47 protein-coding genes (2 of these 47 cut by a window edge) are annotated in these 57,671 nt (G+C 64.5%); 24 read left to right on the top strand and 23 right to left on the bottom strand.

Annotated features, from left to right (window positions below; translation table 11 throughout):
* A protein-coding gene (locus K7G82_RS19515; protein ID WP_222991607.1) for a phytoene desaturase family protein crosses the window boundary here: on the top strand, positions 1–72 show its 3' portion. It extends 1,536 nt beyond the left edge of the window; 72 of the gene's 1,608 nt are visible here — the last part of the coding sequence; its start codon lies beyond the left edge, outside the window; it ends in the stop codon at positions 70–72.
* Positions 73–178: 106 nt separating this feature from the next.
* Here K7G82_RS19515 and K7G82_RS19510 read toward each other — a convergent pair whose 3' ends face one another.
* The 6 genes from K7G82_RS19510 to K7G82_RS19485 form a co-directional block, all read right to left on the bottom strand.
* A complete protein-coding gene (locus K7G82_RS19510) occupies positions 179–1,480 on the bottom strand; it encodes an amino acid permease (protein ID WP_246623707.1) in 1,302 nt (433 codons plus the stop codon).
* Between the two features lie 122 nt (positions 1,481–1,602).
* Complete coding sequence (locus K7G82_RS19505; protein WP_343228613.1) at positions 1,603–3,993, bottom strand: TonB-dependent receptor; 2,391 nt, start codon at positions 3,991–3,993, stop codon at positions 1,603–1,605.
* Positions 3,994–4,138: 145 nt separating this feature from the next.
* A complete protein-coding gene (locus K7G82_RS19500) occupies positions 4,139–5,950 on the bottom strand; it encodes a tetratricopeptide repeat-containing sulfotransferase family protein (protein WP_246623706.1) in 1,812 nt (603 codons plus the stop codon).
* A gap of 123 nt (positions 5,951–6,073) precedes the next feature.
* The gene (locus K7G82_RS19495) at positions 6,074–6,481 is read right to left on the bottom strand and encodes a hypothetical protein (RefSeq protein ID WP_222991606.1); all 408 of its coding nucleotides are present in this window, start codon (positions 6,479–6,481) and stop codon (positions 6,074–6,076) included.
* A 243-nt stretch (positions 6,482–6,724) separates the two neighbouring features.
* Positions 6,725–7,189 carry a helix-turn-helix domain-containing protein gene (locus tag K7G82_RS19490; RefSeq protein ID WP_222991605.1) on the bottom strand — a complete coding sequence of 155 codons (465 nt, stop codon included), beginning with the start codon at positions 7,187–7,189 and terminating at the stop codon, positions 6,725–6,727.
* Between the two features lie 444 nt (positions 7,190–7,633).
* The gene (locus tag K7G82_RS19485; RefSeq protein WP_222991604.1) at positions 7,634–7,939 is read right to left on the bottom strand and encodes a hypothetical protein; all 306 of its coding nucleotides are present in this window, start codon (positions 7,937–7,939) and stop codon (positions 7,634–7,636) included.
* A gap of 6 nt (positions 7,940–7,945) precedes the next feature.
* Here K7G82_RS19485 and K7G82_RS19480 point away from each other — a divergent pair, with 6 nt between their 5' ends.
* The 10 genes from K7G82_RS19480 (at position 7,946) to K7G82_RS19435 (ending at position 29,284) form a co-directional block, all read left to right on the top strand.
* Complete coding sequence (locus tag K7G82_RS19480) at positions 7,946–10,636, top strand: Ig-like domain-containing protein (RefSeq protein WP_222991603.1); 2,691 nt, start codon at positions 7,946–7,948, stop codon at positions 10,634–10,636.
* A gap of 52 nt (positions 10,637–10,688) precedes the next feature.
* Positions 10,689–19,622: a beta strand repeat-containing protein gene (locus K7G82_RS19475; protein ID WP_222991602.1), complete on the top strand. Its 8,934-nt coding sequence runs from the start codon at positions 10,689–10,691 to the stop codon at positions 19,620–19,622.
* A gap of 143 nt (positions 19,623–19,765) precedes the next feature.
* Positions 19,766–20,404 (top strand): hypothetical protein, encoded by a 639-nt coding sequence (locus K7G82_RS19470; protein ID WP_222991601.1) that lies wholly within the window; start codon positions 19,766–19,768, stop codon positions 20,402–20,404.
* Between the two features lie 190 nt (positions 20,405–20,594).
* Complete coding sequence (locus tag K7G82_RS19465) at positions 20,595–22,142, top strand: class I SAM-dependent methyltransferase (protein ID WP_222991600.1); 1,548 nt, start codon at positions 20,595–20,597, stop codon at positions 22,140–22,142.
* 16 nt (positions 22,143–22,158) lie between these two features.
* Positions 22,159–23,388: a glycosyltransferase family 4 protein gene (locus tag K7G82_RS19460; RefSeq protein ID WP_222991599.1), complete on the top strand. Its 1,230-nt coding sequence runs from the start codon at positions 22,159–22,161 to the stop codon at positions 23,386–23,388.
* A gap of 213 nt (positions 23,389–23,601) precedes the next feature.
* Complete coding sequence (locus K7G82_RS19455; RefSeq protein WP_222991598.1) at positions 23,602–23,778, top strand: hypothetical protein; 177 nt, start codon at positions 23,602–23,604, stop codon at positions 23,776–23,778.
* Between the two features lie 139 nt (positions 23,779–23,917).
* Positions 23,918–25,258 (top strand): TolC family protein, encoded by a 1,341-nt coding sequence (locus K7G82_RS19450; RefSeq protein WP_222991597.1) that lies wholly within the window; start codon positions 23,918–23,920, stop codon positions 25,256–25,258.
* On the top strand, positions 25,255–27,369 hold the full coding sequence (locus tag K7G82_RS19445) for an ATP-binding cassette domain-containing protein (RefSeq protein WP_222991596.1): 2,115 nt from the start codon (positions 25,255–25,257) through the stop codon (positions 27,367–27,369). The genes K7G82_RS19450 and K7G82_RS19445 overlap by 4 nt, the downstream gene beginning before the upstream one ends.
* 24 nt (positions 27,370–27,393) lie before the next feature.
* Positions 27,394–28,548, top strand: coding sequence for a beta-barrel domain-containing protein (locus K7G82_RS19440; protein ID WP_222991595.1), 1,155 nt, complete (start codon positions 27,394–27,396; stop codon positions 28,546–28,548).
* Between the two features lie 235 nt (positions 28,549–28,783).
* A complete protein-coding gene (locus K7G82_RS19435) occupies positions 28,784–29,284 on the top strand; it encodes a hypothetical protein (protein WP_222991594.1) in 501 nt (166 codons plus the stop codon).
* Between the two features lie 21 nt (positions 29,285–29,305).
* Here K7G82_RS19435 and K7G82_RS19430 read toward each other — a convergent pair whose 3' ends face one another.
* The 3 genes from K7G82_RS19430 to ahpC form a co-directional block, all read right to left on the bottom strand.
* The gene (locus K7G82_RS19430) at positions 29,306–29,827 is read right to left on the bottom strand and encodes a retropepsin-like aspartic protease family protein (protein WP_222991593.1); all 522 of its coding nucleotides are present in this window, start codon (positions 29,825–29,827) and stop codon (positions 29,306–29,308) included.
* A 118-nt stretch (positions 29,828–29,945) separates the two neighbouring features.
* Positions 29,946–31,526, bottom strand: coding sequence for an alkyl hydroperoxide reductase subunit F (ahpF, locus tag K7G82_RS19425; RefSeq protein WP_222991592.1), 1,581 nt, complete (start codon positions 31,524–31,526; stop codon positions 29,946–29,948).
* A 280-nt stretch (positions 31,527–31,806) separates the two neighbouring features.
* A complete protein-coding gene (gene ahpC / locus K7G82_RS19420) occupies positions 31,807–32,370 on the bottom strand; it encodes an alkyl hydroperoxide reductase subunit C (protein WP_222991591.1) in 564 nt (187 codons plus the stop codon).
* Between the two features lie 329 nt (positions 32,371–32,699).
* Here ahpC and K7G82_RS19415 point away from each other — a divergent pair, with 329 nt between their 5' ends.
* A complete protein-coding gene (locus K7G82_RS19415) occupies positions 32,700–33,344 on the top strand; it encodes a pyridoxamine 5'-phosphate oxidase family protein (RefSeq protein ID WP_222991590.1) in 645 nt (214 codons plus the stop codon).
* Between the two features lie 4 nt (positions 33,345–33,348).
* On the opposite strand, the gene K7G82_RS19410 is transcribed toward K7G82_RS19415, so the two are convergent.
* Positions 33,349–33,813: an Lrp/AsnC family transcriptional regulator gene (locus K7G82_RS19410; protein WP_222991589.1), complete on the bottom strand. Its 465-nt coding sequence runs from the start codon at positions 33,811–33,813 to the stop codon at positions 33,349–33,351.
* A 121-nt stretch (positions 33,814–33,934) separates the two neighbouring features.
* Here K7G82_RS19410 and K7G82_RS19405 point away from each other — a divergent pair, with 121 nt between their 5' ends.
* A complete protein-coding gene (locus tag K7G82_RS19405; protein ID WP_222991588.1) occupies positions 33,935–35,011 on the top strand; it encodes a Glu/Leu/Phe/Val family dehydrogenase in 1,077 nt (358 codons plus the stop codon).
* The gene (locus tag K7G82_RS19400) at positions 35,011–35,280 is read left to right on the top strand and encodes a hypothetical protein (RefSeq protein WP_222991587.1); all 270 of its coding nucleotides are present in this window, start codon (positions 35,011–35,013) and stop codon (positions 35,278–35,280) included. Before K7G82_RS19405 ends, K7G82_RS19400 begins: the two co-directional genes overlap by 1 nt.
* A gap of 34 nt (positions 35,281–35,314) precedes the next feature.
* Here the strand turns inward: K7G82_RS19400 and K7G82_RS19395 are convergent, their stop codons facing one another.
* On the bottom strand, positions 35,315–36,244 hold the full coding sequence (locus K7G82_RS19395) for a DUF808 domain-containing protein (RefSeq protein ID WP_222991586.1): 930 nt from the start codon (positions 36,242–36,244) through the stop codon (positions 35,315–35,317).
* Positions 36,245–36,517: 273 nt separating this feature from the next.
* Positions 36,518–37,906, bottom strand: coding sequence for an MFS transporter (locus K7G82_RS19390; protein WP_222991585.1), 1,389 nt, complete (start codon positions 37,904–37,906; stop codon positions 36,518–36,520).
* Between the two features lie 136 nt (positions 37,907–38,042).
* Between K7G82_RS19390 and K7G82_RS19385 the strand changes: the two genes are divergently transcribed.
* Together K7G82_RS19385 and K7G82_RS19380 are read left to right on the top strand one after the other, a co-directional pair.
* The gene (locus K7G82_RS19385) at positions 38,043–39,551 is read left to right on the top strand and encodes a M81 family metallopeptidase (protein ID WP_222991584.1); all 1,509 of its coding nucleotides are present in this window, start codon (positions 38,043–38,045) and stop codon (positions 39,549–39,551) included.
* Between the two features lie 26 nt (positions 39,552–39,577).
* On the top strand, positions 39,578–40,711 hold the full coding sequence (locus tag K7G82_RS19380) for a CaiB/BaiF CoA transferase family protein (protein ID WP_222991583.1): 1,134 nt from the start codon (positions 39,578–39,580) through the stop codon (positions 40,709–40,711).
* Positions 40,712–40,731: 20 nt separating this feature from the next.
* On the opposite strand, the gene K7G82_RS19375 is transcribed toward K7G82_RS19380, so the two are convergent.
* Entirely contained in the window at positions 40,732–41,472 is a 741-nt protein-coding gene (locus K7G82_RS19375) for a GntR family transcriptional regulator (protein ID WP_222991582.1), read from the bottom strand.
* Between the two features lie 193 nt (positions 41,473–41,665).
* Between K7G82_RS19375 and K7G82_RS19370 the strand changes: the two genes are divergently transcribed.
* From K7G82_RS19370 to K7G82_RS19360, 3 genes are all read left to right on the top strand, one after another.
* On the top strand, positions 41,666–42,574 hold the full coding sequence (locus K7G82_RS19370) for an HpcH/HpaI aldolase/citrate lyase family protein (RefSeq protein ID WP_222991581.1): 909 nt from the start codon (positions 41,666–41,668) through the stop codon (positions 42,572–42,574).
* Positions 42,565–44,202: a serine hydrolase domain-containing protein gene (locus K7G82_RS19365; RefSeq protein WP_222991580.1), complete on the top strand. Its 1,638-nt coding sequence runs from the start codon at positions 42,565–42,567 to the stop codon at positions 44,200–44,202. Before K7G82_RS19370 ends, K7G82_RS19365 begins: the two co-directional genes overlap by 10 nt.
* 157 nt (positions 44,203–44,359) lie before the next feature.
* Positions 44,360–45,982 carry an N-acyl-D-amino-acid deacylase family protein gene (locus K7G82_RS19360; protein WP_222991579.1) on the top strand — a complete coding sequence of 541 codons (1,623 nt, stop codon included), beginning with the start codon at positions 44,360–44,362 and terminating at the stop codon, positions 45,980–45,982.
* Positions 45,983–46,111: 129 nt separating this feature from the next.
* Here K7G82_RS19360 and K7G82_RS19355 read toward each other — a convergent pair whose 3' ends face one another.
* The 10 genes from K7G82_RS19355 to K7G82_RS19310 form a co-directional block, all read right to left on the bottom strand.
* A complete protein-coding gene (locus tag K7G82_RS19355; RefSeq protein ID WP_222991578.1) occupies positions 46,112–47,173 on the bottom strand; it encodes an asparaginase in 1,062 nt (353 codons plus the stop codon).
* Positions 47,170–48,675 (bottom strand): amidohydrolase family protein, encoded by a 1,506-nt coding sequence (locus K7G82_RS19350; RefSeq protein ID WP_222991577.1) that lies wholly within the window; start codon positions 48,673–48,675, stop codon positions 47,170–47,172. The genes K7G82_RS19355 and K7G82_RS19350 overlap by 4 nt, the downstream gene beginning before the upstream one ends.
* 250 nt (positions 48,676–48,925) lie before the next feature.
* Entirely contained in the window at positions 48,926–49,660 is a 735-nt protein-coding gene (locus tag K7G82_RS19345) for a sigma-70 family RNA polymerase sigma factor (protein WP_222991576.1), read from the bottom strand.
* Positions 49,657–51,768: a flagellar biosynthesis protein FlhA gene (locus K7G82_RS19340; protein ID WP_425517298.1), complete on the bottom strand. Its 2,112-nt coding sequence runs from the start codon at positions 51,766–51,768 to the stop codon at positions 49,657–49,659. The genes K7G82_RS19345 and K7G82_RS19340 overlap by 4 nt, the downstream gene beginning before the upstream one ends.
* A gap of 23 nt (positions 51,769–51,791) precedes the next feature.
* A complete protein-coding gene (locus K7G82_RS19335; RefSeq protein WP_222991575.1) occupies positions 51,792–52,658 on the bottom strand; it encodes a lysozyme family protein in 867 nt (288 codons plus the stop codon).
* Positions 52,659–52,739: 81 nt separating this feature from the next.
* Positions 52,740–53,069 carry a flagellar protein FlgN gene (locus tag K7G82_RS19330; protein ID WP_246623705.1) on the bottom strand — a complete coding sequence of 110 codons (330 nt, stop codon included), beginning with the start codon at positions 53,067–53,069 and terminating at the stop codon, positions 52,740–52,742.
* Entirely contained in the window at positions 53,066–53,344 is a 279-nt protein-coding gene (gene flgM, locus K7G82_RS19325) for a flagellar biosynthesis anti-sigma factor FlgM (protein WP_222991861.1), read from the bottom strand. Before flgM ends, K7G82_RS19330 begins: the two co-directional genes overlap by 4 nt.
* 199 nt (positions 53,345–53,543) lie before the next feature.
* On the bottom strand, positions 53,544–54,059 hold the full coding sequence (locus K7G82_RS19320; RefSeq protein ID WP_222991574.1) for a flagella basal body P-ring formation protein FlgA: 516 nt from the start codon (positions 54,057–54,059) through the stop codon (positions 53,544–53,546).
* Positions 54,060–54,141: 82 nt separating this feature from the next.
* On the bottom strand, positions 54,142–54,564 hold the full coding sequence (locus tag K7G82_RS19315) for a hypothetical protein (protein ID WP_222991573.1): 423 nt from the start codon (positions 54,562–54,564) through the stop codon (positions 54,142–54,144).
* The gene (locus tag K7G82_RS19310) at positions 54,561–55,214 is read right to left on the bottom strand and encodes a MotA/TolQ/ExbB proton channel family protein (RefSeq protein ID WP_222991572.1); all 654 of its coding nucleotides are present in this window, start codon (positions 55,212–55,214) and stop codon (positions 54,561–54,563) included. The genes K7G82_RS19315 and K7G82_RS19310 overlap by 4 nt, the downstream gene beginning before the upstream one ends.
* 316 nt (positions 55,215–55,530) lie before the next feature.
* Between K7G82_RS19310 and flgB the strand changes: the two genes are divergently transcribed.
* The 5 genes in view from flgB to K7G82_RS19285 are tightly spaced (at most 25 nt apart) and all read left to right on the top strand, a layout consistent with a single transcriptional unit that may run on beyond the window.
* Positions 55,531–55,878, top strand: a complete 348-nt coding sequence (flgB, locus tag K7G82_RS19305; RefSeq protein ID WP_222991571.1) for a flagellar basal body rod protein FlgB — start codon at positions 55,531–55,533, stop codon at positions 55,876–55,878.
* 2 nt (positions 55,879–55,880) lie between these two features.
* Entirely contained in the window at positions 55,881–56,288 is a 408-nt protein-coding gene (gene flgC, locus K7G82_RS19300; protein ID WP_246623703.1) for a flagellar basal body rod protein FlgC, read from the top strand.
* Positions 56,285–56,551, top strand: a complete 267-nt coding sequence (locus K7G82_RS19295; RefSeq protein WP_222991569.1) for a flagellar hook assembly protein FlgD — start codon at positions 56,285–56,287, stop codon at positions 56,549–56,551. The genes flgC and K7G82_RS19295 overlap by 4 nt, the downstream gene beginning before the upstream one ends.
* Positions 56,552–56,576: 25 nt before the next feature.
* Positions 56,577–57,389 carry a flagellar hook-basal body complex protein gene (locus tag K7G82_RS19290; RefSeq protein ID WP_222991568.1) on the top strand — a complete coding sequence of 271 codons (813 nt, stop codon included), beginning with the start codon at positions 56,577–56,579 and terminating at the stop codon, positions 57,387–57,389.
* Between the two features lie 5 nt (positions 57,390–57,394).
* Positions 57,395–57,671: the 5' end (the start) of a flagellar basal body rod protein FlgF gene (locus K7G82_RS19285; protein WP_222991567.1), read on the top strand. 464 nt of this gene lie beyond the right edge of the window; 277 of the gene's 741 nt are visible here — the first part of the coding sequence; it begins with the start codon at positions 57,395–57,397; its stop codon lies off the right edge, out of view.

Genomic DNA, 57,671 nt, shown 5'->3' with positions numbered 1-57,671 from the left:
GCGCCGGGCCACAATGCGGCGCGAGAGATCCTGGCGGATCGCAGCTTCTTCGGGCGATTGTTGCGGGGATAGAGCATCGTGCGGAAAAGTGGGAGCCGGTTTTCCGCAAAAAAATGCGACAACAAATGGCTACGGCAGGCTGCGTGATTCAGATTTCGCGCAGCCTGCCGTAGGGTTTTCAGGTGGCTGTGGCGTTGCTGCGCCGCGCCCACCAGTAGAAGGGCAATCCGCTCGCCATCAGGACGAAGCTGAGCCCGCTGACCCATAGCCCTGCCCCCCAAAGCGCCCAGAGCGAGTAGAGCGCGCCGATCATGGCGATGGGCATGGCGATGCGCAGCTTCAGCCCCGCGCACGCCACTGCCAGATAGAGCCAAAGCGTCGCGGATGTCGAAAGCAGCGCGAGATAGGTGAACAGGTCCGCCATCGCGCGATTCGAATTGATCAGCACGAATGCGGAGGCGAGCACGCTCGACAGGATCAGCGCGCGTACCGGTGTGCCGCGCGTGTCGGTGGCGGCGAACCATGCGGGCAGCAGCCCGCGCCGCGCCAGCGCCAGCGGCTGTTCGCCCTGCATCAGCACCCAGCCGTTGAGCGCGCCCAGCGCGCTGATCGCGGCGAACAGGCCGATCAGCAATGCCGGTCCATCCGCCCAGAAGCGCGCGACGAAGATCTGGAACGGCGCATCCGATCCCGCGACCTCGCCCGCCGGCAGCATCAGCGCGATGCCGGAACAGATGATCAGGTAGATGAGGCCGGTCAGCAAGGTGCCCATCATCGTCGCGCGCGGCACGTTGCGTTCCGGATTCTCGACCTTGGCGGCGGCGACCGCGCAGCTTTCGAAACCGAGCAGCGCGAACAATGTCAGCGTCGCCGATGCGGTGATCGCGGAGACGGAAAGCCCCTGCGCAGGGAAGGGGGCGATCGCGGCGGCGCCCTCGCGCCCGAGCACCAGCGCCATGATCGCGAGCACGACGATGACGGGCACCAGCTTCAATATCATGGTGACGATCTGGAACAGCCCCGCCGAGCGCGCGCCCTGAAGGTTGATCAGCGTGACAGCCCAGAGCAGGCCGACCGCGAGCAGCGCCGGCAGGTGCGGCGTCGTGCCGATCGCCCGCACGAAGATGCTGATATAGCTGACGGCGGCGACAGCGATGGTGACGTTGGCGGCCCAGATCGACACCCAATAGCTCCAGCCGATCAGGAAGCTTGTGGTTCGCCCGAACGCGGCCTCGACGAAGCCGGCGGGGTCGCGCGCCTCCGGCCGGGCGCGGGTCAGCCGGGCGATGGTCAGCGCCAGCGCGAGCGCGCCGCCGATCGTGAACATCCAGCCGAACACGGCGTTCCAGCCATAGGGCGCCAGACTCGCGGGCAGCAGGAACATGCCCGATCCGATCATGTTGCCCATGACCAGCGCCAGACACATCGGGAAGGAGAGGCCGCGTACGGCGGCCGATACGGGCTGCGGCGATCCTGTCATCGGGAAGCGTGCGTCAATTCATATCCCCTTCCCGCACCCCGTCCTCCGAAGAGGTCAAGGCATTCACGCAATCTGCCCTCACGTCATTCCGGCTTTTGCCGGAATGACGTGAGGGTGGGCGATCAGAACTTGGTCCCGATCTTCAGTCCGATCGTTCTTGGCTGCGCTACGATCGTGTAGATTTTCGGGCCGATCGCGGTCTTCCCCTCCGGATCGCCGCAGATATTCTCGCCGCACTGGATGGTTCTGCCGAGTGCTCCGTTCTTGTCGAAAAGGTTGCGCACGAAGACTTCCGCCGACCAGTGCGCGCCGTTCACGCCCAGCGACATATCCGCGGTGGTGTAGGCTGGCAGCGCGCCGATAAGCCTGCGTTCGGTCAGGCGCAGGTCGGTGGTCCGCCGGCCTTCATAGACCGCGCTCGCCTGGAAATGGCCCTTCATGTCGCCCAGCGGGAATTCGTAGCGTGCCAGGATATTGCCTTTGAACTTCGCGGTGATCGGCAATCGCGTGCCGCTGGGGGCGAGCACCGGGTTGCTATCCACCGGGACGCATGTCTTGAAGTTGACTGCGCTCTCGCAGAAGTCGCGCACGATCTTGGCGTCGTTATAGGATGCGCCGGCGCTGAAGGTCAGTTGCGATGAGACGCGCAGGAACGCATCGAGTTCGGCGCCGCGGATGCGGGCGTCGCCCGCGCTGCGGATCTCGGTCAGGCCGTTGGCGCCCAGGAAGGACAACTGGATGTCCGTCCAGTCGAGCTGGTAGATCGCGCCGTTCAGTCGGAACCGGTTGTCCGCCCAGCTCGTCTTGAAGCCCAGTTCCCAATTGTCGATGAAATCCGCCTGATAGGGCGGCAGCGTGCCACGGCGGTTGATGCCGCCCGGACGATAGCCGCGCGAGTGCGTGGCATAGACCATCAGGTCGGGCGTGAACTTGTAGGTCAGGTTCAGCTTGTGAAGGAAGTCGGTGTCCTTCGTCCGCTTGTCCAGATTGGTGCAGGGGCTGCCCGCAACCACCGGCGGACCGAAACACTGGCGGACGCCCGTGCCGCCATAGGCGCTGGCATAGCCGAAGAAGCCGACCAGCGAGTTGTCGTATTTATAGATGCGCGTGCCCAGGGTCGCGCTCAGCTTGTCGGTAACGTCGGCGGTGATTTCGCCGAAGGCTGCATAGTCGCGATCGACGCGAAGCTGCTTGGTCAGCCAGATATTGCTCGCCGTTCCCGGCACCGTGATGTCGTCGGCGATATTGTCGACGATATAGTTCTGCTCGATATTGTGAGTCTGGCGCTGATAGAAGAAGCCGCCGACAAAGCGGACGCGTTTGTCGGCCGGCGAGTTGAAGCGCAGCTCGTGGCTCTGCTTGGTGAAGCGGTCGTCCGACTGGATATATTGGTTGGGGTTGACCGGATTGCCGTTGTTGTCGACGAAATAGGCGCCGTATCCGGCGAGCGCGTCGTAGAAATAGGCATATTCGGAATAATCCGACGAACCCGAGACGCGGCGATTCAGATAGGCGCCGGCATAGGTGACGTCCCACGATCCGATCTTGCCTTCGATCGTCATCGCCGCCTGCCACCAGCGATCGTTGAAATGCTCGGGATTATATTGCTGCACCTGCAGCTTGCCGAGGCCCGATTCCTGCCCGAAGATGCCATGGCTCTTCTGCTTCTGGCCCATCACCTGCGGCGTGATCGTCCAATTGTCGTCCAGGTCGATCTTCAGCGCGGCGCGGCCACCATAGGTCTCGACGTCGTTATAGTCCTTCTCGACATAGGGGGCGTTGTTCATCGAGACGCCCGATGTCGGGAAGTGCAGCGTCCCGGGGATATTGTCGATATAGCCGGCATCCTTCTTGTACCAGCCGACAAAGCGCGCCGCGATGTTGGGCGATACCGGCACGTTGACGAAGCCCTCGGCGATATAGCCCTCGCCGCCATGCGCCACCGTGTTCACCTCGGCATCGAAGGCGCCATAGAAGCCCGACGTGTCGGGCTTGTTGGTGATGATGCGGATCGTGCCTGCCTGGCTCGACGAACCGTAAAGCGTGCCCTGCGGGCCGGCGAGCGCCTCGACGCGCGCGATGTCGTAGATATGGATGTCGAGCGCGCCCTGGATCGTGGTGATCGGTTGCTCGTCCAGATAGGTGCCGACCGAGGGCTGCGACGCCGAATGGTTCGCGTTCTCGCCACTGGCGACGCCGCGGAAATAGACGTTGGACGCGCCCGGCCCGAGCGTCTGGAAACTGACGCTCGGCAGATAGCGGGCATAGTCGTCGAAATCGGTGACCTGCAGTTGCTCCAGCTTCTCCGTGCCCATCGCGGTGATCGCGATCGGCACGTCCTGCAGATTCTCGCTGCGCTTCTGCGCGGTGACGACGATCTCGTCGGTCGGCCCCGCCTCGGCCGCCTGCGGCGCATCCTGCGCGAAGACCGCGCCGCTTGTGCACAACATGGTCGATCCGAGCAGCGCGATCGCCGCTCCGCGAACTGTGGTGATGATGATGGGATTGGTCACGCGCGCCATCTCGATGCCCCTGTCTTGACTCCAGACCAGACAAGAAACTGAGTGGCTTTCCGAAACCGGTCAATTCTCATTCGACACGTGTCTAATTCGGCGCGCAACTTGGTTGCCGACGTGTGGCGAATATGCAACGAAAATGTCAGAAAGGGCTGTCGGGATATCGTTCCAGCACCGGTCCGAGCGAATGCTTGAGCGGCGAAAGCCAGGGTTCGAAGCGCCGCCATTGATCGACGCCCTCGCGGTTGATCGGGCGCCGCACCTGTTCGGAACTGGCCGTGCGCACGGCCCGGTCATTCTCCCAGAAGCGCAGGCAGGCCGGATCGAACGCGACGCCGACATGATCGAGCAGCGCGCGGACCTGCGCCTCGGTATCCTCGATCATCGCTTCGTGGAATACCCGGTGGACGCGGCCGGGCAGCACCCCGTCGATATGCGTCATCAGCCGGACATAATCGGCATAATAGCGGCCCAGATCGTCCAGGTCGTAGGTGAAGCCCTGGCCGCGCGCGAAATGCTGCTTGAAGTTGGAGAAGCAGCAGTCGAGCGGATGGCGCCGCGCATCGATGATCCTGGCATTGGGCAGGATCAGGTGGATCAGCCCGCTATGTGCCCAGTTGTTGGGCATCTTGTCGATGAAATAGGGGCGGTCGGTCTTGCGCTGGATTCGCGTACGTTCCAGATATTCCTCGCCCAGCGCGCGCAGCGTCTGCGGATCGAGCGCCGCGATCTCCTGGGGATAGGCGCTGTCGTCGCTCTTGAGCTTGCGGCCGCTAAGCCGTCGCGCCATCTGGCTGATGTCCGGCAGTTCCTGCGTGCCTTCGATCAGCGGATGGCTCGACAGGATCTGCTCGATCAGCGTCGACCCGGCGCGCGGCATGCCCAGGATGAAGATCGGATCGGGGACAGGGCAGCCCTGGCCCGTGCGCGCCTCCAGGAATTCGGGCGTGAACAGCGCGATGCTGCGATCGACCAGACCAGTGATCTCCTGGCGGTCATAATCGATCGACTCACGGCGCAGCCGGTTGCCTTCCTTGTAATGTGCGAAGGCCTGCTCCGTCTGTTCCGCATCCTCCAGCGCCTTGCCGAGCGCGAAATGGAGGTGGAAGCGGTCATCCTCGCCGATGCTCTCGTCCTCCAGCGCGCGGCCCATCGTCGCGACATCGCCATCGTCGAGCTTCACCGTCTTGAGATTGGCCAGGCTCCACCAGACTTCGCCAAGCTGCGGGCGCATCTCGATCGCGCGGCGATAGGCGGCGATGCCGTCGGCCTGGCGGCCCACCGTCTTGAGCACATGGCCGTAGCTCATCCAGATCTTCGGCTGGCGTTCCACGCGCGCCAGTACCGCCTCGTAAAGGCCGATCGCCTCCTCATAGCTGCCGACCCGGCCAAGCGCCGCCGCCTTCAGATTGCTGTGCGCGGGATTTTCGGGGTCGTCGTCCAGCAGCGTGTCGAGTTCCGCGATCGCCTCGCCATGGCGATTCTGGCGGTAGAGCACCGTGGCGAGATTGGAGCGCGCCGCCGCGAACGCCGGCGCGAGCTCAAGCGCGCGACGCAGCAGATTCTCCGCGTCTGCATAGCGTTCCAGCCGCCCGGCAAGTTCGGCCATCATGCGAATCGCCGCGACGTCGAACGGATTCGCTTTCAGCCTGGGGCGTAGAATATGTTCCGCGACCGCCAGCTTGCCGTCGAGCAACGCGGTGGCGGCCTCCACCAGCATCGGATCGCGGGTCGAGGCGGAGATCGCACCCAGTTCGGCGCGGGCGGCCCCCTCCGCGTCGCCGGTCGCGCGCAGCGCGCGACCGAGCAGGCGATGGGCATCGGCATTGAAGCGATCGACCGCCAATATCTCGCGCGCCTGCGCGGCCGCGCGTGCGGGGTCGGTCCTCAACAGGCGGTTGGTCAGGTCCAGCGCTTCCTCGACGGTTCCCGACATGCGCGACGATATCGACATGCGCCGCAGCATCGCGACTGTAACGTGCGGACGCAACCGTCTTGACGATATGCGTCGGGCGTTGCCCAGGGGGGCGGTCATCGAACGTCGCGCCCTATAACCTATAAACGGCGGTGCGTGCCGTTAGCCGGCTCTTAGCTGAGGTAGCGCGTCCTGGTGGCTGTCCATCAGCGGCATCGTTTCCTGAAGTGCCGCGAGCATGGTCTTGGCGTTGGCGGCCAGGCTGATCCGCTTCACACGGCCGTCATGGGGATCGCCTTCAAGCACGATGCTGCCACGACCGGCGAGCCGTCCGGCCACAAGGTAGAAGCCGCGATACGACAGGCCCGAGAACAACATCGCTTCCTTGACGCTCAGACTGCCCTTCGCGCCCAGCACGCAAAACAGCTTGGCATCCGGAGTCAACACTTCAAAGCCGTGTTCGCTTTGGAAATATCGATTGAGATTCAACAGGATATCATACTGTCGGGCATTCGGCGCGGTGTTCGTCCGAGATTCGACCACGCTTCCGTCCTGACTATTGGACGCCATAACACCCCCCACGGGTTATATATATTTAGTAAAAATATCCTCCGGGCGAAGTCTTGGCAAGGCGTGATTTCTCTGGCTGGCGAATGCCCCAAAACGGCTTGGTTCCGGGATCCGAGCGGTTGACCGGGCGGCAACCATACCCGGTCGATCACCCCGGGGCCGCGCCGGGGTGATTCGGAAAAGGCCGGGAATTCAACGTGATTCGGATTGACCGCGCAACGATCGTCGCGCGCAGGAGTGGCGTCAGCCGGCCGCAGGCGGAAGCACGTTGACGCGCAGGGGATAGTCCCCAAAGCTCTGGTCGGCGAGCAGGATCCGCTTCACTCGGCGATCCTTCAGGTCAGCCTCCATCGTGATCCAGCCGCTATTGGCCAGCCGGGCCAGCACGATGTAGAATCCGCGATAGGACAGGCCGGAGAGAATCATCGCTTCCTTGACGCTCAGGCTGCCCTTTGTCTTGAGCGTGAAGAGGATTTTCGCCTCGGGCCTCAACGCCTCGATGCCCACCTGCTCGGAAAATCGGCGGTTGATCTCGAGAATCTTCTCCACCTGGATGTGCATATTGTTCTGCAAAGCCGATCCCCAAAACACTCGCCGGCGGCGTCCCTCGCCCAACCGGCCATCCGTTACATCCCGCCGCTCGACCACCAATACGCGCACTGTCGCAAAGTATCGGCAAGTTGGTCGCCGCGAATTCATATCGTCCATCGATGAATATCAGTCCGGCGCAAACATCCGGTAGCGAAGCGCGCGTATAACGGATCGAGTACCTTCGCCTATATTCCGATTTACTGTGCCGTTTCTTGGTACCTCGTCTCGTTCCGTCGTGCGCAGCCGGGTCGCCGCCCGGCACGCGCCCTGCCGATCATGTCTCGATCTTGCCGATCCCGGCACCTTGGCCCCTATCGCCGAGGCCGGGCAAAAGCCGCCCCAACCCGTGGTTTATCGCATCAATGGGCGGGGGTGAGAACAGTTAACGCATATATGTTCTGCACAGATCGATATATATACAATGGATACCATTAACTGCTTTCTTTGCGTGCGCGGCGCATCTACCAAACGATCACGACTTTGCGCTTATGCGACCTGCGTTTAGCGTGGCGTTGGGCTGTGCGATCCGTGGGGCGGCCGACTTAGGCGACCTGTTGCTATTTAAAGGGGTTCTGTATGACCAAGCTTGCGTCTGAAAATGCTACGAATAAGGCGAATGCCCAGGGTTTCAGTCTCAAGGAAGGTCGTGCAGCGGTTGATGGGCAAGGGGCTGTCGATGCGGCGGCCAAGGCGGCTGTTGCTGCTCCCGTCAAGGCTGCGCTGAACGGCAAGCCTGGTGCTGGCGTCGCTGCGCCTGCGCCGGTGAAGGCCAATGCCCATGTCGACGCCGTCAAGAAAGAAGAGCGCGACGAAGACGGCAAGCTTATTAATAAGGCCTCCGAGGAGGCTGAGGGCAAGGGCGAGCATCTCGCCATGGTCGACGCGTCGGCGAGTGCCGCGGTCGGTGCGCTTTCGCCCGAGGCTGGCCAGGATGCCGGCGGCGCTGCGGCGTCGGATGATTCGGATAGCGATGGTGGTGATTCGACCCCGCTGATCATCGGCGGTGTCGTTCTGCTCGGCGGCGGTGCCGCGCTCGCGGCCGGTGGCGGCGGTGGTGGCAAGAAGAACACCGCGCCGACCGTCAATGCGACCCAGGCGGTCACCACCAACGAAGATACCAAGGCGACGATCACCGTTGCCGGTACCGACGCGGACGGCGACACGCTGACCTACACGGCGAGTGCGCCCACCAAGGGTGCGGTGACGGTGGCCGGCAACGTGCTCACCTACACGCCGAACGCCAATGCCAACGGCACGGACACCTTCACCGTCACGGTTTCGGACGGCAAGGGTGGCACTGCGACGCAGACCGTCACCGTGACGATCACGCCCGTCAATGACGCGCCGGTCGGCGTGGCGGCGACGAACACCGCGACCGAGGATGGTCCGGTCGTGACGGGCAAGCTGGCGGCAACCGATGTTGACGGCGATACGCTCACTTATGCGCTCACGGGCACCGTGCCTGCTGGTCTGACCCTCAATGCCGATGGCAGCTACAGCTTCGATCCGGCCAGCTATGACAGCCTGGCTGCTGGTGTGAAGCAGGATGTCGTTGCGAACTACACGGTCTCGGACGGCAAGGGCGGCACCGCCACGTCGACGCTGACGATCACGGTCACCGGCGTCAATGACGCGCCGGTTGCGACGGCTGCGACGAACACCGCCACCGAGGATGGTGCGGTCGTCACCGGTCAGCTCGTTGCGACGGATGCCGATGCGGGCGCCACGCTCACCTATGCGATCTCGGGTACGGCGCCTGCCGGCCTGACGATCAACTCCAACGGCAGCTACAGCTTCGATCCGGCCAGCTATGACAGCATCGGCGCCGGCGTGACGCAGGATGTCGTTGCGACCTACACCGTCACCGACGACAAGGGTGCGACGCACAATTCGACGCTGACGATCACGGTCACCGGTGTGAACGATGCGCCCGTCGCTGTGGCCGCGACTGCGGCTGCGACCGAAGATGGTGCGGTCGTCACGGGGCAGCTGGCGGCGACGGATGTCGATGCCGGCGATACGCTGACCTACACGCTCAATGCGCCCGTCACCGGGCTGACGCTGAATGCCAATGGCAGCTACAGCTTCGATCCGGCCAGCTATGACAGCCTGGGCGCCGGCGCGACGCAGGCGGTTGTCGCCAACTACACCGTTTCCGACGGCAAGGGCGGCACCTCCACGTCGACGCTGACGATCACGGTCACAGGTGTGAATGATGCGCCGGTTGCCGTCGATGACAGCTTCAGCGTTGACGAAGATGCGGCGCTCAGCGGCAATGTCGCCCTCAACGACACGGATGTCGATGCTGGCGACACGCTGACGTTTGCGCTTGTCGGAAGTGTTGATGGGCTGACGTTCAATCCGAACGGCACGTTCAACTTCAATGCCGATCATCCGTCCTATGACTCGATCGCTGCCGGTTCCACCCGGGTGGTGACGTTCAACTATACGGTGTCGGACGGGCATGGCGGCTCGGATACGGGAACCGCAAGCATCACCGTCAATGGCAAGAACGATGCGCCGGTCCTGACTTCCGCGACGACGGGCAGCTTCAACGAGAATATCGCCGCAGGATCGACGATCTATACGGCAACCGCAACCGACGTGGATCAGGGCAGCGTGCTCAGCTACAGCATCTCCGGTGCCGATGCCGGCCTGCTGGCGATCAATTCGGCGACTGGCGCGGTGACCATCATCGCTTCGCCCAATTACGAAGCCAAGCAGAGCTATGATTTCACGGTCACCGTTTCGGACGGTATCGCGAGTGTCAGCCAGGATGTGGCGCTGAGCGTCAACGATCTGGTCGATCAGCTCTCGATCGATGTCGGTGATGCGCAGAACCCGGTGACGATCGACGCCAGCGGCAACAGCCCGGCCGACGTGCTCGACGTGAACTACCAGTTCAACGAAAGCGGCAATACGGCGAATGAGGTGGTGATCCAGAACTTCGGCACCAACGATTACATTCTCTTCTCGACGCTGCTCGGCAACTACAACTTCACCAACACCAATGGCGATCTGGTCATCACCCAGGCCAATGGCGGCGTGGTGAGCCGGATCGTGATCGACGGCATTTTCGATGTTGTCGATCCCGGCCTGCTGGCGAACAATCCGGACGCTGCCGAGGCGGCGATCAATGCGGCGCTGGGCACCACCGGCGTGGATTATCTGCGCAGCAGCGCGGTCCCGAGCGAAACCCGCTCCGCCGACCTCGACAATGACAATGATCCCAACACGCCGGCATCCTCGACGGGGCCGAATCCGGTTCTCGCGTTCGATGCGCAGGGCGTGGCAGTGACCTACACGGAAAATGCCAATGTCGGGAACGACGTCATCATCGCCAACTTCAGCAGCGACGACAAGATCGTGGTCAGCAATGCCAATCCCGGCGACTATAATTTCACGGTCGCCCAGAATGGTCACGATCTGATCATCAATCTCACGACGGGTGTTGTTAACCGGATCACGCTGGAAGGCTTCTTCGACAGCAATCCGGGTATCTTCGACGTCAAAGAGCAGACAGTGGAGGCTTATGTCGGCTTCGATTTCTTCTCTTACGCCTGACGCTTCACGCGCCTGTTCAACCTATTTCAAAGATTAAAGCGGGGATTACATCATGGCTAACAATCGTCTTGTAGTGCAGTCCGGCGGGACCGCAGGCGCCATTCTTGGCACCGTTGACGTCTTCGGCACCAATCTTGGTGCCGAAACCGTTACGGTCTATGACAACACCATCGCCAATTTTCAGGGCGACTTCGCGCGCGGCGGCGACACGATCCGCCTGACCGACGTCGCTAGCGACTTCACCGTACAGATCAGCGGCTCGAACGCCGTGCTGACCAGCGCTTCGGACGGCATCACCGTGGTGATTCCGATCGGCACCGTCGGCGTGACCATCGTGTTCGAGAATTCGGCCGGCAACCTGGTCGACAGCCGTACGCTCGTCTACAACGGCACCAACGTCGTGCTCGGCTCGCAGGTCGTGACCAACGCGCCCGTCGCGGTCGCGCCGGACGGCAACAACAACAGCCAGAACAACATCGTTCTCACTGCCGGTGTCGATACGACCCCGGGCGGCGTTGCTGACGACACCTATATCGGCTTCAACCGCACGCTCAACGCGGGCGACAAGCTGGATGGCGGCGCCGGCTACAACACGCTCAGCCTGTCGACCGACACCGCGCTGACCGGCTTCCTCGAAGGTCCGTACACCTATGGCGGCTTCACCACCGTCAATGTCCAGCGCATCGAAGTCACCAACGACGACGATCAGGCGATCCTCATCGATCTCTCGGGCACCAAGGGCGTCGAAACGCTGGTTTCGCTGAACAGCTCGGACGATATCACCTTCCTGCAGGCGACCTCGCTCAATGCGAACGGCGCCGATATCGAACTGAACAACGTCACCAACGGCGCTCCCGGCAACACCGCGCCTGACGTCAACGTTCAGTATCAGGACAGCGTCGTCGCCGGCGACACGGTCGTCGACGTCGTCATCAAGACGAGCTTCGCCGACAATCTGAAGATCGGCAGCGTTTCGAACGGCAATAGCGGTATCGAAACCGTCAATATCTCGAACGAACTGGGCGCTTCGGAGCTCGATACGCTCGACACCAACCTGACGACGCTGAACATCAAGGCGACGCAGAATCTGAAGATCGACGACGCGCTGAACACCACGGTGCGCACCATCGATGCCTCGGCGTCGACGGCGACGGTCGATATCGACTTCTCGGACAATGACGGCGCCAACCAGGACGTCACCTATATCGGCAGCTCGGGCATCGACATCGTCGAAGCGGGCAATGCCGACGATTCGATCAGCACCGGCACCGGTGACGATACGGTCAATGCCGCGAACGGCGACAATTTCGTCGATGCGGGCGAGGGCGCGAACTCGGTCACCTCGGGCAACGGTGCGGATACGATCCGCGCGGGCGCCGGCAACGACACGATCAGCTCGGGCGCTGGCAATGACGACATCAACGCCGGCGACGGCGACAACAGCGTGGCCGCAGGTAGCGGCAACGACGTTGTCGTGACCGGCGCGGGTGCGGACACGATCAATGCCGGCAGCGGCGACGATCTGGTCGACTCGGGTGCGGGTAACGACTCGATCTTCACCGGCTCGGGCTTCGACACGGTGATCGCCGGCGAAGGTGACGATACTGTCACTGTCGCCGCCGGTGAATTCAACGCGAATGGCGAAGACTTCGTCCGCGACAACTTCTCCTTCGGTGACGGTACGGACGAACTTCGTATCGACCAGGATGTCGCCAGCGCTGAACATTTCACCCACGTCTCCAGCCTTGAAGTGCTGACCCAGACGGGCGCGGGCCATAACCTGAACCTCAATGACGGCGGCGATGCCGATACCGTCAACGAGGCGCAGGAAGCCGGCATCCAGATCATCAACACCGACTGGAACTATGTCGGCAACGACACTGTCAATGCCGCGGGCTTCACCTCCAACCTGACCGTCAATATCGGCGGCTATACCGGCGACACCAATGGTGTCGGCGGCGGCACCGACAGCATCGTCACTGGTTCGGGCGACGACACGATCAAGGCGCCCGGCGACAACAATGTCGCCAACGACGACACCATCATCGGTGGCGACGGTTCGGACACGCTGGTGCTCGACGGCGATACCTACCTCGACACGAACAGCAATTTCTCGGAGATCGAGAAGATCGTGCTGCTCGAAGAGGAGCTGGATCCGCTGAACGCGAATACCTACGACATCACGCTCCACAACGGTAACGCCCCGACGGCGAACGGCACGCTGACCATCGACGGCAACGTGCTGCTCGGCGACGAAGGCGTGTACATCAGCAGCGCTCCGGTCACCGATTTCGCGATGAGCGTCATCGGCGGCGCCGGCAACGATGCGGTGATCTCGGGCGTGGTCGGTGACACGATCTCGACTGGCGCCGGCAATGACTATGTCAATATCGGTCTGGGCGGTGACGACAGCGTCGATACGGGTACTGGTGACGACTATATCGAAGTCGACAGCGAACTGACCAGCGGCGACAGCATCTCCGGCGGCGCCGGCAACGACACGATCGATGCCTCGGATTCGACGCGTGACATCGTCGATGCGGACTTCACCAATGTGAACAGCATCGAGGAATTCTACGTCGCCGAAGGCCACACCAGCACCCTGGCGGCGGAAGCGCAGGAAGCCGGCATCCGCACGATCCGTTCGGTCGACAGCACCAGCGGCACCGTGATCGATGCTTCGGCCTTCACGGTCGGCGTGACGGTCTATGTCGAAGGCGTTGGCGCCGGAAACAACGACGTCGTGAAGACGGGTAGCGGCAACGACACCATCTATGGTGGCGAGGGCATCCAGAGCTACATCACCGGTGACGGCGACGATCAGGTGATCGTCACGGGCAGCGAGCTGACCAATTTCGACTCCTATGCCGGCGGCGCCGGTACGGACTCGGTCATTCTCGACAACACCAACGGTGCGGTGACGGCGAAGGTCAATCTGACCAACTTCAGCGATGTCGAGCAGTTCACGATCCTCGCCAACGGTGACGTCGGTAATGACGGTTTGGCTGATTTCGACGACAACTCGCTGACCTTCACGGGCGGCAATGTCGGCACGCTGACGCAGATCAAGGTCGATGCCTCGGCGCTGACCGATCAGAATGACAGCTTCACCATGACGCTGGCCGCCGGCCAGACCGACGCGGACTTCCAGTTCAACGTCTATGGTTCGTCGACCGAAACCAATGTCGTGAAGCGCAATGTCGGCACCAACAACAACATCAACTTCCATGGCGGCACCGGCGTCGACTCGCTGTTCATCGACGGTTCGGATCTCGGTTCGACGGTCACCATGGACGGCGGTGCCGGCCTCGATCGCATCGTCCAGACCCAGGGCTTCTTCAAGACCGCGCTGACCGACGATGCGTTCGTCAACATCTCGAATGTCGAGATCCTGACGGGTGAGGATGCGGGTGATCTGAACGCCACGCTCGGCTTCGAAGCCGATCAGGCGGGCATCGTCCGCATCGACGACACGGCCGGCAACGACAAGGTGACCTTCGACGCGGCGTTCAACAACGCGACGACGGTCAACCTGACGGGTGGCAACGACACGATCAACGCCCTGGCTTCGGCCGCGGTGCTGACGATCAACGCGCTCGACTCGGATCTGACCGCGGGTGACCAGATCACGGGCGGCACGACGGTCAACGACGTGCTCAACGTCAGCGCCGGCAACGGCACTGCCGATCTGACCAACGTCACCAAGGTCGAGACCATCAAGGTGATCGATACCGGCCTGGCCAGCACCACGCTGATCATCGATACCAAGGCTTCGGATCTCAGCCCCGGTGCGACCAGCCAGACCATCGATGCCAGCGACCTCGACGCTCCGGCCGAATCGCTGATCCTTCAGGGGGCTTCCGCAGAGGCGAACCTGAACGTCATCGGCGGCGGCGGTCCTGACCAGATCACCACGGGCAGCGGCAACGACACCGTCAACGCGGGTGAAGGCAACAACACCATCGTCACCGGCTTGGGTAACGACAGCGTCACGGCCGGTTCGGGCGACGACTCGATCGTGACCGGTTCGGGCAACGACGTCGTCAATGCCGGCAACGGCAACAACACCGTCTTCGCCGGCACCGGCAACGACAATGTCACGACCGGTTCGGGCAATGACATCGTCGATGGCGGCGACGGCACTGACACGATCTCGACGGGCGCGGGCAACGATCAGATCTATGGCGGCCTCGGCGCCGACGTGATCGATACGGGCGCGGGCAACGACCAGATCCTGTACCGGGCGCGCATGGAGAGCTCGACCTCGACCGCGCGTGACACCGTCACCGGCTTCACCTCCGGCTCGGATGTCATCGACATCCGCTATGTGACGGAAGCGATCGCCAAGTACGGTGAAGGCGCCGAGATCCGCTTCGTCGGCAATCTCGCCACCTTCGGCCAGGCGCAGGGCGCGATCACGGCCGGCGACGGCAAGCTCGACATCGTCTATCAGCAGGACGAGAATGCCCTCTGGGTCGATCTGAACGATGACGGCGTGCTCAACGGCAACGACATCCAGATCGTGATGCAGGGCGTCTCGACGCTGCAGGCGAAGGATGTGCTCGACACGGCGGCCACCGGTGCGGTGGTCGGCGCGACCCTGGTTCCCTCGGGCACCTCGGTCACCGGCACTTTCCTCGACGATCGCTTCCTGCTGCTGGGTGTCGGTCCGTGGACCGTCGATGGCGGCCTGGGCAACGACACCGTCGTGATCAAGAACCAGGACATCTCGGGCTCGAGCATCAGCAATGTCGAAGTCGCGGAGATCGATGGCTCGGCCACGATGACCTATCTGCAGCACAACACCTTCCTGAACCTGACGGACGGTGCAACCAATCCGCAGACGATCACGCTGGTCGGCACCATCTATGCCATCCAGGGCGATGCCTCGATCGAGAACTACATCCTGACCGGCACGAAGAACGCCGCGAACGTCGTTTCGGGTGACGATTTCACCCTCGGCGCCAGCGGCCAGAACGTGCAGACCGGCGTCAATGACGACATCATCCGCACGGGTGCGGTCGATATCGTCACCGGCAAGCTCGATGGCGGCGCGGGTTACGACCAGCTCGTCCTCGACCATGACGACGATATCTCGGGTGCGAACCTGTGGGATATCGAAGAGACGCTGATCACCGAATCCTCGGTCAAGATGAATGCGGCGCAGCACGGTACGGACGGTACGAACGGCAATGCCGGCAATATCGTCGATCGTGGTGACGCGTTCCCGGACTCGACCGACACGATCACGATCACGACCAGCACGACGGCAAGCGTCGCTGCGAGCGCGACCAACCAGAAGGCGTTCAACGGCATCAACGGCATCACCGGCCTGGCGGATATCGAGAACTATGTGCTCTCGGATCTGGACGACAAGTTCACGCTCGGCATCGGTTCGCAGAACGTCAACACTGGTCTCGGCAACAACGAGATCCTGACGGGTGCGATCAGCAACGTCTCCGGCACGCTCGGCGGCGCCGGCAACGATACGCTGACGGTTGATGCCGGCGACAATCTTGGCGGCATCAACGACGGTTTCGCCATCTATGGTGACGGCAATGGTGACTTCATCACCGGCGCCGCGAACACCTCGGCGGTCGAAACGCTGAAGCTGACCGGCGGTGTGGTTTCGATGACGGTTGGCCAGCATGAAGGCTTCGCCAGCATCATCGATACCGGTCTTACGACCGACGTGATCAGCCTCAGCTCGGGCGGCACAGTGAACGCTGAAGTCGTGGTCGATGGCTACATCGCCAACGGCAACGCCAACACGAAGTTCATCGTGAACTCGGGCAACGGTTCGGTCGATCTCACCGCGAATGACGTTAGCGGCGTGTACGAGGACGAAGTGGTCGTGAACGGCTTCGCCGTGGACGGCGACTGGAGCTTCGGCGGCGGCAACGATACCCTGACGGCCACGGGCACGACGGATATCAGCGGCGTCAACGGCGGTGCGGCCACCACCCTGGCCACGCTGAACCTCACCGGTGACATCACCGCGACCGAGGCGCAGCATGACGACTTCGCCGCTATCAACGGCAACCTCGTCAACACCTTCACGCTGACCGATGCCGGCGCCAATGGTGCGGACAGTGCCGTCTTGGGCAACGCCTCGATCGAAACCTATGTGCTGAACGATGCCTTTACCTTCACGCTCGGCGCCGCGGCGCAGAACGTGACCGGTGACGCCGACAACGCGCAGACGGTTATCGTGAACGGCTTGGCTGTCACGGGCACGCTCAACGGCGGCACCGGTGCAGGCGATCCGGACACGCTGATCCTCAACACCGGCACGGACATCACCAACGCCACGTCGATCACGAACTTCGAAAACGTGACAGTCAACGGCTCGGTGACGATGAAGTACGGCCAGTATAACGCGCTGCAGCCCACGGGCGGCGCCGGCACCGACACGATCAACTTCGTTGGTCCGGTCGTCGCGGTTACCGCACGCAACGCGATCGAGAACTACGTCCTGGCGAACATCGCCGGCAACGACTTCTCCTTCGCAAATCTCGCCGACCAGACGGTCAGCGTGACCACCTCGGGCAGCAACAATGATGTTGTCCGGACGGGCGATCGGGTCGACTTCACCGGCGTCACGCTGGACCTGGCGGGCAACACCGGCTTTGTCGGTGACAAGCTGGTCGTCACCACCGACAACACCGATCTTTCGGGCATCAACGGCGGTAACGAAACCACTGCCGAGACGCTCGAACTCGGCGCCGGCTTCACCGTCTCCATGACCGTTGACCAGCACGAAGGCTTCACCGCTCCATTCATCGCGACGGGCAATGAGACGGTCGTGATCACCGACGCTGGCCTGATCAATGCAGAGGAATCGATCGAGAACTACGATCTCTCCGCTGCGGCGAACACGATCGTCGTGAACGAGCTCAACGGTGCGGTGAACATCAAGGACACCAGCGGCACCGGTGACAATGATCGCGTCGTCATCAACACCAATGTGGTGGCGACGGGCACCTGGGATCTTCAGAACCTCAATGACGTTCTCGAAGTGAACGGTACCTCGACCAAGATCTCGGGCGTCAACGGCGGTCTCGCGACCACCGCGGAAGAGCTGGAGCTGACCGGTGCGATCAACAACCTCACGCTCACCCAGGTGCAGCATGAGGCGTTCGCCACCACCACGGCGACTGCCGGTGTGGATACGCTGATCATCATCAATGCAGGCACGGTCACGGCATTCGCGGATGTCGAGAATTACAACCTCTCGAACGCCTCGAACACGCTGATCGTGAATGCGGCGACGCCGGATGTGAACGTCCTCGCGATCGGTGGCTCGTCCGACACGATCAACGTCGGCGGCAACAAGGTTGGCGGCAACTGGAACCTCGGAGCGATTGCGGACACCGTCGTCGCGGCAAATGGCGCTGACATCAGCGGCGTGAACGGTGGCGCGGCTACGACGGCCGAGTTCATCCAGATCGCCAACAATGCCAGCGTCACGATGTCCGTGGCTCAGCATGAGGCCTTCGCTAGCGACACGCTGGTTGGCTTCCAGGCGACGGGAACGAACACGATCACGCTGTCGAACGACGGGACGATCAATGGTCGTAATCAGGTTGAAGCCTATGTCCTGAACGGAGACGGCGTTGGCGGAAGCACCGTCAACATCAACAACTTCCTGGTTTTCACGGACAGCAACTTCAACGTCTCGGTTACGGGTGCTGGCGGCGCTGACAAGATCGCCATCAACAATTCCGCTTTTGGCATGAATGTTGGCGGCACTTGGGCGCTCGATGGTCTTGATGATACGCTGTACATCGACGGCAACGGCGGTACTGGCGATGTCGACATCACCGGTGTGAATGGTGGTGACGTGACCACGGCGGAAACCCTGACGCTTGCGGACAATGGTGACGACGTCATCATGACCTCCAAGCAGCACAACGGGTTCACCACCGTGAATTCGCCCGCGACCGGCGCCAACAATGATGGGGGCCGGAACACCTTCACGGTGGTCAACACCGAGGTTGGCGCCAACACCGTTGTTGGTTTCGCTGGAATTGACGCTTACGTGCTGAACCGCACGTCGACCGGAAGCTTCGACTTCGCGATCGGCGAGAACGGCCAGGACGTCACCGGTACCGCCGGAGACGACACCATCCGCAGCACCGCTTCCGCTGACAATCTGAATGGCAGCGTCATCGACGGCGGCCTCGGCAACGATACGCTGGTGCTTGACGATGGCGACACCACCGTGGGTGCGACGCTGACGAGCCTGGAACTGCTCTCGGTGAGCGGCTCGGTCACCATGACCGGCGCTCAGTATGACAGCTTCCTGGTCGGCAACGTGAAGGGAATGGGAACCACCGATGAGGTGACCCTGACCACCAATGGTAACTTCGAGGCGACCACTCAGGCGGTTGTGGCCGATAATATCGAGCACTACATCCTGAACGGCGCGACCGCGAGCACCATCACCTTCGCGGGTTCGGATGCAACGCGGGCGGTCCAGTCGGTCGATCTGGCGGTCGCCAATGGCAACACCATCATCATCAACGACACCAATGGTGCCAATGGTGGTGTGGATGCTTCGGTTGGGATCGAGACGTTCTGGTCCACCGCCGGTACGCCGGATGTGCTGAACATCACCGTTGGCGCCACCCACTTCACGGGTGCGAACTATACGGAGATCGCTTCGGGCACGGATACGGCATTCGCCGGAGCCGCGGGTGCGGTCATCACGATCACCGGCCTTGCCGATGTGGATCTTTCGGATCTCTCGGCGAATGGTGAAGTGGAAACCGCGATCGGCAACGCCATCGGCGCGATCACCAATGCCGGTACCTACCTGTTCGTTCTCGAGAACGTGGACGGATCGGGCCAGTCGGGCATCTACGCGGTGCAGGTCGGCGCTGGCGCGCTCGCCAATCTCGACTCGACGAACTTCGACGTTCAGTCGATCGCGATTGTCGATCACTTCGGCACGGCGACCTGGTCTTCGGCCAACTTCGTCTGATCTTCCAGGGCCGCTTGCTTCGGCGGGCGGCCGCGGAAATCTGCAAAAAATTCGGCCTCCGCGACTTTCGCGGAGGCCTTTTTTTTGGTTATGTGCGGATGAGGGCCGGGGACGGCTTCGGGGGTAAACGGGAGTAAATCAGCATGGCGAACAATCGTCTTATCGTGCAATCGGGCCTGACGGCCGGCGCGATCGGTGGCACCTATGATATCTTCGGCAAGAATGCCGGCGCGGAAACCGTGCTCGTCTTCGATCAGACGATCGCCTATTTTCAGGGGGACTTCGCGCGCGGCGGAGATACGATCAAGCTCAGCGACGTCGCGACCGATTTCACCATCCGTATCGCCGGCTCCAACGCGGAACTGACCAGCGCTTCGGACAGCATCGTGGCGGTCATTCCCATCGGCGTCGTGGGCGCCACGATTCAGTTCGAAACCGCGCCCGGCGTATATGGCGACAGCCGCACCCTGGTCTTCGACGGCACCAATGTCGTATTGGGTACGCAGGTGATCACCGGAACCGCGGCTGCGGTCGCACCTGCGGCGCCGCCGGCGCCTGCGGCCTTTGCCGCCGGCCCCGCGATCGAATCCGCGGCATCGGACGAGCAGGCGGCGGCGAAGGCCGCGCTTGCCGCACTCGATGTGCCCGCCGCGCCCGCTATCCCGAGCGCCGACGATGCGCATGCCGCTGCCGCTGCCGCCAGCGCGCAGATCGATGCAAGCTTCTTCGCGCACAGCGCGGCGGGCGGCGGCTTGGCGAACTTCATCGTCAATTTCGCCTGATCGTCTCACGGCCGGGGGCGGTGTCCCCGGCCGTCCGCTCTCCGCCGCCATGTCGGGTCCGGCGGGAGGATGCCATCGGCGTTTCCCTGCCGGAGCGACTTTGCGGCGGGGGATGGATTCAAGCTTGGCATATGGCGGCGGAACCGCTTAAGCATTTGGGCTTACACAGGATTAATGGGGGAGCGGCGCGATGAACGACTGGTCGCACGGCTATAATGTATCGCTGGGCTATACGTATGGCTTCTATCGTGAGCTCGCACCCGACTGGCTCGATCTCTGCGCGCGGATCTCGGGCTTCGTTCCGCCCACGCGGGGCGCCAATGGCAGCTTCCGCTATCTGGAGCTTGGAAGCGGGCAGGGCGTGGGCCTGTGCCTGCTGGCTGCCGCCAATCCGTCCGCGGAGTTTGTCGGCATCGATTTCAATCCCGAACATATCGCCCATTCGAAGGGGTTGGCGGCGGCGGCGGGGCTGAGCAACATCCGCTTCATCGAAGGCGATTTCGCGGCGCTGGGGGCAAGCTGGCCCGCCGATCTCGGCCAGTTCGACTATGTGGTGATGCACGGAATCTACAGCTGGATTCCGCCTGAGGTGCGCCGCGCGCTCGTCCGTTGCCTCGATCACGCGGTGCCGCCCGGTGGGCTTGTCTACAACAGCTATAATACGAAGCCCGGCTGGGTCAGCACCATGCCGTTCCAGCATATGGCGCGTCGCATGCAGATGGTCACCGCCAAGCCGGGGCCCGCGGTGATCGACGACACCGTCAAGCTGTTCGAAAGCCTGGGCGAAAGCAACTCGGCGATCTTCCGCGTCCTGCCGACGCTGAAGGCGCGGATCGACTCGGTCAAGACGCAGAACCGTGCTTATCTGGTGCAGGAATATCTCCACGAGAACTGGCACCCATTGTGGTTCTCCGAAGCCGCTGCGGAGTTCGGTGCGGCGAAACTCAACTTCGTCGGCGCCGCCACCATCGCGGAACTGATGCTGCCCGGCCTGTTGCCGCCGGCCACCCGCGACATCATCAACGCCCAGACCGATTCCGTCCTGCGCCAGGAAGTGCAGGATTGCGCGATCAACCAGAGCTTCCGCCGCGACATATTCTGCCGCGGTGCGCGCCGCACGTTCAATCGCGGCATCGATACCGCGTTCGATAGTGAACTCTATCTTGTCAATGCGCCGAAGGACGACGGCGAGCCGCTGAAGATCGGCACGGCGTTCGGCGAACTTTCGCTCAAGCACGACTCCTTCGCCGAGGCGATCGCCGCGCTCGAGACCGGGCCGAAGACCATCGGGGAACTCGTTGCGCTGCCCAACTTCAGGAAGCAGGGGATGAGCAGCGCGATCCAGACGCTGCTGCTGCTGATCCATATGGGCGGTATCGGTGTGGGTGCGGCCAAGCGCGGAGACGCCAAGCCCGCGCAGCGCCTGAATTCGGTGATCGCGCGAACCGTATGCGAAGGCGCGCCCTATACGCATTTCGCGGTACCCGCGCTGGGATCCGCGCTTTCCGTCAGCGACATCGATTGCATGTTGTTCGATACATGGGCCGGGGCGCCCAAGGCCGATGCGGCGAAGCTCGGCAAGGGGCTGGCCGAACGGCTCGCCAAGGTCGGCCGCAAGCTGCAGCAGAACGGCCAGCCGATCGACGGCGCCGCCGCGCAGGAGCGGATCGACGCGATGTCCGCTACCTTCCTGGAACAGAGTTTGCCGCGCTGGCGCAAACTGGGCGCGGTCGCGTGAAGGCGGCAGTCCAGGCATGAACGTCCTTTTTGTGCATCAGAATTTTCCGGGGCAGTTCCGGAGCCTGGCACCCGCGCTTGCCGCACGCGGCGACACGGTCGTCGCCATGGGCATGAACGATTTTGCCGGGTTTCCGAACATCCGTTACGTGCGCAGCAAGGCGACGCACAACACGGCCACCAACGGCCATCCCTGGACGCGCGATTTCGACAGCAAGGTGATCCGGGCCGATGCCAGCTTCCGCTCGGCGATGAAGCTGCGGGAGGAAGGCTTCATGCCCGATGTGATCATCGCGCATCCCGGCTGGGGGGAAAGCCTGTTCCTCAAGACGGTATGGCCCGATGCGAAACTGGGCATCTATTGCGAGTTCTTCTATTCGGCCGATGGTGCCGACATGAATTTCGATGCGGAGTTCCCGAGCGGAGATCGCGACGAGAGCGCATGCCGCATGTTGATCAAGAATGTCGGCAATTTCCTTCATTTCGATCAGGCGGCCGCCGGCATCGCGCCCACGCACTGGCAGGCCTCGAGCTTTCCCGAACCGTTCAGAAGCCGCATTCGCATCGTTCATGACGGCATCGATACCGATCGGGTGAAGAGCATTCCCGGCGTGAAGCTGAAGCTCAACGACCAGATCGAGGTTGGTCGGGAGGACGAGGTGATCACCTTCGTCAATCGCAATCTCGAGCCCTATCGCGGCTATCATGTCTTTATGCGCGCCTTGCCGGAATTGCTGCGGCGGCGGCCCAATGCCCGCGTCATCATCGTCGGTGGTGATGAAGTCAGCTATGGCGCACCGCCCCCCAAGGGAAAGAGCTGGCGCAACATCTTCCTTCAGGAGGTGAGCGACCAGATCGACATGTCGCGTGTGAATTTCGTCGGCAAGATCCCTTATCAGCAGTTTCTGGGCCTGCTCGCCGTATCGACGGTTCACGTCTATCTCACCTATCCGTTCGTCCTGTCGTGGAGCCTGATCGAGGCGATGGCGATGGAGTGCGCGATCGTCGCAAGCGATACGCCACCCGTTCTCGAAGCGATCGATGACGGCGAACATGGCGTTCTCGTGCCGTTTTTCGATCGGGACGCGCTGATCGAATCGGTCATTTCGCTGCTCGACGATCCTGCGCGGCGCGCGCAGTTGGGGGCCAATGCCCGCAAGCGTGCGGTTGCTGAATATGATCTCCGTTCGGTGTGCCTGCCGCGCCAGATCGAATGGGTCGATGGGCTGGCGGCGGGGGGAGGATGATCGGCGTCCGCAAAGCGCGAAAAATGGCCGATACGCTTCTATTTTCCTGACAGGTTAACAGTTTGCATAAGCTCTGTTCCGCTATTATATGCGTTAAGTAGGTGGATTTTCGGGGGGAGTCGTCGCGTTTGCGTGGCGCGCCTTGCCGCGCCTGCCTGCATCTCGATTGAAGGATAGGATTTCATGTACGTAGAAGGTTTGGGGAGCGCCTCCGTGGCGAACGGGGTTCTGCGGATCGAGACGTTCCACCGCAATTCAAAGGGTGAGGACGTCAGTGGCCAGGACATCATCATTCCGGCGAACCGGGTGATCCCGGTTGCCGAAGCGCTGCAGGCGCTGATCGAGAAGATCCGCGAGCAGGATGCTGCCGCGCAGGCTACGGCGGAATAAGCCGATTTTTCGCATGGCGCCCTTGGAAATCTCCGGGGCGCCATGTCTCCATTCAGCCCAGCAGTCGATAGAGCTCGACGCCGCGGTCCGGTATCGCCGGACTGGTGGCGGGGTTCGCGCCCGTGATCATGGATAGAGCATGACGAAGTCGATTTGCCTGCCGGCCCTTCTCTGCGCGTCGCTTTGCCTGACAGGGGCAACCGCGCTTTCAGCGCAGCAGACGCCAACGTACGGACCGCCCGCCGATCCGGGAAGTGAAGCGGTCGCGCTTGCGGCGCCACCGGGCGTGCCGAACGCGCTGCTCAATGCCGCCGAGATCGCGACCGAGAATTATCCCAGCATCCGCACGGCCGAGGCGGAGTTGCGCGCATCGCGCGCCGATCTGCGCGGCGCCCGCTGGCTGCGTTATCCCAGCCTGACGGTCGAAGCATTGGCGATCACGCGTGGATCGCAAACCGCGTCGCAGAACGGCGTCGCCGCCAACGCCGTGGTCGAACAGCCGATCCTGACCTTCGGCAAGATCGGCGGAACGATCGATCGGGCGGAGGCGATCTGGCTGGTGCGCCGCGCGGCGGTCGACGAAACCGCGCGCGAAGTTGCGCTGCGCGTCATCGACGCTTTCTACAATGTCGCGGCGGCGGCACGCCGCCAGGCGGTGCTGGAGGGCGGGCTGGCTCAGCACAAGACCCTGCTCGCGACCATCACCAATCGCGTGCAACAGGAAATCAGCCCGCAATCGGATCTCGATCTGGCGACGTCGCGCACCGCGCAGATGGAGCAGGAGCTTGCGCTGGCGCGCGCGCAGCGCACTGCGAGCTATAGTCAGCTTGTCGAACTTGTCGGCACCACGTCGATCAATCTCGGCAATGTACCCGATTACGATCCGACGATTTCGCACCCCTCCGATGCGGGCGCGATCGACCGTGCGCTTTCCTGCGATCCCAAGCTCCAGCGATTGCGTGCGGAGGTTCTTGCCGCCCGTGCCGAGACCAAGGTGGCGAAAGCCGGTTTGTTCCCGCAATTGCTCGGTCAGCTCTCGCATAACGAGATCACGGGCACTCGCGCCGGCGTGGCTTTGCGCGCGCAGACCGGGGCCGGACTTTCGCAAGTCGCGGCGGTTGGCGCCGCGCGCGCGCGCGTGCAGGGCAGCGAATTCAACATCTCGACCGCCGAACGCGAACTGCGTGAAGCGCTGCGGCTCGATTTCGTGACCAATCGCGCGTCGCGCGACCGCGTCGCGGCGGGCACGCGTGCATCAAGCTCGGCGGAAATGGTCACCGAATCCTACAAGCGTCAGTTCATCGCGGGGCGCCGTACCTGGCTCGATGTGATGAACGCGGTACGCGAGGCGACCAATTCCGAATTGTCGGTGGCCGATGCGGAAGTCGGCGCGATGTCTTCGAACGCGCGCATATGGTTGCGCACATGCGGCTGGCAGCCCCGGCCGATCGGCGGCGAACAGGTGGATTCAGGCAAATGACGACAGATACCAGCATCCGCGGCGCCGTGGAGCATTTCGCCCAGGTCAAGGGCATGTCGCTCGCGCCCAAATGGGACGAGGAACTCGGCGGGATCGAACTCGATCTGGGCGGCACCGATGTCTCGCAACTCTGCGCACAGCTGGGCTGGCCGGCGCCGGTGCCCTTCCACGCGCGTCCGCGCGCCGACCAGTTTCCACTGCTCGTCTATCAGCCGGAAATCGGCTGGGCCGTCGCCGAGCAATGGGAGAATGAAGGGATGATCAGGCTTTCGGGCCTGCATCTGCCGTTGCTCGAATATCATGGCGACCTGGTCTTCTATGACATCGCCTTTCCCGACCCCTTGCAGAGCGGGCAGGTGCCGAGCGCGATCTCGGTCTTCTGGCGGGCGATCATGCGGCGCAAGAACGTGCTGGTGATGGCGACGCTGGCGACGGTCTTCGCCAATATCGTCACGCTCGCGACCTCGCTTTACTCGATGCAGATCTTCGATCGCGTGATTCCGCTGGGCAGCTATTCCACGCTGTGGGTGCTCACCATCGGCGTGACGATCGCATTGATCATCGATTTCACGCTGCGATCGGTGCGTGCGCTGATGATCGAGCGGGAGGCGGCCGAGATCGACGCGGAGGTCTCGGAATATTTCTTCGCGCGCGCGCAGGCGGTGCGGCTCGATGCGCGTCCGCCGGGCATCGGCACCATGGCCGCGCAGTTACGCGGGCTCGAACAGGTCCGCAGCGTGATGTCGTCGGGCTCGTTGTTCATGCTGGCGGACCTTCCCTTCGCGCTGTTCTTCATCGTCGTGATCGGGATGCTCGGCGGCGTCGTCGCGATCGTGCCGATCATCAGCCTGCCGATCGCGCTGCTGATGGCGTTCGGCCTGGCCAAGATGATCCGCAACGGCACGGATCGCGCGCAGGTGAGCGGCAACCGCAAGAACGGCATGCTCGTCGAGTCGCTCGATGCGGCGGAATCGATCAAGGCGGGCCGTGGCGGCTGGTTCATGCTCGGCCGCTGGAACCGCCTGATCCGCGAAGTCCATCATTTCGAGGACCCGGTGAAGCGCAGTTCGGCCATGGCCGGCTCGGTCTTCTCGACGCTCCAGCAGATCGCCTATGTGGCGATCATGGCGGTCGGCGCCTATGAAGTCGGCCAGGGCAATATGACGTCGGGCGGCCTGCTCGCCTGTTCGATCATCGCCGGGCGGATCAACGGCCCGCTGATCGCGATGCTGCCCAACCTGATCGTCCAATGGGGTTATGCGCGCTCGTCGCTCAAGGCGCTGGACAGCATCCTGAAGCTGCCGCTCGATCGCACGTCGAGCGAATCCTCGCTGCGCCCCGGCAGCCTCGACGGGCCGATCCAGATCGACAATATCAAGTTCGCCTATCCCGGCGCACGCGAGGGACTCGATGTTCCCAAGCTGGAGTTCCGTCCGGGCGAACGTGTCGCCATCATCGGCGGCGTCGGATCGGGCAAGACGACGCTGCTGCGCGTCCTGGCGGGAATCTTCCATGCCCAGGCGGGTACGGCGAAGATCGGCGGGCTCGATCTGACGCAGATCGCCGACGACGTGTTGCGCCAGCATATCGGCTATCTGCCGCAGGATTTCCGCCTGGTGAACGGATCGCTGCGCGAAAACCTGACGATGGGCATGGGCAATGTCGGCGACGACGCGGTGATGGAAGCCGCGAAGAAGACCGGCCTTGTCCACATGATCTCGGCCCATCCGCTGGGCCTGGATCTCGCGATCCAGGAGGGCGGTCGCGGCTTGTCCGGCGGCCAGCGCAGCCTGGTCGGCCTGACGCGGATGCTGCTCGCCAACCCCACCGTCTGGCTGCTCGACGAGCCGACCGCCAATCTCGACCAGAATACCGAGGTCGCGGTGCTGGCGGCGCTTGAAAAGGCGCTCGGCCCGCAACAGACCATGCTGATCGTCACACACCGTCTGCAACTGCTCGCGCGCGTCCAGCGCGTGATCGTGATGGGCAATGGCCGCATCCTGCTCGACGGCCCGACCGCGGAAGTCATCCAGCGTTTGCAGCCCAAGCCGCCCGCGCAGCAGCAGCCGTCCAAGACGGTTTCCCCGATCACCGCCACGGCGGGTCGTTGATCCAAGCATTGAAAGCCTGAAGCCATGTTGACTCGGATGAAGACGTCGAGCTGGATCATCATCACGATCGCGGTCGCGCTGGTCGCGTTCATCGCCTGGTCGCTCTGGGCGGAACTCGACCAGATCACCCGCGCGCCCGGCAAGGTGATCCCGATCGGGCGGGTCCAGATCATCCAGAGCGCCGATGGCGGCGTGATCGGCGAGATTCGCGTACGCGAAGGCGATCTGGTGAAGCGCGGTGAATTGCTGGTCGTGCTCGACAAGGTGAAGCTTCAGGCGGCGGTGACCGAAAGCCGCGCCAAGGTGGCGGCGCTGAAGAGCCAGATGGCCCGTATCCAGGCGGAGCTTTACGATCGTCCGCTCAATTTCCCGGCCGACGTTGCCTCCTATACCGAGTTTGTCGCCAATCAGCGTCAGCTCTACATCAAGCGTCGTGCAGCGCTTCAGTCCGATCTGTCGGCGCTGCGATCGATGCGCACGCTGATGCAGGAAGAGCTGAACCTGAACCTGCCGCTGGTGAAGAGCGGCGACGTCGCCCGATCCGAAGTGATCCGCATGCAGCGCGGCATGGTCGATGTCGACGGCCAGATTTCGGGCAAGCAGGCCAAGTACATCCAGGATCTGCAGACCGAGTTCGCCAAGACCGAAGAGGATCTGGTGACCGCGCAGCAGGTGATGACGCAGCGTGAGGATGCGCTGAAGGCGACCGACCTGGTGGCGCCGACCGACGGCATCGTCAAGAATGTCCGCCTGACGACGGTTGGCGGCGTGCTGCGCCCCGGTGACGAGGTGCTCCAGATCGTGCCGACCGGCGAAAAGCTGATCGTGGAGGCGCAGGTCGCACCGCGCGACATCGCCTTCGTGAAGCTGGGCCAGACCGCATCGGTGAAGTTCGACGCCTATGACAGCGGCATCTATGGCGCCGGCCACGGCAAGGTGACCTATATCAGCCCCGATACGCTGGCCGAGCAGCGCCAGGACGGATCGCAGAACATCTATTATCGCGTGAATGTGGAAGTCGACATTTCGAAGATGCGGCCCAAGCATCCGGGCGAGGTGATCGCGATCCAGCCGGGCATGACGGTGATCGCCGAGATCATCACGGGCAAGAACACCGTGTTCCGCTACCTCACCAAGCCGATCCTGAAGACGGCATCGGAATCGATGGGCGAACGTTGAAACAAGTCTCGATGAGCTTGGCTCATCGAGACTTGTTTAAGCCCGCGCGGCGGCTGAAGCCTGATCGTTTGAGGATGCAGCGCTTCGCGCTGCATTCGAGAGCGTGAATCAGATTCACTCCAAGGCCTAAGCGAGCCGATCCCGGATGCGCGGCATCTTCGGGATCGCAAGTGAAGTTCCTCCGGGGCGCCGCCATGGTTGCGGCGCCCCGGATAATCCCTATCCTGGCGCCATCATGGCGAAGATCACCAGCATTACCCTGTCCTATGTCCAGGCGGAGGACCGCATCCACTTCGCCAGCTTGCTGGACGATGCGCGCACCGTCCGGATGTGGCTGACGCAGCGGCTGGCGCGCCTGCTCGTCCGGGCGCTCGCCAACCATATGGAAAAGGCGGAGGGGATTCCGCTGCCGACCGTGCGCGACGCGATGATGGCGCAGGAACAGGCGCAGGCGGTGTCGAATATCAAGCCGTCGCGGCCTGTCGTCACCGATCCTGACGTACCCGTCCATCTCGTCACCAACATCACGCTCAAATTGTCGGCCGAAAAGATCGGCCTGTTCTTCGAATCCGACCTCGATTTCCAGCCGAGCATCGTGCTCGACCGAACGCTTGTCCGCCAATGGCTGAGCATGCTCCATCGCCAATTCGAAACGGCATCCTGGCCGCTGGACGTCTGGCCCGAATGGATGATCGAGGGCAATGCGGCCCCGGCGAGCAGTGCCACCCGGCACTGATCTTGTCGTCGCGGCGCGCCGTCAGCGCAGACGCATCGCGTCCTTCTCGATCTCGACATGCGATATGCGGGCGAGGAAGCTTTGCCCGAGCAGCGAGATCGGCATATCCGTCTCGGCGACCGCGCCGGTCACGTCGCGCGCGGAGACCGGACCGATCGCGATGCGATCGATGACTACGGGCTTGAGGCGGACGGTGCCGCTGGCGGCCTGTGCCTCGGCCGTGAATTCTCCCGCCGATGCCGCGATGCCCGCGCGCTGCGCATCGGCGCGGCTCAGCACGACGGCGCTCGCCCCACTATCGACAAGGAAGCGGATCGTCGCGCCGTTGACCTGGGCGTCCGCATAGAAATGGCCATCGGATTCACGCGACAGCGTGGCGCCCGCGAACCCGTTTCCGGCATCCGAAGGCACCGTTTGGACGGGCTGATGCGCTGTGGCGGCGGTCGGTGATTGCGAACCGGACGAGGCGGGAGTGCGTTCGCCGGGCATCAGCGAAACGAGCGCGACCACCAGCAGCAACAGGGGAACGATGATCCTCGTCATTGCTGCGATATATGACGGGAGCGTTTAACAAAGCGCCAATCGAGATTCTTGCGTGATGCAACGGTGCGGGGATGTCGATCATCCCCGCACCTGTCGTCCAATCGCGGCGCGGCGTTGGTCAGGCCGCTTGCGCCGTTTCCATCGGCGCCAGGCGGATCAGATAGTCGAAGGCCGAAAGCGCTGCCTTGGATCCTTCGCCCATCGCGATGACGATCTGCTTGTAGGGCACGGTCGTCACGTCACCGGCGGCGAACACGCCCTCGATCGAGGTATGGCCGCGATGGTCGATCTCGATCTCGCCGCGCGCGGAGAGCGCCACCGAATCGGTCAGCCATTCGGTGTTGGGCACCAGCCCGATCTGGACGAAGATCCCTTCCAGCTCGACAAGGTGCGAACTGTCCGCATTGCGGTCGCGATAGGTGAGGCCGATCACCTTCTCGCCATCGCCATGCACTTCGGTGGTCAGCGCGGACGTGATGACGGTGACGTTCTTCAGGCTGTAGAGCTTGCGCTGCAACACCGCATCGGCGCGGAGCTGGCTGTCGAACTCGATCAGCGTGACATGGGCGACGATACCGGCCAGGTCGATCGCGGCCTCGACGCCGCTGTTGCCGCCGCCGATCACCGCGACGCGCTTGCCCTTGTAGAGCGGCCCGTCGCAATGCGGGCAATAGGCGACGCCCTTGTTGCGATACGCGTCTTCGCCCGGCACATTCATCTGGCGCCAGCGCGCGCCGGTCGAAAGGATGACGGTACGCGCCTTCAGCGACGCGCCATTCTCCAGCCGCACTTCGTGCAGGCCGCCCGGCACCTTGGCGGGGATCAGCTTTTCCGCACGCTGCAGGTTCATGATATCGACGTCATAATCCTTGACGTGCTGCTCGAGCTGCGCGGCGAGCTTCGGGCCTTCGGTGTGCTGGACCGAGATGAAATTCTCGATCGCCATGGTGTCGAGCACCTGGCCGCCGAAGCGCTCGGCGGCGATGCCGGTACGGATGCCCTTGCGCGCGGCGTAGATCGCCGCCGCGGCGCCCGCCGGGCCGCCGCCGACGACGAGCACGTCGAACGCGTCCTTCGCCTTGATCTTCTCGGCGGCGCGGGCCGAGGCGCCGGTGTCGATCTTGGCCAGGATCTGCTCCAGCTCCATCCGGCCCTGGCCGAAGGGTTCGCCGTTGAGGAAGATCGAGGGGACCGCCATCACCTTGCGCGCGTCGACTTCGTCCTGGAACAGCGCGCCGTCGATCGCGACATGGCTGATGCGCGGATTGAGCACCGCCATCAGGTTGAGCGCCTGAACGACGTCGGGGCAGTTCTGGCACGACAGCGAGAAATAGGTCTCGAACGCGAAATCGCCGTCGAGATCCTTGACCTGCTGGATCAGTTCCTGCGCCGCCTTCGACGGATGGCCGCCCACCTGAAGCAGCGCGAGCACCAGCGAGGTGAATTCATGGCCCATCGGGATGCCGGCGAAGCGCACGCCGATATCGGTGCCGGCGCGGCGGATCATGAAGCTGGGCGTGCGGCGATCTCTGCCGTCGCGGAGCAGGGCCACCTTGTCGGACAGTTCGGCGATCTCTTCGAGCAGCGCGAGCAACTCGGCCGATTTGGCGCCGTTGTCGAGCGACGCGACCAGTTCGATCGGCTGGGTGATGTTGCCCAGATAGGTCTTGAGCTGCTGCTTCAGATTGGCGTCCAACATGATGGTGCTCCGATGGGGGCGTTATCGCCCATTTCTTCGTCACGCCCGCGCCATCGCGAGCCCTTCGGCTGCCTGGAAAGGCGGGCGCTCAGGATAAACTGCGATCCGGAGGATCGAAGCGAATCAATCCAGGGATGCGTCCGGCATTGGATTGCTTCGTCGCTACGCTCCCCACAACGACGGAGGAGGACGCTTCGGTACGCGTGTGCGCACCTGAACGATTGTCGGGAAGATCCCGGGGGCGGCGCTGCCGCCCCCGGAACTTTCGCGATCCGCCGGCTCAGATCTTGCCGACGAGGTCCAGCGACGGGGCGAGCGTCTCTTCGCCTTCCTGCCACTTGGCGGGGCAGACTTCGCCGGGATGCGCGGCCACATATTGCGCGGCCTTCACCTTGCGCAGCAGTTCGGTCGCGTCGCGGCCGATGCCGCCGGCGGTCACTTCGACGATCTGGATCTTGCCTTCGGGATCGACGACGAAGGTGCCGCGATCGGCCAGGCCGGCTTCCTCGATCATCACGTCGAAATTGCGCGTGATCGTGCCGGTGGGGTCGCCCAGCATCGTGTACTTGATCTTGCCGATCGCCGGCGACGTGTCATGCCACGCCTTGTGCGAGAAATGCGTATCGGTCGAAACGCTGTAGATCTCCACGCCCAGCTTCTGGAACGCGTCGTAATTGTCGGCCAGGTCTTCCAGCTCGGTGGGGCAGACGAAGGTGAAGTCCGCGGGATAGAAGAAGAAGACGGCCCAGCCGCCCTTCACGTCCGCGTCCGTGACGGTCACGAACTTGCCATCCTTGAAGGCTTCGGTCTTGAAGGGCTTGAGGTCGGAATTGATGAGGGACATGCATGCTCCATGTGTTTGCGGTGTCTGCGAGCGCCGATCTAGGTGTCTCTGTTGCAATGCGGAAATTGGATTTTAGAGACTGACTGATCGATTTTGGCGATCAATCGGCTGAAACCGTCTTTCCCATGTCACGCATTGCTGTCAGAGGCCGGATCGAAGACGCGGAACGCGTCTTAATCGGCCGATATTGGTTATGCAAGTGATTCGCGTTAGCAAAAAAGATGCGCGATATGGCCCGGCTGCCGCTCGACGCAGCCGATCGCCAAGGCTAGAATCCCTGCCATGTCAGATCTTTTCCGTTTCCGCCGCATCGCCGCCGTTCGATCGACATGACCGATTCGACACCCGGCAGTCGCCCGCCTGCGACGCTCGACAGCGAAGCGGATCTCCGCACCGTCTATGCCGATCCGTCGCAGACGGTGATCGACAAATGCTTTCCGCGTCTCGACCCGCATAGCCGGCGCTTTCTCGAACTGTCGCCTTTCTTCTGCATCGGTTCCTCGCGCGCCGACGGTCTGGCCGACGTGTCGCCGCGCGGCGGCGAGCCGGGCTTCGTCCATGCGATCGACGACACGCATATCGCCTTCCCCGATCGGCCGGGAAACAATCGTCTCGATACCTTGGGCAATATCGTCCACCAGCCGGCAGTGGGCATGTTGTTCTTCCTGCCCGGCGTGGAGGACATGCTGCGGATCAACGGTCTGGCGACGGTCACGACCGAGCCCGCGCTGATGGATCGCTTCATCCATGATGGAAAGCCGCCGCGTTCGGTGGCGCTGATCGAAATCCGCGAGGTCTATTTCCATTGCTCGAAGGCCTTGCGGCGTTCGGAGCTGTGGAATCCCGACCGGAGATTGCCCAAGGGGGCTTTCCCGACGCTCGGCAAGATCGTGCGGGATCAGTTCCAGCTCAACATTCCGGCCGAGACGATCGATCAGGCGCTGGAGGAAGACGCGAAGACCAATCTGTATTGAGTTTTCACAGCGGCAGGGCGGTGGTCGCCTTGATCTCCGAAAGCGCGATCGTCGAATTGATCTCCTGCACGCCCGGCAGTTTGCTCAGCTTGTCGAAGAACAGCCGCTCATAGGCTTCGATATCTTTGGTCACGACGCGCAGGATGAAGTCGAACACGCCCATCACGACATAGCATTCGAGCACTTCGGGCAGTTCGCGGATCGCCGCCGTGAAATCGTCGAGATTGGCGCGGCCGAGCTCGCTCAATTTCACCTGCGCGAAGATATGCGCGTTGAGCCCCACCTTGCGCCGGTCGATCAGCGCGACGCGGCGCGTGATGTACCCATCCTTCTGCAACCGGTCGATCCGGCGCCAGCAGGGGGAGGGAGAGAGGCCGACCCGTTCGGAGATTTCGGCGGTCGACAGGCTCGCATCCGCCTGGAGCAGCGCCAGGATTTTTCGTTCGTAGGAATCGAGGTCATGAGACATGATCTGTCCTTATTGTCGACCAAGCGGGTGAAATTGACCTGAATATCGCAATTCGTGGTGGAGAAAGGCAAGAAGTTTCCCGGTGAATGAACGATCATGCCCAGCATCGATCGGAGTCTCCATGGTTCATCTCGCCTTTCTGAATGCGCATCCGCCCGAGCAATGCGTCGCCGTCGAGGACGAAGCGGCCGGCCTGTCCGGTGTCATCGTCATCCATTCGACCGCACTTGGTCCGGCCGCCGGCGGCTGCCGCTTCTGGGATTATCCCGACAAGGAGGCGCTGGCGGTCGACGCGGTGCGGCTCGCCGAAAGCATGAGCTACAAGAACGCGCTCGCCGGCCTGCCGCTGGGCGGAGGCAAGGCGGTGTTGCGGCGTCCGGCGGGCAATTTCGATCGCCGCCGCCTGTTCGAGGCGTTCGGCCGCGCGGTGGAACGGCATGACGGCGCCTATGTGACCGCAGAGGATGTCGGCACGACCATGGCTGACATGGATGCGGTGGGCGCTTCGACGCGCCACGTCGCGGGCCGGCGCGCTGCGCGCGGCAAGCCGGGCGGCGATCCTTCGCCCTGGACCGCGCGGGGCGTGTTCAATGCGATGAAAGTGGCCGCCGATCATCGGCTGGGCAGTTCGCTCGCCGGGCTCACCGTCGCCGTTCAGGGGCTGGGCAGCGTCGGATCGGCGCTGTGCGCGCTGCTGCACGAAGCAGGCGCGCGCCTGGTGATCGCCGAGCCGCGCGCAGGCGTCGCCGCGACCTTCGCCCGGCATTATGGCGCGACGGTGGTTCCCGCCGACAGGATCATGGCGGTGCAGGCCGATATCTTCGCGCCCTGCGCGCTGGGCGGCGTGCTCGACGCGCGGACGATCGAGCGATTGCGCGCGACGATCGTCTGCGGGGGGGCCAATACCGTGCTGGCGACGCCTGAGGACGGCGATCGCCTGGTCGACAAGGGCGTGCTCTATGCGCCCGATTATGTCGTCAATGCCGGCGGCATGATCAGCGTCGCCGCCGAATATCTCGGCTGGCGAAGCGAGGAGGTGCGCCAGCGCGTCGATGCGATCGGTGCGCGGCTGGCGAGCGTGCTCGATCTGGCGGCCGCCGGCGGCCTGCCGCCGGGCCGCGCCGCAGACCGCCTCGCGCGCGAGACGATCGCCGCGTCCACCAATGCCCGCCATGCGCCGCTGCCGAGGGTCGCATGATGTCTGGAGAAACCATGTTCGAACAATATCACTACCAGGTGGACGGCCATGCCTGTCCGCAACTCTATCTTCGCCTGCTCGGGCTGTTCGCCCAGCAGGACCTGATCCCCGCCGATATCGAGGGTCAGCAGCGTGACGAGGTGTTGACGCTCAGCATCGTCCAGCCCGGAATCGATCGCCGTCGCGCCGAGATCATCGCGGAGAAGATGCGCATGATCACCACGGTGCGTTCGGTGACGCTGACCGAGATGGTGGCGGTTCCGGCCTGAGCCAAGGGCGTCCGGCCGCGAGCCGGCGCTCGTGTCAGTGCTTGCGCGGGATCAGGTGGAGCAGTGCGACGATCGCGCCGCCCACCACGATGCCGACCACGGCGGCACCCGCCGCGCCGACCAGCCATTCGACCACGCCGCCGGCGACGGGCACCGCATGCGCGGCGGCTTCGGCCGCGCCATGGATGATGTGCGGGATCGTCTCCAGCCCGAAGACCTCCAGGCCGTGCACGATGATGCCGCCGCCCACCCAGATCATCGCCGCCGTGCCGATGATCGCCAGCGCCTTCAAAAGCACGGGCATCGCGGTCACCAGCCCGCGCCCGAGCGCGCGCACGCCGCTGGCGCTGCGTTCGGCCAGGTGCAGGCCGATATCGTCCATCTTCACGATCAGCGCGACCACGCCATAGACGCCGGCGGTGATCGCGACGCCGACCGCCGCCAGCACCGCGGCCTGCATCCAGAATGTCTGCGCGGGCAGTTCGGCGAGCGCGATCGCCATGATCTCCGCCGACAGGATGAAATCGGTGCGGATGGCGCCGCCCACCTGACGATCCTCCAGTTCCTTGGGATCGCTGACCTCCAGGACATCGTCGGCATGGCTGTCCCCCGACACCGCTTCCCAGACCTTTTCCGCACCCTCGAAGCAGAGATAGGCGGCGCCGATCATCAGCAGCGGGGTGATCGCCCAAGGCGCCAAGGCGCTCAGCGCCAAAGCGGCGGGCAGCAGGAAGAGCAGCTTGTTGCGCAGCGAGCCCATCGCGATCTTGGCGATGATCGGCAGTTCGCGATCGGGCGACAGGCCGACCACATAGCGCGGCGTCACCGCCGTATCGTCGATCACCACGCCCGCCGCCTTGGCCCCGGCCTTGCCGGCGGCCCCTGCGACGTCGTCGAGTGAGGCAGCGGCGAGCTTCGCGATCGCCGCGACGTCATCGAGCAGCGCAACAAGTCCGGATGGCATGGATGTCTCTTCCCCTGAAAAGGGGGGCAATCTAGAGCATCATGCGGAAAAGTGGAGCCCGGCTTTCGGTGTAAATGGATACGGCATCGCTGTGGCGGGCCTAATGGTCTGACCGAGGCAGATGCATCCGCATCTGTCTCGGAAAATCAGACCACTCTTCCATGGCTGAGTGGATCGGACCTCCGTCAAAAGCGGACGCTTTTGTCGGATACGATCCACCAGCGCGCGATTCGTGCTTCGCGCCGCCCGCCTGCGAGTCGTCTGCGCAATCGATCAGGCGGTGGCATCCTCGACCGATTTTCCGCGCGTCTCGGGGCCGATCAGCAGCACCAGCAGCGCGGAGATCCCGAAGCAGATCGCAAAGGCCGCAAAGGCGCCGATATACCCCCAGGTCGCAACGAGCACCGGCACCAGCATCGGGCCGGCGACCGCCGATATCCGCCCCATGGTCGATGACGTTCCCAGTCCGGTCGCGCGCGTGCTCGTCCGGAACAGTTCGGGCGTATAGGCATAAAGGCCCGTCGCCAGGGCGACCATGAAGAAGCGCATCACGGCACCCGTCGCCGCGATCCAGGCGAAGCTGGTCGCATAGCCATAGGCAAGCGCTGCCAGCGACACGAACATCAGCACCGCGATGATCACGAGCTTGCGGCCCAGCCTCTCCATCAGCGAACCGGTCAACCACGCGGCCGGTATGCCCGCGCTCGAGATGAAGATGCCGATCATGATCGAATCGGCGATGCTCATGCCGCGATCGACGAGCAGCTTTCCCACCCACATGGTGATGCCGTAATAGCCCATCATCACCGCGAACCAGAGTGCCCAGGCAAAGAGCGTGCGGCTCGCCTGGCCGGGGGCGAACAGCTTGGCGAGCGTGCCCTGCACCGGCGGCGCATCCGCGATGACGTCGGCGACGGGTGGAGGAAGTGGTCGGCCATGCGCGCGTTCCACCTCGCTCTCGAACGCCGCCATCGCGCGCGCGGCTTCCGCATCGCGGCCGCACGATGCCAGCCAGCGTGGCGACTCGCAGATGTGGCGGCGGACATAGATGGCGAACATCGCGGCGAGGAACATCAGCACGAACATCGCGCGCCAGCCCAGCGCTTCGCCGATCAGATGGATCGCCACCAGCGCGATGATGTTGAACAGCACCGTGGCGATCGCCGATCCCACCTGCATCCAGCCCGTGATCAGCGCGCGGCGGGATGCGGGCATGCATTCGGCGATCAGCGCGAAGGCGGCCGGGATCTCCGCGCCCAGGCCGATGCCGGTGATGAAGCGCAGCGTCATGAATGACGTGAGGTCCCAGGCGAATGCGGTGAGCAGGCTGGCGACGCCCCAGAGATACATGGTGTAGACCAGGATCTTCCGCCGGCCATAAGTATCGCACAGGATTCCGGCGATCGTGGCGCCGATGCCGACCCCCGCGAACACCGAACTGGCCGCGAGGCCCGCCTCGGCCTGGCTCAGGCCCAGATCGTGGCTGACCGGCGCCAGCAGATAGGAGAGCATCGCCAGATCGACGGCGTCGATCGCGAAACAGGAGACGAGGATCAGCGCGATCCGGCGCTGATAGGCGGTGAAGGGCAGGCGTTCGAACCGCGCCGCGATCGAGGCGTTGCCGGCCCCGGCCGGAGATCCGCCCAAACCCGAACTGCGCATATCTTTCCGCCCCCCTATTGACGATGATTGCGTCACAATAGATACGGATGTAATAGACATCAATAACAAACTTGATTGCCAATGATATGATCTATAATCGACGACAGGGCCCGCGCTGGGGCTGGGGAGGCAGTGGATGAGCCGCATCGCCCTTGGGGGCTTCGGTCATGAAACCAACAGTTTCGTAAGCCACCGGGCCGATTTCGCCTATTTCTGCGAGCGGCGCGATCGGCCGCCGTTGGTGCGCGGCGCCGATGTGATCGCGTCGCTTCTGGGCGGCAGCTATCCGCTTTCGGGCTTCGTGGCGGCTGTGCAGGACGATCATATGCTGCTGCCGCTGGTCTGGGCGCACGGATCGGCCGGCGGATGCGTGACCGATGATGCGTTCGAGCGGATCGTCGGCGAGATGATGGAGCGGCTTTCGGCGGCGATGCCGGTCGACGCGCTTTATCTCGACCTGCACGGCGCCATGGTGACGGAAAGCCTGGAGGATGCGGAGGGCGAGATATTGCGGCGTGCGCGCGCGATCGTCGGGGATGTGCCGATCGTGGCCAGTCTCGACTATCACGCCAATGTGACCCCCGAGATGGTCGAGCATGCCGATGCGCTCGAAATATTCCGGACCTATCCGCATGTCGATCGGCCGGAAACCGGCCGGCGCGCGGCCGAAACGATTGTGCGGTTGTTGCGGCGGGGCCGGCCGGCGGGCCGGGCCCTGCGCAAGCCGGGTTTTCTGATTCCGGCGACGTCGCAATGCACGCTGGTGGAGCCTTCGCGATCGATCGCGGCACGGTCGGCCGAACCCGGCGAGGATATGGTTGCGCTCGGTTATGCGGCGGGCTTTCCGCCATCGGACCTGTTCTGGTGTGGCCCCGCGATCTTTGCCTATGGCTGGACGCAGCAGGCGGCCGATAGCGCGGCGGATGCGCTTGCCGCGCTGGTCGAGCGCAGGGAAGCCGATTTCGCGAGCCGGTTGCTGCCGGCCGATGCCGCGATCCGGGAAGCGCTGGCGCTTTCGTCGGGTGCGTGCCGCCCCGTCGTCGTCGCCGATGCGCAGGACAATCCGGGTGGCGGCGGCAGCGGCGACACCACGGGCGTGTTGCGCGCGCTGATCGATGTGGATGCGCAAGGCGCGGTGCTCGGCATCTTCTGCGACGCCGATGCCGCGCGGGCGGCGCATGCGGCCGGCGAAGGCGCGTGGATCACACTGGATCTGGGCGGGCGATCGGGGCCGGCCGGTGTGGCGCCGATCCATGGCCGTTTCTTGGTCAAGCGTCTCGGCAGCGGCCGGTTCCGCACCACCGGCTCGGTCGCGGGCGGCGTCGATGCCGATCTTGGGGCGATGGCGTTGCTCGGGCTTGGCGGCATCGACATCGTCCTGTCGTCGCGGCGCATGCAGGCCTATGATCGCGCGCCGTTCGAGCATGTCGGTGTCGATCTGCCGCGCTGTGATATCGTGGTGGTGAAGAGCGCGGTGCATTTTCGCGCCGAATTCGAACCGCTGGCGCAGGCGGTGATCCTGGCGGCGGCGCCGGGCGGTTTCCTCGACGACCCCGCGCAATTTCCATTCAAGCGGCTGCGCCCCGGCGTTCACCTGAGGCCGATGGGCCCGGCGCACGTGCCGTCCGGCGATGCGGGCCGATGACCTTTTGAATATCTGGAGTGAATTTGATGCAGACCCTGCCGCTGTCCGGCATCCGGATCCTGAGTTTCGAGCAATTCGGCGCCGCGCCCTATGCCACCATGTTCTTTGCCGACATGGGCGCGGAGGTGATCAAGATCGAATGCGGCGACGGGGATTTTGCGCGCCGGACGGGGCCGCGCACGCTGGGTGACGGCGACAGCCTTTATTTCCAGTGCTTCAACATGAACAAGAACAGCGTCGCGCTCGATATCCGGCTGCCCGACGATTATCAGCGTTTCCTGGGGCTTGTCGGTGGCGCGCATGCCGTGGTGAACAATATGCGCGGCCATCTCGTCACCAAGCGGCGGATCGATTACGCGTCGCTGATGACGGTCAATCCCGCGATCGTCTGTGGCCATATCTCGGCCTATGGGCGCGACAACAGCCGCGCGGCGCTGCCCGGCTATGATTTCCTGATGCAGGCGGAAGCCGGGCTGATGGCATTGACCGGCGAACCCGGCAGTCCGCCGACGCGGATGGGCGCGTCGATGATCGATTACATGACGGGCATGACCTTCGCTTTCGCGGTGATGAGCGCGATCCATGCGGCTGCGCGCGACGGCATTGGCCGCGACGTCGATGTTTCGCTGTACGACGTCGCCATCCATCAGCTCGCCTATCAGGGGGCATGGTATCTCAACGAAGGCATCGTGACCGAGCGCGCGCCGCGATCCGCGCATCCCTCCACCACGCCCGTGCAGCTGTTCCGGACCCGGGACGGCTGGATCTATGTCGCCTGCATGAACGACCGTTTCTGGGATCTGCTGTGCAAGACGCTCGGCCGCGACGATCTTGTCGGCGCGCCGGCCTTTGCCGACATGGCGGGGCGACTGCGCGCGCGCGAGGAACTGACGGAAATCCTCGACCGCATCTTCGAGGGGCAGCCCAATGCGCATTGGCTGGCACTGCTGCGCGGAATCGTGCCGGTCGCCGCGGTGCACAGCCTGGAAGAAGCGCTGGAATCGCCCTTCCTGATCGAGGAATCGGGCATGATCCGGGAGATCGCCCATCCGCATGGACCGCTGCGCATGTTCGCAAATCCGATCAAGCTGGACGGTGCGCGCGTGCCCCAGTCGGCGGGCCCGGCGCTGGGCGCCGGCAATGACGGGCTGCTGGGCTGATTGCCGGCGCTCTGCCGGTATCAGGCCAGCTGCAGACGAAGATTATAGACGAAATCCTCGCTGCGGTGCGTGGTCACCGAGATCTGGAAGATCCTTTGCGTATCGTCGAAATAGCGCCGGGCGATGCGCAGCGCCGGGCCGCCTTCGCGTTCGCCGAATACCGTGGCCTGCGTTTCGTTCAGAATCACCGCGGTGATATCCTGCGAGACGGAGGCGGGGCGGATGTCATGATTGTCGCGTAGCCATTCATAGACGGGCTGTTGGCCGAAATCGGTATTCTCGTCGATTGTCGCGCGGGTGGCGTCGACATAGAGCTGGACCACGCCGATCGGCCGGTTGTCCAGCGGATCCATGCGAATCCCTTCCATCAGGTACCATTGACGAAGCTCGTCGCAGCCAAGCTCGCGGGCCAGCCGGCCATCGGTGACGATCACGGTCGGCGGCCCGAAATCGATCTTGGTGTGGTGGACGAATTCGGACAATTCGCCGCGCGAACTGACCGCGTGGCGAAACATGTTCTTGGGCGGCCGCGCCAGCACGCGTGTGCCGGCGCGTCGCCGTCGCTGGATATAGCCCTGGCGTTCGAGCATGCCGAGCGCTTCCCGAAGCGCGTAACGGCTGACCCCCAGATCGGCCTGCAGTTCGTCTTCCGTCGGCAGCAGGCTGCCTGCGGCATAGCTGCCCGCATCGATCTCTCCACGCAGCCGGTCGTAGATCTCTCGATATTTTGGGCCGTCTCCCTTGATGGGCGCCTCCGGCATTCGCGTTTCTCCGCTGCGTTGCAGTCCGCTCATAGCGCCATCGTCCGGATGAGGGGAAGATACATTCTATCTAATGGGATCTAATGCGGATATATTGCCTAAAGATACGAATGTATATTGACGCGCGCCCGTTGATGACGCATCTGCCCGCGAGAGAAAGCCGGGACATGGCTGCGGGCGGAGCGGATTGAATATGGCGAAACAATCGGTTCCGGTTCCCGCCAGGCGCTGGTCGTCGATGCTGTTCGTGCCCGCTCATCGCGAAGGCGCGATCCTCAAGGCGCGTTCGGCCGGCGCCGATATGACATGCATCGATCTGGAGGATGGCGTGCCGGTTCCGGCCAAGACGGCGGCGCGCGGTACGGTTGCGGCGATGCTGGCGGACGGTGCGCTCGCCGGGCAGGCGGTCCGGATCAATGCGATGGGAACCGCTGATGGTCTTGCGGACCTGCTGATGCTGGCGGCGGCGGCGGATCGGCCGCTGGCGGTGGTGCTGCCCAAGGTGGACGGCGCCGGTACGGCTGCGATCGCCGCGTCGGTGCTCGCGGACCGGCCGGTCGCGCTGCTGCCGATGATCGAGAGCGCCGATGGCGTCGCCGATGCCGCACCGATCGCACGGCATCCTCTGGTGGCCGGGCTGATGCTCGGCGGCGCGGATCTGGCGAGCGAGATAGGGGCGGAGCCGTGTTGGGACACATTGGCGTTCGCCCGTCAGGCGATCGTCCTGGCGTGCACGCGGTCGGGCCGACCGGCCTATGACATGCCGTTCCTCGATCTCGGCGATGCCTCCGGACTGGATACCGAAGCGTCGCGCGCGCGGGCGTTCGGCTTTGCCGGAAAGGCGGCGATCCACCCGGCGCAGATCGCCGCGATCGAAGCGGTCTTCCGCCCGTCCGCCGCCCAGATCGCGCATGCCCGCGACGCGGTCACGGCGTTCGAACGCTCCGGCGGAGGCGCGCAGCGCGCGGGCGGGCTGATGATCGATGCCGCAATCATCCGCAGGCACCGCATGTTGCTCGCCTCCGTCGCCGCGCATGAGCACGCGCAGCCCGGTGGCGTTTCGGGCCGGATGGCCAGCGAAGGAGAGGCGCAATGCGATTGATGGCGGTGCTGATGTCGGGTCTCGTCGTGGCGGCGCCGTTACCGGCATCCGCCATGCAGGCCGATATCGACGGTACATTGGCGAATATCTTCGCGCCCTGGACCGCCGGACAGGTGCCGGGTTGCGTGGTCGGCATTTCGTCGGATGGCAGCCCCTCCGTCACGCGCGCCTTCGGCATGGCGGATATCGGCAATGTCATCCCCAACCGACCTGACACGCGCTTCGAGGCCGGATCGGTCTCCAAGCAATTCGTGGCGGCGGCGATCCTGATGCTGGTCGAACAGGGGCGCCTGTCGCTCGATGACGATATCCGCAAATATCTGCCCGAAGTGCCGGACTATGGCCGGCTGATCACCGTGGACCAGCTGCTCGATCATACGAGCGGCCTGCGCGACTGGGGTTTCGCGATGGAGATCGCCGGCTGGCCGCGGACGACGCGCGCCTATGCCAACAATGATGTCCTCGCCTTCGTGGCGCGTCAGACGCGGCTCAATCACGCGCCGGGCGCGGACTATAGCTATACCAACACCGGCTATGTGCTGCTCGCGATCATCCTGGAGCGCGTGACCGGCAATTCGCTTGCGGATTTCACGCGAATCCATCTCTTCGAGCCTCTGGGCATGCGCTTCACCGGCTGGCGGACCGATTTCCGCACGATCGAGCGCAATCGCGCGATCGCCTATATCGAGACACCGGCGGGCAATGTCGAACGCATGCCGTTCGAGAATGTCTATGGCGATGCGGGCCTGCTCACCACTGTCGGCGATCTGCTGATCTGGAACGACGCGCTTGCCGCCGGCCGTTTGGGGGCGTTCGTCGGAAAGGCGATGGCCGCCAATGCGCATCTCGCCGATGGCCGCACGCTCACCTATGCGCGTGGGCTGAACGTGCCGATCGATGCCGCGATCCCGGAAATCTCGCATGGCGGCGCGATCGGTGGATATCGCGCGTGGCTGGCGCGGTTCCCGTCGAAGCGGCTGTCGATCGCATTGTTGTGCAATGCCGGTGAAGCGCTGGGCGTCGGGCGCGGCGCGAAGCTTGGAAGGGCGGTCGCGGATGCATTGCTCGGCATCGCACCGGCCGCCGCGCCGACGCGCGCCGATCGTTCGGCCGCGCGCCATGAGGGGCTTTTCGTTTCGGAAAAGACGGGGTTGCCGCTGATCCTGGTCAGCGATGCACGGGGGCTCGCCCGCGACGACGGTACGCGGCTCGTGCGCGAAGCTTCCGGACATTATGCGATGCAGGGAAGCCGGATCAGCTTCGACGGCGCCGATATGCTTCGTCGCGATGATCCGGACGGCACCACCGATATCTATCGTCGCCATGCGATCGATCGCGCCGGCGGCGATCGTGCGGCTCTGTCGGGCATCTACGCGAGCGACGAGTTGCAGGCGCGCTACCGCGTCGTGCCGCGCCCCGGCGGGTTGCGACTGCAACTGGTCGATCGGCCCGATCACGTCTTCGACGTCGAACCGCTCTATCGCGACGCCTGGCTGTTCGACACCCGGCTGGGCAAACGGACCGGGATCGTGCGTTTCGTGCGTGACGCATCCGGCGCGGTGATCTCGCTTTCGATCGGCTGGGATGCGCGCGTTCGGGCCGCCGTATTTGAGCGCATCGCGGACTGAGCGCTCAAGCCTTTCGAGATACCGGCATCCGCGCTCCTCAGCGGTGTCTCTCCGGTTGCGTTTTTCCGATTCGAATTGCAGCTTTCATCTTCGGCGAATCATTGCCGATATCTGCAAAATGATCGGGGGCGCATCGATGAAACCCAAGGCATCGAGAGTGATTCTGGCCGCATGGCTGCTGGCTTCCGCGGGGGCCGCGCTGTCGCAGGGGGCGACGGCCGAATACGACCTCGTCATCCGTGGCGGACGCGTGCTCGACGGGGCGGGTAATCCTTGGATTTCGGCCGATGTGGCGGTGAAGGACGGGCGGATCGTCAAGGTCGGTCCGGTCAAGGGCAAGGGCGCGAAGGAGATCGATGCCAAGGGCCGCTATGTCGCGCCCGGCTTCATCGACATGATGGACCAGTCGAGCCGCAGCCTGCTCCGGAATGGCGGCGCCGAGAACAAGCTGCTTCAGGGCGTGACCACGGTGATCACGGGCGAGGGCGGCCCGCCGGTTCCCGCCGCCGAACTGCCCGCCTATTTCGACCGGCTGGAGAAGCAGGGCATCGCGGTCAATCTGGGCACCTATTATGCGAGCACCCAGGCGCGCCGGAAGGTGATGGGTGATGCCGATGGCCGCCCGACGCCGGCCCAGCTCGACGAGATGAGCCGCGAGGTCGACATCGCGATGCGCGGCGGCGCGTTCGGCATTTCCTCGGCGCTGATCTATGCGCCCTCGAGCTTCCAGACGACATCGGACCTGGTCACGCTGGCCAGGGCGGCGAGCCGCTGCGGCGCGATCTACGCCACCCATATGCGCGACGAGGCGTCCAATCTGATCCCCGCGATCGAAGAAGCGATCGAGATCGGCGAAAAGGGCGGCGTCAAGGTCGAGATCTTCCACCTCAAGGCCGCGACGCGGATCGGCTGGGGCAAGCTGATGCCGCAGGCGCTCTCGACGATCGAGACGGCACGCGATCGCGGCGTCGATGTGGCGGCGAACATGTATCTCTACACCGCCAGCGGCACCGGGCTGGAGATCACGGTGCCGGCCTGGGTCTGGGCGGGCGGCAAGGACAAGGGGCTGGCGCTGCTGAAGGATCCCAAGGTGCGCGAGCGGCTGAAAAAGGAAGTCGCGGCGGGGCCGCAGCCCGATTGGCCCAATCATGTCGCGGCGGCCGGCGGTTGGGACAATATCATGCTCGCCAATGGCCGCGTCGAGAAATACGCCCAATATCAGGGCATGAGCATCGCGAAGATCGCCGCGGCGCTGGGCAAGGATCCGGCGGACACCGCCTGGGATATCCTGATCGAAGCGCAGCCCGAACGCGCGACCGCCGTCTATTTCACCATCGGTGAGGCGGATATCCGGACCGCGCTGCGTCGCCCCTGGGTCAGCATCGGCAGCGATGCCGGCGCCTCGATCGAACTGGGCAAGGCCGATGGCGACGTGCTGCCGCATCCGCGCGCCTATGGCAATCATGCGCGCACCATCGCCGAATATGTCCGCAACAATCCCGTGCTGACGCTGGAGGATGCCGTCCGCAAGATGACGAGCTGGCCGGCCGAACGCATGGGGCTGAGCGATCGCGGTCTGGTCCGCGAAGGCATGCGCGCTGACATCGTCGTGTTCGATTATGCGAAGATCCAGGACAACGCGACCTTCGCGCAGCCGTTGCGGCCGTCATCAGGGATCGACGACGTCATCGTCAACGGCGTGCCGACGATCGCCGGCGGCAAGCCGACCGGTGCACGCGCGGGCGTGGCGCTGCGGCATCAATGCGTGGCGGGCGGGTAGGGGGCTCTTCTCCCTACTCTGTCATTCCCGCGCACGCGGGAATCCAGCTTTTCCGTGAAATATCAGAAAGAAGAAGAAGCTGGATTCCCGCGTGCGCGGGAATGACAAGGAGGGTTGGCCAAGTGCGGTTTACCGCCCCGCAAAAGCAGCCTGCAAGGTCTCCGTTCCGCCAGCGGCGAGATGGACCATCAGCAGGACGCGCGCCTTGGCGGGGTTGAGGAAGCCCGATCGCGCGAATGCCGCCGGCGCCTTTCCATCCCACAATCCCGAATCCTTGACCGCGCCGCTGGCGACCCGCGCCGACAGCACCACAGGGAAACCGCTTTCGGCCAGTGCCTTCACCGTCGATCGCATCGGCGGGGCCAGCGTGCCGCTGCCGAAACCCGCGACCACCAATCCCTTGGCGCCTGCCGCGACCGCCGCATCGGCGAGTGCGCCGTCGCCGTCGAAATAGGACAGGACGATATCGACGCGCGGCAGCGTTGCGATGCGTTCGGGCGACAGGTCGTAGACGCGCCCGGCCCGGCCGGCCGGCTGGAAGAAGCGGACGCCGTCCTCGATCACCGCGCCGAGAGCACCCTGATTGGGGCTGGCAAAGGCCGAGGTCCGGCTGGTGCTCAGCTTGGCCGCGTCGCCGGCCGCGAGGATCTGCCCGTCGAGCGCGACCAATGTGCCACGGCCGCGCGCTTGCGGATCGGCGGCGACGCGCACGGCTTCGAGCAGGTTGGCGGGGCCGTCGGCCGAGATTTCGTCGCTCGATCGCATCGAGCCGGTGAGCACCACCGGCCGCGCATCGGCGATCACCAGATCGAGCAGCATCGCGGTTTCCTCGAGCGTGTCGGTGCCGTGGGTGACGACGATCCCGGCAAGCGTCGGATCGCCGGCGAAGGCCGCACGGATGCGGCGGACCAGCCGGGCCCAGTCCGCGCGCTTCAGCCCGCTCGATCCGCCGGCGGCGAGGTCCTCGACCTGGAGCCTGGCGACCTTGCCGAGCGCAGGGATCGCCGAGACCAGCGCATCGCCGGTGAGCCCCGGGCCGGAGGCCGTGCTGGCGATGGTGCCGCCCGTCGCGATCACCAGCACATGCGGCCGGTCCTGCGCCCATGCGGAATTGGCGGAGAAAAGCAGCAGCGCGAGCAGCATGACGGCCCGCGCCGCATGGCGGCGGCTCTGGTGCAGCATGCCGTTCATCGTGTCGCTCCACGGATCGGCCGGCCCGGGCGGGCGGTGGTGATCAGTTTGCCGTCGCGGATCACGAACTGGCCGCCGACCAGCACATTGGCCATGCCGCGCGCGGGCTTCGTCGTGTCCTCATAGCTTGCCTGGCCGGCCACCGTCTCGGGATCGAACACGATGATGTCCGCATCGGCGCCCGGGCGGATGCGTCCCTTGTCGCGCATGCCCGGCGCCACGCTTTCCATCAGCCGGGCGGGCAGCAGCGATGCGCGCCGGAACATCTCGTTCAGCGAGAACATCCGCTTCTCGCGGACATAATAGGCGATCGTGGCTGTGAAGGTCGACGCGGTGCGCGGATGGCTGACCGCCTTGGCCGGCAACGGCCATTGCGGTTTGTCGAAGATCTTGCCGTCGATCTCGTAGGGGACGGCGTCGCTCGCGATCATGCTGTCCTTCACCATCACGGCATCGTCGATGAAGCGCCGTTCGGCGGGTATGGTCTCGTCCAGATAATGGATGACCACCTGCCCCTCCGGATCGCTCTTCTGCAGTTCGGCCAGCCGCGCATTGGTCGCCGGGCGCTCGCCGGTCTTGAGATAGACGATGCTGCTGGACTTGATGTTGATCTGCGGCAGATTGTCGGGGTGGAGGAAGGGGGCGTCGATCTTGGTCGATCCCGCGCCCCAGGGATAGGCTTCGCTGCTGATCGAGACGCCGTTGGCACGCGCCGTTTCGATCATCGCGGCGATCGACGGGATCGCGCGCAGCGCCGAGCTGTTGATATGGCAGATATGCATATGCGCGCCCGTCGCCGCCGCCACCGCGATCACTTCGGAGAAACCCTCGACCGCGCCCTTGGGCTCGCGCGTGTTCTTGGTGCGGACATGGGTGAAGGTGGGCACGTCGCGTTTCGCGGCGAGCCGTGCCACGTCGAGATATTCCTGGCGGCCGGTGTCGGGCGCATAGCCGGCGAGCATGCCGACGCCGAGCCCGCCTTCGTTCAGCCCCTGTTCGACGCGCGCGACCACCCGGACGACATCTTCGTCCGAAGCCGGCGCGGTGCGCGGCAGCCCCATATCGGTGCGCGCGGCCAGCCAGTTGACGCTGAAGCCGTAGTTGATCGGCCGGCCTTCCTTCGCGATCGCGTCATAGGTGCTGGCGACGGGCCAGGTGCCGCCTTCCAGCTCGAGCGCGGTGGTGACCCCGTCGAACGCCTGGATCCAGGCGGCCGGGATGGTCTGGGCATGTGAATGGACGTCGACGAATCCGGGGCCGACGACCAGCCCCTTCGCGTCTATGGTGGTGCGGCCGCGAAGCGGTTCGGTGGTCACCACGGCGATGCGCCCGTCGCGAATGCCGATCTGGCGGATGCCGTCGAGCCCGCTTTCAGGGTCGATCACGCGCCCGCCGGCGATGACCACGTCGTAAGGCTCGGCCGGTTGTGCCGGCGCGCTCGTTGAAAGGGCAAGCAGCGACAGGCTGGCGCCAAGGCAGAGCGCGCGAAGATGCTGTTTCAATGAGTCCTCCCGATCCGTCCCCCGAATGGACAGGGGCCATGCTTCGGGGAGGATCAGCTTCCCATGCGCGGGCGGCGATGTCCAAGCGAAGAGGTGGAGATCGCCCATATCCCGCGGCTATGGGCGGATGGTCTCACCTGCGCCGGCTGAGTCATATGCGCTGAGTTCGACTCATCGCATCCCGGTATTGGCCCGCGCGGTGCTTGAGCGTTCCAGGGTGCGGATGCGTCAGCATCCCTGCACGCTGGTATCAGCCGATGAAATCCACGTCCCCGCCCATCGCCTCGCGCAGCGCGGCCAGCGCCTGGGCCTTGATCTGGTGGACGCGCGGCACGCTGACGCCCAGGATCTCCGCGATCTCGGACAGGTTGAGCTCCTCGACGAAATAGAGCTGGACGATCAGCTGATGGCGTTCGGCGAGGCCCGCGATCGCGTCGGTCAGCCGTGTCCGCGTCTCGGCGCCTGCCAGTTGCTCGAAACTGTCAGGCTCGTCATCGGCGAAGGCGGGATCGGAATCCGAATAGCAATCGTCGAGGCCTTCGAAGCGCAGCGGCGTCGATGCGACGCGCAGCGCGGCGAGCTCGGATTCGCTCATCTCCATCGCCGCCGCCAGTTCGGCGGAAGACGGCGGGCGGCCCAGCCGGATCTGGAGCGTATCCGACTTGTCGCGCATTTCGCGCCGTCGCTCCATCGCCCCGCGCGAGATGGTGGCGTTGCGGCGGAGCATGTCGATCATCGCGCCGCGCACGCGCATCTTGGCATAGGCGGCGAAACCGTCATCGCCTTCGCCGTCATGGCGGCGCACACATTCGGTGAGCGCGACCAGCCCGGTCTGGACGAGATCCTCCACCTCGAGATCGGCATGGCCCGATCCGTGCACATGCCACGCCAGGCGCCGGACGAGCGGCATGAACTGGCGGATGCGGTCCATCGGATCCTGCCGGTAGACGGTCGCGGCGACGGACGATTTGTAAGGATGAGTCATGCGGTCATGCTTTCCTTCTGGGCCGGGCGGCCAGGGTCTTCACTGAAGGTGACGGGGGCTTCGCTGCCGGCGCCGCCGACCACCGCGACCACTTCGATCGGCTGGGTCGGGGGCAGTTCGGCGATGCTGATCACCAGGCATTGCGGTGCGCGCAGCTTGAGCAGCGCGGTGACGGCGCGGCGCACGCGCGGCTGCACGACAAGCGCGCAGGGCGGTTGATCGGGCGTGCGCTGCGCCATGAGGTCGCGGATGCGATCGCCGATCGACCGGGCTAGGTCGGGCTCGATCACCGGCTGGTTGGTCGCCGGATCGATCATGCCCTGCATGATCATCGATTCCAGGCCGCCATCGAGCGTGATTACCGGCAGGCGATCGGCGGGGCCGCAGATGCGCCCGACGATATAGCCGCCCAGGTCGATCCGCAGCATGTCGATCAGTCGTTCGTGATCCAGCGTCTGCTGCACCGATGCGGACAGGCTGGAGAAGATCGGCAGCAGGTGCGAGATCGAGACGCCTTCCTCCAGCAGCGAGCGCAGCAGGCGCGTCATCGCCGCCAGCGACAGCGGCTGCGGATAGACGGTCTCGACCAGCCCGGATGCGCGCTCCTTCAGGCTGTCGATCAGCGCCAGCACTTCGTCCGGGCCGAGCAGCGCCTGCGGGCGATCGATCAGCAACTGGTTGAGCTGGGTCGCGACGACCGTGCTCGCGTCGACGACCAGGAAACCATCGGCGATGGCAAGGTCGCGCAGGCCCGCGTCGATCCACAGCGCGTCGCAACCGAAGCTCGGGTCGCGGGTCGGTTCGCCGGCAAAGGCGGGCTGCCCGCTGGCTTCGCCGGTGTTGATGGCCAGCAGCTTGTCCGGGCGGATGGTGGCGCCGCCGATGACGACGCCGCCCAGCAGCACGCGATAGGCGGTCGGCGGCAGGTCCAGACTGTCGCGCACGCGGATCTGCGGCACGACGAAACCGAAGAGCTGCGACAATTGCTTGCGCACGCCGGTGATGCGGCTGACCAGCGGGGCGCTGCGCTTGTCGTCGACCAAGTGGACCAGGCCGAAGCCGAGCTCGATCGTGACCAGCGTGTGGTCGCTGACGTCGTCCAGCCGGATCTCGTTGGGATTGGCGACCTCGACGGGTTCGGCCACCGGCTTGGGCGGCGCCTTGGCGCGCTTGGCCAGCCGCCAGGCGATATAGCCGGAGATCGCGGCGGCGGGCAGGAAGATGCTCTGCGGCATCGCCGGGATCATGCCGATCACACCCAGGATGAAGGCGACGGGAATCCAGATCGCGGCATCGGCGAACTGGCCGCCGATCTGGCCGGTCAGGTCGTCCGAGCTGGTGACGCGCGTGACGATGGCGGCGGCGGCGATCGACAGCAGCAGCGAGGGCACCTGCGCGACCAGCGCGTCGCCCACCGCCAGCGTGATGTAATGTTCGGCGGCTTCGGACGCGGTCAGCCCGTGGCTGATCATGCCCAGGCAGAAACCGGCGATGATGTTGACCGCCAGGATCAGCAGCGCCGCGATCGCGTCGCCCTTCACGAATTTGGACGCACCGTCCATCGATCCGTAGAAATCGGCCTCGGTCGATACTTCCTGGCGGCGCGCGCGGGCTTCGTCGGGCGTCATCAGCCCGGCGGCGAGATCGGCGTCGATCGCCATCTGCTTGCCGGGCAGGGCGTCCAGCGTGAAGCGCGCCGACACTTCGGAGACGCGGCCCGCGCCCTTGGTGACGACCACCAGGTTGATGATCATCAGGATCGCGAAGACGAACAGGCCGACGATGAAATTGCCGCCGATCAGGAAGGCGCCGAACGCCTCGATGACATGGCCGGCGGCGGCGGTGCCTTCATGGCCGGAGACGAGCACGACCCGCGTGGACGCGACGTTGAGCGCGAGCCTGAGCAGGGTCGCGAACAGCAGCACCGTCGGGAAGGACGAGAAATCGAGCGGCTTGCGCGCGTTGATCGCCGTCATCAGGATGGCGATCGACAGGCCGATATTCACGACGAAGAAGATGTCGAGCACGATCGAGGAGATCGGCACGACCATCAGCACGATCAGCGCAAGGATGCCGGCGGGCAGCGCGAAGCCGCGCGCCGAGGGCATCATGGGGGGCAGGGCCAGCGCGCTCACAGGTTGAACGCCTGGAGACGGGCATAGGCCTGGCGGACATTGGCGCGGCCGGTGTCATTGCCGGCGACGTCCAGCCCGAAGCTGGCGCGCAGCGTTTCCGCCATGGTCGGTCGTGGCGGCGGTCCCGCCGGCTGGACGGCGTCCATCGGCCGGGGCTGCTGGCGCATATAGGCGGCGGGCATCGCGCCGGGGCTCATCGCCGCGATGTCGAAGCCGCCGAAGCTGCCGGTATCGCCGCCATTGCGCTCGATCGCGTTGCCCAGCTTGTTCTGGAACATGTCGTAGACCTGGCCGAGCGAGCGGGCGTCGCCGCTGCCGTCGAAGAAGATCGACCGGTTCGCCGCCGCCGCCTTGGGAAACAGCGCGGCCGCGGTCATGCCCGGATTCTGCGCCGCGTTCTGGAGGAAGCTGGTGGCGCCCGCCGGGCCCAGGAAATGCGCGAGATAGAGATCGGTGCCGTTGGGTTCGCGGCCGAGCGCCGCCTGCAGCGTCGCGCGATTGTCGTTGGCGAATTCGCCCGCCATCAGCGAGGAGACCTGCGGATCGAAGCGCAGCGCCAGGATCTGCTGGCGCATCGCCGGATCGCGGACGACCGGCCCCTTGGCAGTCTGTTCGATCTGCGCGGCGGCCCAGCCCAGGCCATGCTCGCCGCCATGTTTCTGGATGGTGTTCAGCCAGGTGCTGGAGATGAACTGGAACAGGCCGCTCGCGCTCGACGTCGATGCGCGCGCGTCCGGATCCAGGCTGCTTTCAAGGCTGGCCTGTCCGAGCAGATAGTCGAAATCGACGCCGGTGCTGGTCGAGGCGCGCTGGATCTCCGCGCGCACTGCGGCCTGGTTCGCCACTGGCTGAACTTGCGGCATTCCCAAATTTTCCTCCTCGCCCGGCGCGACGGTGCGTCCGGACGGAAGGGAATTAAGCAATAGCCGTGCCAGTTGTGCCGATCAGGCGGGGCGTCGCGCGATATGCGCGCCCATCGGCGCGGCGCGATAGACGTCGGTGCGGCCGGTCAGCATGTTGAGCCGGGCGGTGACATTCGCGGCCAAAAGGTTGCGCGTCTGCCGATTCACCTCGTTCAGCCGGTGCGCGGCCTCCACCATGCCGCGGCATTCGTCGTCCAGTTCGGCGATGTCCGCGCTGGCGATCTGCCCCACGAGCGCCGATTTCTGATTGGCGCACAGCATGATGGTGTCGAGGTCGATGGCGGCAAGCGCTTGCCGCTCGTCCTGCAGGGCGGCAAGCATTTGCCGCAGGCTGTCCTTGATCGCGCTCATTTCGGGGTCCGCAGCAATATGCCGGCCGCGATCATCGCATCGGCGATCTTGGCGGGGACGACGGGATAGCTGCCCTCGGCGATCGCCTTGCGGATCAGCGACACGCGATCATGGTCGATCGGTGGAGCCGTATCGGTGCCGAGCGTTTCCGCGGAGACGACCGGCCGGGCCGTCGTCGTCCGTCCGGGCTGGCCAGCCTGTGTCGCCGCACCGGCCGCAGCCTGTTCCCTGGTATTGGCGATGCGCCGTACCGGGTTGATGGGTGAGGTATCCATGCTGCTCAAGTCCTGATCCAAGCCTTTCAGCACACCAGAACGGCAGCGGCGCGGAGGACTTAAGGGGCAAAATCGCCGATGTTCGTCCGCCGGCCGGAATCAACGCGAAAACCGGTCGATCCGGGATGCGCGGAGCACCCCGGAGACCGGTTCTCATGGATGGCGAACGGGAGCGGCCGGCGGCGCCGGCCGTGCCCGATCAGGAGGTCGGCATGCTGACCAGGCCGCGACGCAGGACCTGGCAGGTCAGGACCTCGCCCTTGCCGGCGGCCTTGATCTTGATCCAGCTCCCCACCGGGCCGGCTTCCATCGCCTGTCCGCCCTGGCTGATCGTGAAGCCGGTGCCCTTGACCTCGATGGTCACGACATCACCCTTGGCGACGGCAAGGCTGGCGGTCTGCACGGCGGTCTCTGCGCCCATCACCGCATTGGTGGGCACGACGGGAACGAAGAGTTTCCATCCGGCGCCAACCGGGCATTCGAGGATGACGGTGTCGCGGCGCACCGTGCGCCAGGACACACGGACATCGCCGCCGCACGACGAGAGGCGGAGCCTGCGATCGATCGGCGCGGCGGCGCCGCCGGGCGCGCCCAGAGCGTTGCCGGTGAAGCGCTGGACCGCGAGATCGAGCGCATTGTGATCGATCGTCGGCATGGTGGCATGCGCCGGGATGGCGGCCGCCACGAGAGCGAGAGCTGGAATCAAACGGATCATGGTCTGGCCTTTCGATTGTCGCGTGTTGAAGTGGATCATGAGAGTCGGTCTGCTTTCGGTAGGAAATGCGCCGATGTTTCCATCAGCCTTGGTCGAAACTGAGCGTCACGGTGATCGTGTCGGTGTTGGCGGGTTCCAGGATCAGCCGCACCGCGCGGCCCTGCAGTGCCGGATCGGCGCTGACGGCGGCGGCATCGGCCAGCACCGCGTCGCGCCGGCCGGGGCGATAGGCGCCATGAATGTTGACGCGCATGCGCGCATCGACGGCCTGTTCCTTCAGCCATTGGCCAAGCGGCGGCGTGCCCGGGCCGGGACGCCACATCGCGACGGGCTCCGCCACCAGCGGAGCGGGCGGCGGCGTGGGCGCGGGGGCCATGGCAGGCGCGGGCGCCGCAGCCTTGGCCGAACTGCTCTCCACCCGCGCCAGCGCCGAAAAGGTCGTCAGGAACAGGATGATCGAGAGATCGGCCAGCATGATCTGCCAGCTCGTGCCGGGCGCGTTCATGCCGCCATCGTCCGGGTTGATCGCACGATCGCGGGCGACGGGGCGATCTGGGCCTGCAGCCAGTCCACCATCGCCTGGCGCCCGGCTTCCTCGTGTTCGGCGATCCGGGCGATGTGGCGGGCGAGCGGCGCATAGATCAGATTGGCGCTGAGCACGCCGTAAAGCGTGGTGAGCACGGCGGAGGACACCGCCGCCGAGATCGCTTCCGGCGCCAGTCCGCCGGCGGGTAATTGCGTGAGCGCGACCAGCGTGCCGGCCAGGCCGAACACGGGCGACAGGTCGGCCGCCAGATTGAACAGCCGGGTGCCGTCGGCCGCGACGCGTTCGCGTGCGATCCGGCTGGCTTCATGATGTTCGGTCAGCGCGTCGATCGAGCGGCGCTGCAGCATCGCCTCCACCGCCTGGGAAAGGTCGCGATCGGGGATCGTCGCCAGCGGCGCGCGCAACATGCCCTCGCGATCGATGTGCCGGGCCTGCGCCGCGAGCGCCGCGCGCGCGCGCGCTTCGGAGAAACGCGGCCGGAACAGCGATGCCAGCGCGCGTCCGGTATTGGCGATCTCGCCGAAGCCGGAGCGCAGCAGCGTGGCGGCCAGGGTGCCCAGCACCACCAGCAGCAACGCGTTCGGATCGAACATCCTGTCGAGCGACATTCTTCAATCTCCCATCGCGATCCGGATCGGCCGTGGCCGTCCGCACATTCGCGTGAAGGCGGAGTTCGCAAGGGGCGTGCCAATTGCCGGGAACGGCCGATCCACGGGCGGATGGGCGCCGGCGGGAAGCGGCGCGGGGCGGCAAGGGGGCGGCAGGGCGGAAAATTCTTGCCTGGATGCGGCAAGATCTTGCCGGCCGCTTGCCGGTTCGCGGCGGGATCGACGGAAAAAAGCGGGTTTCCGCGAATTGGCACGCCTGTTGCTTATCTACGGGCGAAGGTCCGGCCCGTGCCGGATCAGATTGGGAGCATGGCCGATGGCCGAAAGTCTCTTTGGCATTCATGGCGCGGCGCTTGAGGTGCGTTCGCAGCGCATGGGCCTGTTGTCGTCGAACATCGCCAATGCGGCGACGCCCGGCTACAAGGCGCGCGACATCGACTTCAAGACCGCGCTCGACGCGCGCCTGAACGGCGCCGGCAGCGATGCGGCGACAGCGAAGGCCGAACTCTACCGCGTGCCGCTGATGCCCTCGATGGACGGCAACACCGTCGAGCTCGCAACCGAGCAGGTCGCCTTCTCCGAAAATGCGGTCGGCTACGCGACCACCCTGTCGTTCATCCAGTCGCGGGTCGAGACGCTCACCCGCGCGATCAAGGGCGAATGACGATGGCGAAGCCGATGACCATCTTCGACGTCGCCGGACGCGCCATGTCCGCACAGCTCGTGCGCATGAACAGCTCGGCCTCGAACCTCGCCAATGCCGGCAGCATCGCCGGCGATGCCAACGCGGTCTACAAGCCGATCAAGCCAGTATTCCGCACCGAGCTCGATCGCTCGACCGGCATGATGAGCGTCAGCGTCGATCGCGTCGTCCGCTCCGATGCGGAGGCGATCCGCCGGCACGATCCCGATCACCCGCTCGCCGACGAGAATGGCGATGTGTGGGCAGCCCCCGTCGATGAGACCCAGGAGATGGTCGAGATGATGGAGAGCGCCCGCCAGTACCAGAATGTGATCGAGGTGCTCCAGACCACCAAGACCCTGATGCTCGATACGATGAGGCTAGGCAAATGAACTTCAATTCCGTCATCGCGACGAACAGCTCGACGCCGGTTCCGGCTGACGCGAAGGTTTCCAGCCAGCTTGGCCAGAAGGATTTTCTGCGCCTGCTGACCGCGCAGATGCAGACGCAGGATCCGTTCGATCCGGTCGATAACAAGGAGATGCTGGCCCAGATGGCGCAGTTCTCCAGCCTGGCCGGTCTTTCGGAGATCAACGACACGCTGAAGCTGATCAACGCCAAGCTCGGCGGCGACGCCGCCACGCCTTCCACCTGAACCCGTCCTTCAAGGGAGATACGCCATGTCCTTTTATACCTCGCTGAGCGGCGTCAAGAGCGCCCAGACCCAGCTCGAAGTCGTCTCGCACAATCTCGCCAACTCCGAGACCGCCGGCTTCAAGCGCAGCCGCGCCAATTTCGCCGATGTCTTCGCGACCTCGTCGACGACGAACCCGCAGCTCGCCATGGGCGTGGGCACGCGTGTCGAATCGATCACGCAGAGCTTCACCAACGGACCGATCGAGCAGACCGGCAATGCGCTCGACCTCGCCATCACCGGCGAAGGCTTTTTCGCGACCAAGTCGGCCGCGTCGGAAGAGGTGATGTTCACCCGCAACGGCGCCTTCTCGGTCGACGAGGACGGCTATATCAAGCGCGGCACCGACGATCGCCTGCAGCTCTTCGCGGTCGCGCCCGACGGCACCGCCGATACCGGCGCCACCATCGATGCGCAGATCCCGGCCGAGAATGCCGACGGATCCAAGTTCGCCGGCATCACCGTCAGCGGCAATGGCGATGTGATCGCCACTTTCGCCGACGGCACCAACCAGACGCTGGGCCGCGTCGCGATGGCGAGCTTTACCGCACCGACCGGCCTGCGCCAGATGGGATCGTCCAACTGGTCGCCGACCGGCCTGTCGGGCGAGCCGAGCTGGGGTGAACCCGGTGACGGTCGCTTCAACGATCTGATGTCGGGCTCGGTCGAGCGTTCCAATGTCGATCTGACCGAGGAACTCGTCGGCCTGATCACCGCGCAGCGCTATTTCCAGGCGAACGCCAAGGCGATCGACACCGCGTCGCAGATCACCCAGACGATCATCGGCATCCGGACCTAAACGCCATGGATCGCCTGATCTACACCGCCTATTCGGGTCTGCGCGGATCGCTCTCCGCGCAGACCGCGATCGCCAACAACCTGGCCAACGCGAACACGATCGGCTTTCGCGCCGAACGCGCCGCGTTCGAGGCGCAGACGCTCAAGGGCCCGATGCTCGAGGTCCGCGCGCCGAGCGCCATGGAGGTCAAGGACGCCGACATGACGGCAGGCGCGGTGGTGCAGACGGGACGGTCACTCGACCTCGCGGTCGACGGCAAGGCGATGCTCGCGGTTCAGGCCG

Origin of the sequence: Sphingomonas colocasiae (genome assembly GCF_019880585.1) — a bacterium.
Lineage (GTDB): Bacteria > Pseudomonadota > Alphaproteobacteria > Sphingomonadales > Sphingomonadaceae > Sphingobium_A > Sphingobium_A colocasiae.
Note: the sequence above shows the minus strand (reverse complement) of the source record. Positions and strands in the feature narration are given on the sequence as shown.

Coding starts and splice junctions, on each gene's coding strand:
- K7G82_RS19430 (WP_222991593.1), bottom strand. CDS start 29,827: ATGACGAGGATCATCGTTCCCCTGTTGCTGCTGGTGGTCGCGCTCGTT.
- K7G82_RS19320 (WP_222991574.1), bottom strand. CDS start 54,059: ATGATCCGTTTGATTCCAGCTCTCGCTCTCGTGGCGGCCGCCATCCCG.
- K7G82_RS19290 (WP_222991568.1), top strand. CDS start 56,577: ATGTCCTTTTATACCTCGCTGAGCGGCGTCAAGAGCGCCCAGACCCAG.
- K7G82_RS19495 (WP_222991606.1), bottom strand. CDS start 6,481: ATGGCGTCCAATAGTCAGGACGGAAGCGTGGTCGAATCTCGGACGAAC.
- K7G82_RS19355 (WP_222991578.1), bottom strand. CDS start 47,173: ATGAACGGCATGCTGCACCAGAGCCGCCGCCATGCGGCGCGGGCCGTC.
- K7G82_RS19345 (WP_222991576.1), bottom strand. CDS start 49,660: ATGACTCATCCTTACAAATCGTCCGTCGCCGCGACCGTCTACCGGCAG.
- K7G82_RS19385 (WP_222991584.1), top strand. CDS start 38,043: ATGAGCCGCATCGCCCTTGGGGGCTTCGGTCATGAAACCAACAGTTTC.
- K7G82_RS19480 (WP_222991603.1), top strand. CDS start 7,946: ATGGTCGACGCGTCGGCGAGTGCCGCGGTCGGTGCGCTTTCGCCCGAG.
- K7G82_RS19465 (WP_222991600.1), top strand. CDS start 20,595: ATGAACGACTGGTCGCACGGCTATAATGTATCGCTGGGCTATACGTAT.
- K7G82_RS19310 (WP_222991572.1), bottom strand. CDS start 55,214: ATGTCGCTCGACAGGATGTTCGATCCGAACGCGTTGCTGCTGGTGGTG.
- K7G82_RS19410 (WP_222991589.1), bottom strand. CDS start 33,813: ATGTCTCATGACCTCGATTCCTACGAACGAAAAATCCTGGCGCTGCTC.
- K7G82_RS19315 (WP_222991573.1), bottom strand. CDS start 54,564: ATGAACGCGCCCGGCACGAGCTGGCAGATCATGCTGGCCGATCTCTCG.
- flgM (WP_222991861.1), bottom strand. CDS start 53,344: ATGGATACCTCACCCATCAACCCGGTACGGCGCATCGCCAATACCAGG.
- K7G82_RS19490 (WP_222991605.1), bottom strand. CDS start 7,189: ATGGACGATATGAATTCGCGGCGACCAACTTGCCGATACTTTGCGACA.
- K7G82_RS19435 (WP_222991594.1), top strand. CDS start 28,784: ATGGCGAAGATCACCAGCATTACCCTGTCCTATGTCCAGGCGGAGGAC.
- K7G82_RS19395 (WP_222991586.1), bottom strand. CDS start 36,244: ATGCCATCCGGACTTGTTGCGCTGCTCGATGACGTCGCGGCGATCGCG.
- K7G82_RS19375 (WP_222991582.1), bottom strand. CDS start 41,472: ATGCCGGAGGCGCCCATCAAGGGAGACGGCCCAAAATATCGAGAGATC.
- K7G82_RS19450 (WP_222991597.1), top strand. CDS start 23,918: ATGACGAAGTCGATTTGCCTGCCGGCCCTTCTCTGCGCGTCGCTTTGC.
- K7G82_RS19460 (WP_222991599.1), top strand. CDS start 22,159: ATGAACGTCCTTTTTGTGCATCAGAATTTTCCGGGGCAGTTCCGGAGC.
- K7G82_RS19415 (WP_222991590.1), top strand. CDS start 32,700: ATGACCGATTCGACACCCGGCAGTCGCCCGCCTGCGACGCTCGACAGC.
- K7G82_RS19475 (WP_222991602.1), top strand. CDS start 10,689: ATGGCTAACAATCGTCTTGTAGTGCAGTCCGGCGGGACCGCAGGCGCC.
- K7G82_RS19295 (WP_222991569.1), top strand. CDS start 56,285: ATGAACTTCAATTCCGTCATCGCGACGAACAGCTCGACGCCGGTTCCG.
- K7G82_RS19400 (WP_222991587.1), top strand. CDS start 35,011: ATGTCTGGAGAAACCATGTTCGAACAATATCACTACCAGGTGGACGGC.
- K7G82_RS19440 (WP_222991595.1), top strand. CDS start 27,394: ATGTTGACTCGGATGAAGACGTCGAGCTGGATCATCATCACGATCGCG.
- K7G82_RS19470 (WP_222991601.1), top strand. CDS start 19,766: ATGGCGAACAATCGTCTTATCGTGCAATCGGGCCTGACGGCCGGCGCG.
- K7G82_RS19405 (WP_222991588.1), top strand. CDS start 33,935: ATGGTTCATCTCGCCTTTCTGAATGCGCATCCGCCCGAGCAATGCGTC.
- K7G82_RS19365 (WP_222991580.1), top strand. CDS start 42,565: ATGCGATTGATGGCGGTGCTGATGTCGGGTCTCGTCGTGGCGGCGCCG.
- K7G82_RS19485 (WP_222991604.1), bottom strand. CDS start 7,939: ATGCTCGCCCTTGCCCTCAGCCTCCTCGGAGGCCTTATTAATAAGCTT.
- K7G82_RS19330 (WP_246623705.1), bottom strand. CDS start 53,069: ATGAGCGCGATCAAGGACAGCCTGCGGCAAATGCTTGCCGCCCTGCAG.
- ahpC (WP_222991591.1), bottom strand. CDS start 32,370: ATGTCCCTCATCAATTCCGACCTCAAGCCCTTCAAGACCGAAGCCTTC.
- flgB (WP_222991571.1), top strand. CDS start 55,531: ATGGCCGAAAGTCTCTTTGGCATTCATGGCGCGGCGCTTGAGGTGCGT.
- K7G82_RS19335 (WP_222991575.1), bottom strand. CDS start 52,658: ATGCCGCAAGTTCAGCCAGTGGCGAACCAGGCCGCAGTGCGCGCGGAG.
- ahpF (WP_222991592.1), bottom strand. CDS start 31,526: ATGTTGGACGCCAATCTGAAGCAGCAGCTCAAGACCTATCTGGGCAAC.
- K7G82_RS19390 (WP_222991585.1), bottom strand. CDS start 37,906: ATGCGCAGTTCGGGTTTGGGCGGATCTCCGGCCGGGGCCGGCAACGCC.
- K7G82_RS19380 (WP_222991583.1), top strand. CDS start 39,578: ATGCAGACCCTGCCGCTGTCCGGCATCCGGATCCTGAGTTTCGAGCAA.
- K7G82_RS19500 (WP_246623706.1), bottom strand. CDS start 5,950: ATGTCGATATCGTCGCGCATGTCGGGAACCGTCGAGGAAGCGCTGGAC.
- flgC (WP_246623703.1), top strand. CDS start 55,881: ATGGCGAAGCCGATGACCATCTTCGACGTCGCCGGACGCGCCATGTCC.
- K7G82_RS19510 (WP_246623707.1), bottom strand. CDS start 1,480: ATGACAGGATCGCCGCAGCCCGTATCGGCCGCCGTACGCGGCCTCTCC.
- K7G82_RS19340 (WP_425517298.1), bottom strand. CDS start 51,768: ATGCCCTCGGCGCGCGGCTTCGCGCTGCCCGCCGGCATCCTTGCGCTG.
- K7G82_RS19445 (WP_222991596.1), top strand. CDS start 25,255: ATGACGACAGATACCAGCATCCGCGGCGCCGTGGAGCATTTCGCCCAG.
- K7G82_RS19370 (WP_222991581.1), top strand. CDS start 41,666: ATGGCGAAACAATCGGTTCCGGTTCCCGCCAGGCGCTGGTCGTCGATG.